Genomic DNA, 55951 nt, shown 5'->3' with positions numbered 1-55951 from the left:
GCCGCAGCCGACTGGCGGAAGAGCAGCTACAGCGGCAACAACGGCGGCAACTGCATCGAGGTAGCCCCCGGATTCCCCGGCCTCGTTCCGGTGCGTGACTCCAAGGACCCGGAGGGCCCGGCCCTCGTTTTCCCGGCCTCCGCCTGGGAAGCCTTCGTTGCGGCCGTCCGTGAGGGCGACTTCCCGGCGTAGAACTCCCCAAGGAGCTGGCTGTGTTGACCTGGCGGAAGAGCAGCTACAGCGGCAACGACGGCGGTGCCTGCGTCGAGGTGGCGCTGCCGGTCTGGCAGAAGAGCAGCTACAGCGGCGACGACGGCGGCGACTGCATCGAGGTGGCCCTCGGCTTCTTGCCCGGCGCCGTCCCGGTGCGTGACTCCAAGGACCCCCAGGGCCCGGCCCTCCTCTTCCCCGACTCCTCCTGGAACGCCTTCGTCGCGGCGGTGCGGGCCGGCGAGTTGCCGATCGAGGGCTGAGTCACCCCTCCACATCCCTCCCTCGGGGCGGGGCGCCAACCGGCGCCCCGCCCCGAGGCGTTCTCCGCCCCTGACTACTTCGCCTTCGCCCGGTAGGCGCGCTTCTTCGCGAGTGCGCCGCAGGTCTTCATCGAGCACCAGCGCCGCGCGCCCGCCCTCGATGTGTCCACGAACGGCGTTCCGCAGTCGGGGTTTCCGCAGATGCGCACGCGCGTCCGCTGCTCCTCGGACGCGCAGAGCGCGATCAGGTCCCGCGCGACCATCGACAGCACGGCCGCGATCCCGTCCCCGTCCCACCGCACGGACGCCGCGTCCGCCGAGAGCACGGGCACCGAAGTCACTTCTGCTGCCGCCCTGTTGACCACCGCGACGTCCTCGGGCGCGGGCGGCGCCCCCTCCGCCAGCGCGACGCCCGTCCGCTGGATCGCCTCGCGCAGCCGCCTCGCTCCCTCCAGCTCTGCCTCGTCGCACCTCGGCGCCACCGTCGTGCAGCCGCTCTCCACGCTCCACCGGCTCAGGTCCTCCGGTTCGGCGAGCCGCTCGACGTGCAGCTCCTTGCCGCGATCGGCGAGCGTGCCGGCGAAGGCGAAGCACAGCCGTGCGTCGTCGAACCGGAAGTCGGTCTTGGCGCGCTGGCGCCCTTCTCGTCGGCCGTCTTCGTCACTCATGTCCACCACTCTAAGCGGTTGACACGCATCGAAGCGGGCGCATAGCTTCAAGGTCCACCACTTGAACCGGTGGACTTTCCCCGAGGAGGTCGCGTCCATGCGCGCCGCAGTCATCGAAGAACTCCACCAGCCCCTCGTCATCCGTGACGTGCCCGACCCCGTCTGCCCGCCCGACGGCGCCATCGTGCGGGTCGGCGCCAACGGGATCTGCCGCACCGACTGGGCCCTGTGGGCCGGGGACTTCTGGACGGGAGGGCCGCAGGTCAAGCCCCCGTTCGTCCTCGGCCACGAGTTCGCCGGCACCGTCGTGGAGGTCGGCCGGGACGTTCGGGACTGGCAGGACGGCGACCGGGTCATCTTCCCGATGAACCCCGGCGAGGGCTCCTGCGAGATGTGCCGCAGCGGCAACCAGCACGTGTGCGAGCACGTGGACTCGCTCGTCCCCGGCGTCTCCTACTGGGGCGCCTTCGCCGAGTACGTCATGGTCCGCTTCGCCGACGTCAACCTCGTCCGGGTGCCGGAGACCGTCGGATTCGTCGATGTCGCCGCCCTCGCCTGCCGCTACATGACCGCCTTCCACGGCGTCGTCGACCAGGCCCGCGTGCGCGGCGGGGAGTGGGTCGCCGTGTACGGGGCCGGCGGCGGCATGGGCCTGTCCACGGTGGAGATCGCGGCCGCCACCGGCGCCAACGTCATCGCCGTCGACATCTCCGAGGAGAAGCTGGAGGCCGCCCGCGCCCTGGGCGCCGTCCACACCGTCAACGCCGCCACCGACGACCCGGCCGAGGCGGTCAGGACCCTCACCCGGGGCGGCGCCCACGTGTCCGTCGACGCCGTCGGCATCGCCGAGGCCTGCCGCAACTCCGTCCTCTCCCTGCGCACGCGCGGCCGCCACCTCCAACTCGGGCACACCACCGGTGCGGAGAAGGGCGACGTCGGGCTACCGATCGACGTGATGATGGTCAAGGAACTGGAGTTCCTGGGCGCCTTCGGCATGCAGGGCCAGCGCTTCGGCACCATGCTCACCATGATCGAGGCCGGCCGCCTCAACCCCGGCCAGATCGTCACCCGCACCGTCGGCCTCCACGAGGCGAGTGGCGTGCTGGAGTCCCTGGAGACGTACGGGCCGACCGGCGTCGTCGTCATCGACGAGTTCCGGGCCTGAGCACCGGTGGAAGGAAGCACGACCATGCCCGTTCCCCGCCTGCTGGTCGACCCGGAACTGCGCCGGGCCCTCGACGCCGTCCCGATGACCCCCAACGGCGCGTTCGACCTGACCGACATCCCCGCGACCCGCGAGACCCTCCGCGCCTTCGCCGCGGCCGTCGCCGACTCCACCTCCGACGACCCGTCGGTCACCGTGACCGAACACCGCGCGACCCGGGCCGACGGCCCGGACGTGCCGATCCGCCTGCTGCGGCCCACCACCGCCGGGCCCGGCCCGCTGCCGGTCCTGCTCTGGTTCCACGGCGGCGGGCAGGTGCTCGGCTTCGCCGCCCAGGACGACCCCTGGCTCAAGCGGCTCAGCACACGGCTCGGCTGCGCCGTCGCCGCCGTCGACTACCGGCTCGCCCCGGAGACCCCCGCCCCCGGCGCCGCCGAGGACGGGCACACCGCCCACCGGTGGCTCCTCCACGAGGCGGGGGTGCTCGGCCTGGACGCCACCCGGATCGGCATCGGCGGCCAGAGCGGCGGCGGGGGAGTCGCGGCGGCCACCGCCCTGCTGGTCCGCGACCACGGCGGCCCCACGCCGCTGTTCCAGGCGCTGATGTACCCCATGCTCGACGACCGGAACCGGACCGCGTCCAGCCACGAGATCACCGACCTCGGCATCTGGGACCGCGCCACCAACCTCCTCGCCTGGCGGGCGATCCTGGGCGACCGCGCCGGAACCGACCAGGTCAGCCCGTACGCCGCCCCCGCCCGCGCGGAGGACCTCGGCGGCCTGCCGCCCACCTTCGTCGCCGTCGGCGAACTCGACTCCTTCCGCGACGAGGACCTCGACTACGCCATGCGCCTGCGCGCCCACGGCGTCCCCGTCGAACTCCACCTCTACCCCGGCGCGTACCACGCCTTCGACCTGTTCGCCCCCGAGTCACAGCTCGCCGAGAGTTTCGAGCAGGCCTGGCTCGGCTACCTCGCCCGCCACTTCCGTACCCCCGCGCCCCAACACCCCCGGCCCCCGGCGTAGACCCGGTCTCCCGCCGTCTGCCCGGAGGTGGTCGGAGGTACCCCTCCGGATGGTCTATACCCGCATCGTCAGCCTCCACGAGGCGGGCGACGTGCTGGAGTCCCTGGAGACGTACGGTCCGACCGGTGCCGTCGTCATCGACGAGTTCCAGGCCTGAGCGGCCGCGGACGGAGACACCGCCATGGCCGCTCCCCGCCTGCGGAGCCCAGGGGCGGCGGACGGGTAGCGAAGGCATCACCCGGTGTGATCGGGCTCTATCATGGCTTTCGTAAGCCCTAGCCGATCACTTGCGGGAGGCCACTCATGAGCGCCTCGGAAGTTGAACGCCCGATCTACCCGCCCGCGCGCCCCCGAGTCACGGTCGAGGAACTGCTGGCAGCCAAGAACACGCAGCCCATACGGTCCCTCGATGAGCTCCAGGCCGACACTTTCGAGTCGGACGAAGAGCTCGACGAGTTCCTGGCGTTCGTCCGCGCCGAACGCCAGCGGAACGTGGCCTGAGGGAGCAAGGTGCAGCCTGTCATTCTTGACACCGACGTCGCGTCCCTGACGCACAAGCGCAGGTTGGCGGATCCGCTGGCCAGTCGCCTGGTGGGCCGTCGACCGGTGATCACGTTCGTCACTTTCGGGGAACTGGCGAAGTGGAGTGAGGTTCGCGACTGGGGAGGGAGGCGTCGGCAGGAGCTCGCGGACTGGATCTCCGGCATCCCGGTTCTCCCCGGCGACGAAGCGGTGGCCGCGACCTGGGGCAGGCTCTCGGCGGCCGGCCTGAAGGCCGGTCTTCCGCGTCCCGTCAACGACATGTGGATCGCGGCCTGCTGTCTCACCTACGACCTTCCGCTGGCGACGCTGAACCTGAAGGACTACGCGTACTTCCAGAAGGAGCACGGCCTCCGAATCCTGGGAGCGGAGTAGCCCCCGGCCGTCTGCCCGGAGGTGGTCGGAGGCACCCCTCCGGATGGTCTATAGTTTTCCTCATCACCCAGATGCGCGGGTGGCGGAATAGGCAGACGCGCTGGATTCAGGTTCCAGTGCCCGAAAGGGCGTGGGGGTTCAACTCCCCCCTCGCGCACAGCGAACGGCCGGTTGATCTTCGGATCAACCGGCTGCTTTGTTTTGTCGTGGCCGTTTTGCTGTGACCGCCGAGGGCCCCGCGCGAATCCGCGCGGGGCCCTCGGCCGTTCGGGTCCGGGCGGACGGGTGTCGGCTGTTCGGCTGTTCGGCGCACGGGGATTGCGGCGCTCAAGGCGGGCGAACAGGGTTGATCCCAAGGGCACTTCGCCAACGAACGAAGGATTCTGGGAGCATGAAGCACACAAGGATGCTCAGACGCGTGGCCGTCTCGGCCGCCGTCATGGCCACCGCCGGCTCGCTCGCGCTGGCCGCGCCCGTACAGGCGCAGACGCGGGCCGCGGGCCAGTGCGGCGGCAACGTCGCCGACTACACCTACCCGGCGCGGGCGTACGTCTTCGACGACGTGATCAGCACGTGGCTCGGCATCTCGTCCGTCCAGTTCAACGACGACATGACCTTGACCGTCGCCCCGAACGCCGCCTCCGCCACCGTCTCCGGCGCCTGGGAACTGCACGACCCGAACGGGCCGAACCCGGCCAAGATCGGGCTGGTGACCTTCTACACCACCGTCTCGCCGGCCGTCGACGGCGACGGCGTGGCCAGCATCTACTGGTACGTCGGCTACCCGAACTGCAACCCCACCGCCGCCGACCCGGCCAAGAAGCTCTTCCAGATCTACGGCGACGTCCAGAAGCAGCCGGTCTACGAGGACGGCACCAAGGGCCCGCTGAGCAAGATCAACGGCTATCAGGCCGACCGCTGACCCCTCCTCCCCGCCGCCGTCCCCGGCTCCCGCACCGTCGCGGGGCCGGGGGCGGCGGTGTGTCGGAGCGTGCCGGCTCCGCACGGTCCCGGGCAGACCGGCGGGCCGGGGGCAAGGGTTTCGACCAGGGGCGAATTCCTGGCTCCGGCGCGCCGATCGGAGCATCGTCGTCACCAGCGAAGCCACGCCGGCGCCGCGGCGGACGACGATCCGCGGGGGGCCGGCGCCAGCCGGAACTCAAGGAGAGGCACTGATCATGCGCATCAACACCTGGACCCGCCGCGCCGCCGCCCTGGCCGTGGGCGCGACCGCCGTCGTCGCCCTGACCGCCGGTTCCGCCAGCGCCGCGAGCACCCTCGCGAAGGGCAGCTCCGGCTCGGCCGTCGGCTGCCTCCAGCAGGGCCTCAACTACGTGGACAGCGCCGGTCTCCAGGTCGACAACGACTTCGGCGGCCTCACCTACAACGCCGTCGTGCACTACCAGAGCGGCCACAGCCTGAGCCCGGACGGCGTCGTCGGCCCGGCCACCGGCGGCTCCATCAAGAACGCGGTCAGCCGGGCCTACAACGCCTCGAACCACGGCGGCGACCACTCCCCGGAGCTCGGCGCCTGGCTGGTCAACTGCAGCGGCCAGCTCCCGGGCTGACGCGGGCCGCGGCGGGCCGGGTGCACCCGGCCCGGTGAGTGACTGACGAGGGGCTCGGCGGCCTGGCCGCCGAGCCCCTTCGCGTGCCCTTCCCCATGGTCGGATGACGGATTCGCCACCAGGCCGCCCGGTGTGTGTACTTACGACTTTCCCCGGCGCCGTTTACCCCTCCCCTCCGGGGTGGGATCCCCCTCCCGAACGGCGATACCGCCGATCACCGGTGCATCGGAAGGGAGTTGGCGTTGGAGTGGTCCGTGCCGAGACGGGCGGCCGTCTCGCTGACCGCCGCCGCCATCGCGAGCGCGGCCGTGATCCCGGCGGCGGGCGCGCCGTCCGTGCCCCGGCAACTCGCCCGGCCCCGGGGCCGTACGGTGTGCGCGTTCACCGAACTCGACTTCCACGGCCTGCTGGTGCACATCCGGCAGCCGCGGCTGCTGATCGAGCCGCCCGTCGAGAGCGTGGTCAACACCAGCCACGTCGCCTGGTGCTTCTACGAGTCGCCCGCGTACGGCGGCCTCGCCGTCACCCTCGAACCGGGCCGCGGGGCCGCCAGCTTCCCGTACCCGGTGCAGTCCGCGCGGCCGGTGGGGGAGGACGGCCTCGGCGGATGACGCGCCCGGCTGAGGACGGCACCGGGCGGTCAGGTGCAGAGCTTGTCCTCCGGGCCGGCCTCGCTGACGATCACGTTCCTGTTCAGGTCCACGTCATAGGTCCAGTACGCGGTCCACAGGCCGGTGCCGCTCTGGAGCTCGGAGTCGAAGGAGTGCCGGACGGCCGTGCCGTCCTCGGACGTGACGTAGCGGAAGGCGACGCGGTTCGCGGTGGAGTCCGGGTCGGGCCTGCCGCGGGTGAGGGTGACGAAGTCGGTCCAGTCGTAGGTGGCGCCGTCCCAGCCGAAGTGGATCCGGCCGTTCTCGCACCTCAGCGGGCGCACCTCGGGGCCGCTGCGGACATGGGCCGTCCGGTCCGAGGGGGCCGCCGACGCGGTGCTCGCGCAGGTTCCCGCAAGCGCGCACACGGCGGCTGCCGCGACCCAGGGGTTCCTCATTGCCTCGCCTTCCTTCCTGTGGTGGTCGAATGCCGTGGCCGGCCGGTCCTCCCGGCCCGCCACGGGTGACGGCCGGTCGACCCGGCGGTCGACCGGCCGGTGCCGAGAGGGCTCAGCTGCAGAACTTGCTGGTCGGGCCTTCCTCGCTGACGATCACGTACGTCTCCGAGTCCGCGTCGCGGGTCCAGTACGCGGCCCACAGGCCGGTGCCGCTCTGGTACTCGGAGTCGAACGAGTGCCGGACGGTGCCGGCGGAGGAGACGAAGGCGTAGGCGAGGCGGTTCCTGCTCGTGTCGGCCGGGTCGGGCTTCGTGGTGTAGAGGCCGACGAAGTCGGAGGACGTGCGGGGGGTGCCGTCCCAGCCGTAGAAGATGTGGCCGTTCTCGCAGGTCAGCGGGCGCAGTTCGGGGTCGCCGGGGACGACGCCCCGGTCGCCCGAGGGGGCGGGCGGGACGTGGGCCGCGACGGGCCTCGGGCCGGTGTCCGCGGGCTGGGCGACCGCTGCCGACGCCGTGCCCGCGAAAGCGCCCGCAAGTGCGCAGACGGCGACTGTTGCGACCCGGAGGTTCTTCATGTCCTCGCTTCTCCCTTGTTCGCGGGACCGCCCTCCGATCCCGGTCTGCCTGCGTACCAATCGGAGGCCCCGGGGCAGACCGTGTGACCGGGATTTGGTTCGAATGGCGGCCGTCCCGTACCGGCCGTTCCGGCTACCGGCCCTTCGCGAGGTGCGCGCGGCGGAGGACCGCGAGGACAGCCGCGCCCGCGACGGCTCCGAGCGCGAGCAGCACGGCCACGGTCGCCGCGTCGGGGGCGGTGACAGGCTGGCCGCGCAGCGCCTGCCAGAGGAGGACGAGCACCAGGCCCAGGTAGGCCGCCCCGGCGATCCCCATCAGCGCGACCCGGTGGTGCTCGGACAACCCGCGCGGCCGGGTGGCGAGGAGGAAGCCGATCAGCGGCAGCACCTGGAGCGCGTGGAGGCCGAGGAAGTGGGGGATCCGCAGGTCGCCGCCGAGGGTGCTCCAGTCGGTGACGGGCATTCCCGGGCCGCCGTCGGCGAGCCCGACGGTGTGCGCGCCGACGACGGGCAGGCCGTGGCCCCGCCTGGCGGCCGCGCGCTGCGGGGAGGTGGGCAGCGTCATCAGGAACGCGACGGCCATGCCGAGGGCGCTCACGGCCATGCCCAGCCGCAGCCCCCACGCGAACACCGGCGGCCGCACCCGCTGGCGCAGCAGCAGCACGACGACCACCAGGGCCATCGCCCAGGTGGCGACGATGAAGGCGGCCATCGTCATCCACACCGCCGTCGCCGCCGGGGTGGCGAAGTTGAAGTGGCTGGTCGTGCCGGCCGCCGCCGCGGCGGCGATCAGGGCCATCTCGACGACCAGCGACACGGCCGTCACCCGGGAGACGACCCGGACGAGGCGGTCGTGGCCGCGGACGAAGGTGAGCAGCCAGAGCAGGGTGAGGGTGTAGAGGGCGATCGAGAGCGCGAAGCGGGCCGGTTTCGCCCAGGCGGGCTGCCCGGTGATCGACCGGGGATCGGTGAGCAGGCCGACCAGGGCGACGGCCAGCATCAGGGCCATCAGGGCGGCCGTCCCGGCCAGCGGCCGGTTCGCCGCCCATGCCCGCCGCGCCAGTTCCGAGGGCCTGGGGGCCCGCGCCATGGGGTTCCTCTCCGGGTGGGGCCACGGGAACGGCCGGTCGACCTCGTGGTCGACCGGCCGTTTCGTCATTCCGGGATCCGGTTCAGCGGGGGCCCTGTCCCGGGGCCCCGTACGTCCGGTGGTGCGGGGTCCGTCAGCCGTTCACCAGGGTGGCGCCCGAGCCGGTGAACCCACCGGTGACGCCCTCGTCGTCGGACCAGATCCCGAAGTCGGCGTGCGAGACGCCCTCGGGGCTGACCGAGGACTCGGCGCCCGCGACACCGGCGCCGTCCGGGCCGGCGGTGAAGAAGCCCTGGCCCCAGGCCGCGTCGACGCCTCCATGGGCCGAGGCCAGGCCGGCGGCGCCGATCACGAGCGGGACGGTGAGGGCGCTGACGGCCAGGACACGCTTGAGAACACGCATGGTGGTTTCCTCCGTGGGATTCGAGGTCATGAGCGGCGGCGCCGATCGGCCCGCCGGAACCAGCCAGACACGCACCGCCAGCCCCCGCAAGCGAGGCCGCCATCCGAACAGGCCTAACGGTTCGTCAGACGCGCCGCGCCGACCTGCGGAAATGGCCGATCGGGCGATCATCCGCCGACGTCGTTCGGGCGGAGCAGCCCTGCGGGCCTGTGGCATGGGGTTCCGCTCCGGGCGGGCCCATGGGAACGGCCGGTCGACCTTCGTGGTCGACCGGCCGTTCCCTCGATCCGGGATCCGGTTCAGCGGTGTCCCCGCTCCGGGGGGCGTCCGTCCGGTGGTGCGGGGATCGTCAGCCCTGCTGCCAGGTGGCGCCCGAGCCGGTGAACGCGCCGGAGACGCCGGTGTCGTCGGACCAGATCCAGAAGTCGGTGTGCTGGAGGCCGTCGGAGTTGACGGTGGAGTTCGTATCCGCGACGCCGGCGCCGTTCTGGTTGACGACGAACTGACCTTTGCCGAAGTTCGCGTCCAGGCCCTCCTGGGCCGAGGCGAGGCCGGCGGCGCCGATCACGAGCGGGACGGTGAGGGCGCTGGCGGCCAGGACGCGCTTGAGAGCACGCATGGTGGTTTCCTCCGTGGGATTCGAGGTCATGAGCGGCGGCGCCGATCGGCCCGCCGGAACCAGCGGGACACGTGCCGCCGCCCCGCGCAAGCGGGGTCGCCATCCGAACGGTGCCCACGGTGCGTCAGGCGCGCCGCGCCGACCTGCGGAAACGGCCGCTCGGGCGGTCGATCGCCGAGGTCGTCCGGGCGGAGCAGGCGGTGCGTCAGGAGACGCGGCGGCGGCCGGCCGACCCGAGGGCCGACCGGCCGCCGGGCGCACGGGGCCGTGGATTGCGGTTGGCCCCGTTGGCGGACGAGCCCGACCCCGTCCTGGTCACCCGGGTCGGCACCGGGGCCCTCTACCTCGACCGCCTCGGCGCGGTGTCCTCCCGGCACGCCATGCTGCTGGAGGCGTCGGCCGCCCTCTGCGCCGAGGACGACCGGGACGCCCTGCGCCGCTTCGCCCTCGCGCTGGACACCCCCGGAGCCGACCGGTGGCGCTTCGACCACGCCCGGGTCCGGCTCGCCCACGGCGAACGGCTCCGCCGGGCCCGGGCGACGGTCCGGGCCAGGGCCCAACTCGCCGCCGCCCTGGAGGTGTTCGAGGAGCTGGACGCCCGGCCGTGGGCCGAGCGGGCGCGGAACGAACTGCGGGCGACGGGTGCGAGCAGGCCGCGGGCGGACGCCTCGAACACCCACGGCCTGAGCGCCCAGAAGCTGGAGATCGCCCGCCTCGCCGCCTCCGGACTCACCAACAAGCAGATCGCCGAACGGCTGCTCCTCTCGCACCGGACCGTCGGCGCGCACCGGTACCAGATTTACGAGCGGCTCGGCATCACCTCCCGCACCATGCTGCGCGACGCCCTCGGGCCCGCGCCGGAGCAGGGCTGAGAACGGCCGGTCCGAGAGGGGACCGGCCGTTCCGCGTCAGGGCTTCCAGACCACGGGGTGGGACGCGACCGGCTGGCCGGCGGCGTTCAGCTCGACGGCGTGACCGGCGACCAGTCCGGCGTCGTTGATGTACCTGGCCTGGGCGTACGGGCCGAGCGGGGACGGCGGGAGCGTGACGGTCGTTCCGTCGGGCTGCCACAGCAGGGCGGTGCTGCGGGTCCAGTCCGGGCCCTGGGCGCTGCCGACGGCGGTACCCGCGTTGTTGACCGCCATGGCCTCGCTCTGCCGGCCCGCCGGGCCGCCGAGCAGGGTCTGGCTGCCGTCCGGGTTCCAGCGGGCGGCGAACGTGGAGTGCGCCGCGTCGAACGTGGCCCCGACGACGGTGCCCGCGCTGTTGACGGCCCGTGTCCGGCCGTAGCCGGCGTCGCGGACGGTGCCGTCGGCCGTCCAGACCAGCACCCGGTCGAACTCCGTGCCGCCGGCCCGCCGCCCGTGCCCGAGCACCACGCCGTCGTCGGTCATCCTGTCCACCCGGGCGCCGTCGACGCCCGGCGGGAGCGGGAGCGCGGTCACCGTGTCCGTCGGGCTCCAGAGCACCGGGGTCTCCTGGTAGTCGCCGTCGGCGAGGCGCCGTACGGAACTGCCGGCGACGAAGCCCGCGTTGGTGACGGAGGCGGTCGAGCCCATGGTGTCGCCGGGCAGCAGCGGCAGGTCGACCCGGGTGCCGTCGGCCCGCCACTTCAAGGGCTTGGGCTGGTAGACCTCGTCGTACGAGCCGCCCACCACGACACCGGCGTCGTTGACCGCTCCCGCGCCGCCGCCGCGGACTCCGGCCGGCAGCTCCAGCGCGGTCGGGGTGCCGTCCGGGGCCCAGCGGACCGGGTGGTTGTCGCTCATCGACACGAAGGAGGCCCCGACCACGGTGCCCGTGTCGTTGTACCCGCTCGGGTGGCTGGACAGGTCGCCGGGCAGCGGCGCCAGGACGGTGTAGCCGAGGTGGTCGGGGCTCCAGCGGATGGCGCGCGGACCGGACTGGCCGGGGGTCTTCGCGAAGTACTCGCCGACGACGGCGCCGTCGCGGCTCAGGCCCCACACCGTGCTGTAGGCGGTGTCCGGCGGGGTCGGCAGGAACTGCGGGGAGGCCAGGTACCGGGCGGGGGTGGCAGCCGCCGCCGGTATCGGGCCGAGGAGCAGGGCGGCGGCCGTCGCGGCGGCGGCGAGGGCGGCCGTACGAGGGGTGCGTGAACCGGTCATGCGGAGAACTCCTGTCTCGTCGAGGGGACTTCGGGTCGGGGCCATCAGGGCTTCCAGACCATCGCGCGCGGCAGCGACTGCGCGTCCGGCAGGGTGGCGTGCCCGACGATCACCCCGGACTCGTTGACGAGGGAGGCCGAGGCGTACGGGCTGAGCGAGGACGGCGGGAGCGTGACGGCCGTCCCGTCGCGCTTCCACAGCAGTGCCGTGCCGTGGTCCCAGTCCGAACCCGTCGCGGTGCCGACGGCGGTGCCCGCGCTGTTGATCGTGCGCGCCGTGCTCTGTTGGCCTGCCGGGCCGTCGAGCAGCGTCCGGGTGCCGTCCGGGTTCCAGTAGGCGGCGTGCAGGGAGCGGGCGGCGTCGAACGCCGCCCCGACGACGGTGTCGGTGTTGGTGATGGAGTTCGGCCGGCCCTCGCCGATGTCCCGGACGGTGCCGTCCGCCGCCCAGAGCACCACCCGGTCGAGCTCGGTGCTCCCCTCTCGCCGTCCGGGGCCGACGATCACACCGGCGTCGGTGATCCGGTAGACCCCGGCCACGTCGATCCCCGGCGGGAGCGGCAGCGCGGTCACGGTGCCCGACGGGCTCCAGACCACCGCGCGCTTCCGGGGCTCGCCGCTGAGACGTCGTTCGGACCAGCCGATGACGAAGCCCGCGTCGTTGACGGCCGTGGTCGCACCGGTGTCGTCGCCGTCCAGCAGCGGCAGGGCGACCCTGGTGCCGTCGGCCCGCCACTTCACGGGCAGGGGGCGGAACACCGCGTCGTACGAATCGCCTATCACGACACCGGTGTTGTTGATCCCGTTCGCGCCGCCGCCGCGGGCTCCGGCCGGAAGTTCCAGTGCGGTCGAGGTGCCGTCGAGGGCCCAGCGGACCGGGTGGTTGTCGGTCAGCGTCGCGAAGGAGACCCCGACCGCGGTGCCCGCCTCGTTCATGGCGCCCGGGCGGGTGCCGATCTCGCCGGGCAGCGGTTCCAGGGCGGTGAGGCCGAGGTTGCCGGTGTTCCAGCGGAGGGCGCGCGGGGCGAACCGGCCGGGGATGTCCAGGTAGCACTCGCCGAGGACGTCGCCCGCGTTGTTCAGGCTGTACGCGGTGCTGAGCGGGCCGGCGTTGGCGGGCAGCGGTAGGAGGTGGGGGGTCGGGAGCAGGTGTGGGGTCGGGAGCGGTGCGCCCGGGTCGGCCGTTGCGGCGGGTACCGGGCCGAGGAGCAGGGCGACGGCCGTCGCGGCGGCGGCGAGGGCGGCCGTGCGCGGGGTGGATGAACCAGCCATCCGGAAACTCCTGTCTCTTCAATGACCTTGTGGATCAAGCGAATTGACGTTCCGTCGGAGTCAGGCTGGTCGGGTGCCCGGTCCGGTGGCCAAGTCTCGGCCACCGTCCGTTCGTTGGCAGCCCGATCACCGAAACGGCCGGAATCCGCACCCCCGGATCCGCATCGGGCAGGTCGGAAGGGGTGCGGATCCGGGGCGGCGGCCGATTTCCCGTGGTTCGGCCGAGCGGGGCGGTGGGGGTGCCGGGGCGGGCGTCGTTCTGCCTCCGCCCGGCTGCGTCAGCCGGGTGCGATCGCCGGGCCGCCGCTGCCGGTGGTGCCCTCGGTGGTGCCCTCGGCGGCGTCCCGGCCGCCGCTCCAGCCGCTTCCGGAGCCGCCGCCGCCGGAGCCGCCACCGGAACCCCGGACGTACACCGTGAAAGAGGTCAGGCCGGGGGGCAGTTCCCAGGCCCCACCGGCCCGGACGGACACCCGGTAGGCCTGCGGGCCGCCGTCCCGCTGGGCGGGTGCGGCCGGGGCGGTCGTCGTGGTGCCGGTCGTGACGGCCAGCGCCGTGGCAGTGGAGGCGGTCGCCAACAGGCCTTGCCGGAAGAGCTTTTGATTGATCGTCATCCTTGCGATGGTCTGATCTCCGGCGGCCCCGGCGGTGGCTTCGACCCCGAATCACGCGAACGAGTGGTCGCGTTCCGGCCGAGTTCGACGCGGGCCCTCGTCGGTGAAGGTCGGCGGCCCTCGGACGGGCGGCCCTCGGACGGGCGGCGTGGGACCGCGCCCGGGGCCCCGCCGCGGGGAGCCGCGTCGCGCTCGGCGGAGCCAGCGGGTGGCGGACGGCGCGGGGCACGGCGCGGACCTGCGGAGATCCTCCCTCGATCGGGGGAGGGCGAGGGTGCGAAGGCCGGTGATACTGGCGGACATGATCAAGGGACTGAAGCCGCTGCTGCGCGGGTCGACGTATACGGGTGTGCTGTTCGCGGTGGTCGGGGCAGTGGCCGCGCTGCCGGTGGCGATGGTGGCGCTCGGGGTGACGCTGGGGCTGTCCGGCCGCCCGGACTCGGTCTGGGTGGCGCTGCCCCTGTGGGCGGTGCTGCTCGGGCTGTGCGGACTGCCCCGGGTGGTGCGCCGGGTACTGGCGGCGGGGGCGCGCAGGACGCTGGGCGTCGCGGTGCCCGCCCCGGTGAAGGGGGCCGCCGCGGCGGAGTGGTGGCGGACGCCGGCGTTCGTGGTGGCGCACGTGGCGCTGGGCTGGACGGTGCTGATCGGCGGCAGCACGCTGCTGGTGACGGCCGTGGCGCTGCCCGGGCGCTGGGCGGAGGGCACGGCGCGGGTCAGCCTCCTCGGCTGGGCCACGGACGTGACGGGCGTCTGGGCCTGGATCGTGGGAGTGCTCGCCCTGGTGCTCGCGGCGGCGCTGTTCGTGGCCGTGTCGGGCGCGCTGCGGTGGCTGGCGCCCCGGCTGCTCGGGCCCTCGCCGGCCGAGCGGCTCGCGATGGCCGCCGAGCGGGAGCGGCTGCTGGCCGAACGCAACCGGCTGGCCCACGAACTGCACGACTCCATCGGGCACACCCTGACCGCCGCCACCATCCAGGCCGCCGTCGCGGGCGAGGTGTTGGCCGACGACCCGGTCGCGGCGCGGGCCGCCATGCGCAGCATCGAGGAGTCGACCCGGGCCGCGCTGGAGGACCTCGACTACGTGCTCGGCGCGCTGCGCGAGGAGCAGTCCGGCACCGCGCCGACCCGCACCCTCACCGACCTGCCCGAACTGATCGACCGGCTCCGGCACGCGGGCGCCGTCGTGGCGCCGCGCACCACCGGGGACCTGGCGCAGGTGCAGGGCACGCTCTCCCGGGCCGCGTACCGGATCGTCCAGGAGGGGCTGACCAACGCGCTGCGGCACGGCTCGGGCGGGACGATCGAGCTGCGGGTCGCGGCGGGGGCGGACGAGCTGGAGCTGAGCGTGGTCAACGGGGTGGCGGACGGGGCCGGGGCGGGCGGCTTCCCGACCTCCGGGCACGGCCTGCCCGGGCTGGCCGAGCGGGTGCGGCTGCTGCACGGCGAGTTCGAGGCCGGTCCGTACGGCGAGGGGCAGTGGCGGCTGGCGGTCCGGCTGCCGATGCGGTGGTCGGCGTGAGCGGGAGCGGTGAGGACAGGGTGGCCGACCCCGCCGCTGGGGCGGCGCCCGACGTCACCCTCCTGATCGCCGACGACGACCCCGTCACCCGCAGCGGCCTGAGCACCCTGCTGGGCGCCCAGCAGGGCATCACGGTGGTCGGGCGGGCCGCCGACGGCGTCGAAGTGGTCCAGCAGGTACGGATGTTGCGGCCGGACGTGGTGCTGATGGACGTGCGGATGCCGCGTCGCAACGGGATCGAGGCGACCCGCGAACTGCTGAAGGACGCCGACCCGCCCAAGGTCGTGGTGATCACCACCTTCGAGAACGACGGCTACGTCACCGCCGCGCTGAGCGCCGGCGCCAGCGGCTTCGTGCTGAAGCGGCGGCCCGTCCCGCAGATCGCCGAGGCGGTACGGGTGGTGGCCGCCGGGGAGGCGGTGCTGTTCCCCGCCGCGCTGCGCCGGATGGTCGCGGCCCGGCCGCTGGAGTCGGCCGAGGCGCTGCCCAGGGCGGCGCTGACCGGCCGGGAGGAGGGGGTGCTGCGGCTGATGGCGACCGGGCTCTCCAACCCGGAGATCGCGCAGGCCCTCGCGGTGAGCCAGGAGACGGTGAAGACGCACGTCGGGAACGTGCTGGGCAAGCTCGGCGCACAGAACCGGACCCACGCGGTGGTGATCGCCTACGAGAGCGGGCTGGTGGTGCCGGGGCTGCCCGGCGCCTGAGCGGCGGTGCGGCCACGGTGATGTGGCCACGGCGGGAGCAGCCCCGGCGGTCGGTGCGGCCTGCGGTGTGCGGTGTGTGGGCGTGCGGCCTGTGGCTTACGGCCTGCGGCTTACGGCCTCGGGTCGATCGGGGCGAGGGTGCCGAGGCGGTCCTCGACGGCCTGGGCGGCGGCCAGGCAGAGGTCCTCCCGGAAGGCCCGGCCGACGAGCTGCACACCGGTGGGGAGGCCGTCCGCGGCGAGACCGGTCGGGACGGCGACGGACGGGACGCCGACGAAGCTGGTCACCGAGCAGAGCCGCATGGCCGAGGCGACCCGGTCCCGGCCCGCCTGGTCCCGCGACTCCAGGCCCGGTTCGACCGGCGGCTCGGTGAACACCGGGCCCAGCAGCAGCGGGTACGCGTGCAGGAACTCCGCCCAGGAGCGGCGGATGTTCATCCAGGTGCCCAGCAGCCGGATCAGGCCGGGGCCGTCCACGGGCGGGGAGCTGCGCATCGTCAGCTCGATGAAGCGGTCGCCGCCCTCGCCCAGCAGCTGCCGGACGGCGGGCCAGTTCGGCGCGAACTCGGTGCCGGTCAGGCGGTGGTAGGTGTCGAGCGCCTCGTCCAGCCGCGGGACGTCGGGGACCTCCTGGACGTCGTACCCGGCGTCGCGCAGCGCGTCGGCGGCGGTCTCGACGGCGCGGCGGACGGTGGGGTGGACGCCGTGGCCGCCCGGGTCGGCGACGACGGCGACCCGGACGGGGGCGGCGAGCGGCTCGCCGTACAGCGGGACGGGCACGGCGCGCGGGTCGCGCGGGTCGGTGCCCGCCAGCGTCTCGTAGGCGAGCCGCAGGTCGGCGACCGTACGGGCCAACGGGCCGTCGGTGACCAGGACCTGGGAGGCCGGGCCGGGGTCGTCCGGGCCGACCAGGCGCTGGTCGGCGGGGAAACGGCCGGTGGTCGGATCGAGGGCGGCGACCCCGCAGAAGGAGGCGGGGATGCGGACCGAGCCGCCGGAGTCGTTGCCGAGCCCGAGCGGGGCCATCCCGGCGGCGACGGCCACGCCGTCCCCGCCGCTGGTGCCGCCCGGGGTGCGGCGCCGGTCCCAGGGGTTGTAGGTGTCGCCGTACAGCTCGCTGCGGGTGTGCATCCCGGCGAGGATCAGGGTCGGCAGGTTGCTGTGGCCGATCGGGATCGCCCCGGCCGCGCGCAGCCGGGCCACCGGGACGGCGTCGTCGGTGGCGACGTGGTCGCGGAAGCGCGGGGTGCCGAAGGTGGTGGCCACGCCGGCGATCGGGGTGCACTCCTTCACGGTGAACGGCACGCCCGCGAGCGGCCCGAGGGGCTCGCCGGTGGCCCGGCGGCGGTCGGTGTCCCGCGCGGCCGCGCGGGCCCGGTCGGCGAGGAGCTGGGTGACGGCGTTCAGACGGGGGTTGACCTCGTCGATCCGGGCCAGGTGGCTGTCCATCACCTCCAGGGCCGACACCTCGCCGCCGCGCACGGCGGCGGCGAGTTCGGTGGCGGGCTTGCTCCACAGGGACATGGGGGCGCTCCTCGGCGGGTCGTCGGGCTCGTTCCGATGCGGTCGCATCGGAACGGAACGAACCCTAGCCCGGAACCGATACGCTTGCATCGGAATATCGAATATCGGAGAACACGGCGGCGAGGAGGACGGGCATGCCGAAACAGGTGGACCACGAGGGCCGGCGACGGCGGATCGCCGAGGCCGTCTGCCTGCTGGTGGACGAGCACGGGCTGGAGGGCGTCACCCTGCGGGACGTCGCCACCCGGGCGGAGGTCTCGATGGGGGCCGTCCAGCGCTGCTTCCGCACCAAGGAGGAGATGCTGCTGGCCGCGCTCGCGCACGTCGGCGAGCGGGTCACCGCGCGGGTGCGGAACCGGCTCACGGCCGGCCCTGCGCAGTCGGCGGCCACCGAACTCGGGCTGGTGGCGGGCGAGGTGGCGCTGCTGCGCGAGGAACACCGGGCCGAGGCCAGGATCTGGCTCGCCTTCGTCGCCGGGGCCGCCGTCAACCCGGCGCTGGCGGCCACCCTGCGGAGCAGCTACGCGGCGCTGGAGGAGCTGGTGGTGCGGCTGGTCGCGGAGGCGGCGGGCGGGGGATCGGCGCTGGGCGGGGCGGCGGCGGGTGGGCCTGCGGCCGGGGGATCGGCGCTGGGCGGGGCGGACGCCGGCGGGGCGGTGGACGCGCGGACCGAGGCCCGTACGCTGCTCGCCCTCGCCGACGGGCTCACCGCGCACGTACTGGTCGGGCACCGGACGGTGGCGGAGGCGGAGGAGGTCCTGCACGCGCACCTGGCCGGGCTCTGGGCGCGCTGCTGAAACGGCCCCTCGGCACGCGGCTGAAGTCGTCGCCCACTGTTGTCGCCCCCGTCACCGTCCAGTCCGTGGATGGTCGGCCACGGCGGTGGCCGGGTCGGGCAGGATCGGGCCCGACGTCACCGGAGACACCTGTCGGACACTCGTGTTGGGAGAGCCTGCCGTGACTGCTGTGGAGATCCCCGGGTCCAAGTCCATCACCGCCCGGGCGCTGTTCCTGGCCGCCGCCGCCGAGGGCGTGACCACCCTGCGCCGGCCGCTGTCCTCGGACGACACCGAGGGCTTCGCGCAGGGGCTGGACACCCTCGGGTACCGGATCGAGCGGACGGCCGCGGCGTGGCGGGTGGAGGGCCGCCCGGCCGGTCCCGCCGTCCCGGAGGCCGAGGTGTACTGCCGCGACGGCGCCACCACCGCGCGCTTCCTGCCCACCCTCGCCGCCGCCGGCCACGGCACGTACCGCTTCGACGCCTCCGCCCAGATGCGCCGCCGCCCGGTCGCCCCGCTCACCCGGGCGCTGCGCGACCTGGGCGTGGACCTGCGGCACGAGGAGGCCGAGGGGCACCACCCGCTGACGGTCCTCGCCGACGGCGTCCGCGGTGGTGAACTCACCCTGGACGCAGGGCAGTCCTCGCAGTACCTGACCGCGCTGCTGCTGCTCGGCCCGCTCACCTGGGACGGCCTGCGGATCACCGTCACCCGGCTGGTCTCCGCGCCGTACATCGGCATCACCCTGGCGATGATGCGCGACTTCGGGGTCGAGGTGAAGCGCGAGCGGACGCCCGCGGGCGAGCTGTTCGAGGTGCCCCCCGGCGGCTACCGGGCCGCCGACTACCCGATCGAGCCGGACGCCTCCACGGCCAGCTACTTCTTCGCCGCCGCGGCCCTGGCCGGCCGGGAGGTCACCGTCCCCGGCCTCGGCCGGGACGCGCTCCAGGGCGACCTGCGCTTCGTCGACGTGCTGCGGCGGATGGGCGCCCGGGTGGACGTCGGCGCCGACCGCACCACGGTGGCCGGCGAGGGCCCGCTCGGCGGGATCACCGTCAACATGCGGGACATCTCCGACACCATGCCCACCCTCGCGGCCATCGCCCCGTTCGCCACCGGGCCGGTGCGGATCGAGGACGTCCACAACACCCGGGTCAAGGAGTGCGACCGCCTGGAGGCCTGCGCCGACAACCTGCGCGCGATGGGCGTCACCGTGGCCACCGGGGACGACTGGATCGAGATCCGGCCCGGCACGCCCCGCCCGGCCGAGGTCACCACCCACTCCGACCACCGGATCGTCATGTCCTTCGCCGTCACCTCGCTGCGCACCCCCGGCATCACCTTCGACGACCCGGGCTGCGTGCGGAAGACCTTCCCGGGGTTCCACGAGGCCTTCGCGGCGCTGCGCGCGGAGTGGGGGGTCTGACCCGCGCCGCTCCGACCCGGGTCGTCGTCCGGGCCGGGAAATCCCGGTTGCCAGGCGGCGGCCCCGGCGGCGAGGATTCCGTTCGTGTCCGAGACGGTGTTCGAGACGGTGTCCGACGGGCCCGGGCTGCGGCCCTACCCCAAGATCCCCGCCCGGGGCCGCTCCGGCGGGCCCGGCAGCCGCGAGTGGACCGCGGCCGAGAAGGTGCACGGGGCGCACTTCGCCGTGGTCTGCGAAGGCGGCTCCGTCCGGGCCGCGAAACGGCGTGAACTGCTGGACGACGAGGGGCTGGACGGCTTCTTCGGGGTGAGCCGGATCTGGCCCGAACTCTCCGTCGCGGCCGCCCGGTTCGCCGCCGCGGTGCGCGAACCGTGGGGCACCGCCGCCGTGGTGACGGTCTACGGCGAACTGGCCGGCGGCCGCTACCCGCACCCCGGGGTGCCCGCCGTCCCCGGCGTCGACCCGGTCCAGACCGGCGTCTGGTACGCCCCCGGCCTGCGCTGGCTGCCCTTCGACGCCACCGTCGAGACACCCGAGGGCCGCTGGTGGATCGCCGACCGCACCCTGCGCACGGCCGCGCGGGCCGCCGGACTCACCTGCGTCCCCCTGCTCGGCCACGGCCCGCTGAACACCCTGCACGACCTGCCGGTCCGCTACCCCAGCCGGGTGCCCGCCCTGCTCGGCCTGCCCGAGCTGCCGGACAACCTCGCCGAGGGGTACGTCCTCAAACCGGCCGGCGAATGGCACGAGTCCGCCACCGCCCGTCCGCTCGTGAAGGTGAAGCAGCGGGCCTTCGCCGAGGACGACCGCTACGACGGCGCCCGCCCCTACCTCCCCCCGCCGGAGGGCGCGGCCGGCGTCCCCGCCTGGCTCCTCGTCCAGGCCTCGGCCCTGCTCACCCCCACCCGCGCCGCCGCCGCCGTCAGCAAGCTCGGCCCCCGCACGCCCGCGCAGGCCGTGGCGGCGGAGATCGCGGCGGACGTGGCCGAGGAACTCGCCGACGCCGTAGGAGGGTTGGACCCAACCGTCCTGGCCGCCCTGCGCCAGGCCCTCGAACCGGGAGCCCTGGCCCTCACGTCCTTCGACGCGGAGGACCGGCGCAACTCCTGAGCGCCGGGTGGCCGGCGGCTGCCGTACCTTGATCGTCTGTGGGGTCAGGGGCGCGAGAAAGATTCCTCGGAAAAGTCGTCGGCCGATGTAGAGGCCGAGTTCCGCCGCTCCGACTGAGAGGTGACGGCGCGCCGACGGGGCGCGTGAGACGGAGGGGACACCCGGAATGAAGTACGTCGCGATGATCTACGGCAACCAGGCCAAGTGGGACTCCTTCCCGGCCGAGGCGTGGCCGGAGGCGATCGCCAGGCAGGAGGCGTTCAACGCGCGGTACCGGGAGAGCGGGGAGCTGGTCGGCGCGTACGGGCTGGCGGACGCGGCGGCGGCGCAGCTGGTGCGGCGGGCGGAGGGGGTGCCGGTGGTCACCGACGGGCCGTACCTGGAGACCAAGGAGTACGTGGCCAGCTTCTACCTGCTGGACTGCGAGAGCCTGGAGCGGGCCCAGCAGATCGCGGCGGACATGCCGTTCGCGGACGTGGAGCCGGTGGAGCTGTGGCCGGTCCTGCACGAGTCCGTGGCGGGCGACCTCCCCGTGTGCGAGTGAGCGGAACGACCGGTGCCGTCGAGGGCCTGCTGCGCGAACTGGCGCCGCAGGTCCTCGGCGTGCTGGTGCGGCGGCACGGCGGGGCGTTCGACGCGTGCGAGGACGCGGTGCAGGAGGCGCTGCTGGCCGCCGCGACGCAGTGGCCGGAGGGCGGGGTGCCGGCCAACCCGAGGGGCTGGCTGGTGACGGTCGCGGACCGGCGGCTGGTGGACCGGGTGCGCAGCGATTCGGCGCGCCGCCGCCGGGAGGAGGCGCTGGCGCTGGCCACGCCGCAGTCGGCGCTGCTGGCCCCCGCGGCCGACGCGCCCGACCCGGCGGCGGACGACTCCCTTGCGCTGCTGTTCCTCTGCTGCCACCCGGCGCTGTCCGTGCCGAGCCGGATCGCGCTGACCCTGCGCGCGGTCGGCGGCCTGACCACCGCGCAGATCGCGGCCGCGTTCCTGGTGCCCGAGGCGACGATGGCGCAGCGGATCAGCCGGGCGAAGCAGACGCTGAGGAGCGCGGGCGGGGGACTGTCCCTCGGCGGGGGAGAGTCCCTCCCGGAGGGCGGGGCGGGGCGGCTGGGCGAGGTCCGGCACGTGCTGTACCTGGTCTTCAACGAGGGCTACACGGCGAGCGGCGGCGAGGAGCTGACCGCGCCGCGGCTGTCCGAGGAGGCGATCCGGCTGACCCGGCTGCTGCGGCGGCTCACCCCCGGGGACGCCGAGACGGCGGGGCTGCTCGCGCTGATGCTGCTGACCGACGCCCGGCGGCCGGCCCGTACCGGGTCGCACGGCGCGGTGGTGCCGCTGGACGAGCAGGACCGCGGCCGGTGGGACCGTGAACTATTGGACGAGGGGCTGGAGTTGATCGCCTCGGTGCTGCCGCGCGGGCAGGCCGGGCCGTACCAGGTGCAGGCCGCGATCGCCGCGGTGCACGGGGAGGCGGCGACGGCGCGGGAGACCGACTGGCCGCAGGTCCTGGCGCTGTACGACCTGCTGCTGCGCCTCGACCCGAACCCGGTGGTCGCGCTCAACCGGGCGGTCGCGGTCGCGATGGTGCACGGGCCGGAGGCGGGGCTGGCGCTGGTGGCGGAGCTGGCCGGGGACCGGCGCCTGGCCCGGCACCACCGGCTGCTCGCCGTCCGGGCGCACCTGCTCGACCGGCTCGGCACCGACCCGGCGGCCGCCGCCCGCGCCTACCGGGAGGCGGCGGCCCGGACGGCGAGCGCCCCGGAGCGGCGCCATCTGGCCTCCCGGGCACGGCGGTTGGAGGTGGCCTCGAGTACGGGGTGAGCGGGCGGGCGGCGGGGTCGAGGGCAGGGTCGAGGGCGGGTTCAGACGGCGTCCAGGGGGCTTCCGCGTCCGCTGGAAGGGGCCCATCATGGGCTCCCGGCCCCGGCAGAACCGCCCCGACACCGTTCCAGGGCCGCCGTCAGGAGGCAGAAGAGATGACGATCCCACCGCCCGTTCGGATCCAGGCCGCCGTCGTCCGCGCCGCGTACGCGCTGCCCGAGGGCCTGCGGCGGGCCGTCGCGGGCAAGCCGGTGGTCCTCGACGGGCAGACGCTCGCGCTGGACGCGCAGTTGATACTCAAGCTCCAACGGCTGTCCGGGGCGTCCCTGGTGATGTCGGGCGGGGTCGGGCCGTCGCGCGCCGCGATGGAGCACGCGCGGCACCTGGTGGGCGGGCCGCGCAACCGTACGGTGGCCGCGCGGAGCGTCGGCATCCCGCAGGAGCACGGCGAACTGGCCGCGACGCTGTACACCCCGGAGGGGCTGGCGGCCGGCTCCGGCCTGCTGGTCCTCCTGCACGGCGGGGGCTGGGTGGTCGGCAGCCGGGCCAGCCACGACCACGTCGCCCGCTTCCTCGCCCAGCGGGCGCGGGTGCGGGTGCTGTCGGTGGAGTACCGGCTGGCGCCCGAGCACGCGTTCCCGGCGGCGGCCGAGGACGCGCTGGCCGCGTTCGACTACGCCTACGCCAAGGCCGCCGACCTGGGCGCGGACCCGGAGCGGATCGCGGTCGGCGGGGACAGCGCGGGCGGCAACCTGGCCGCCGTCGCCGCCCAGCAGGCGGTCCGGCGGGGCGGCCCCGCGCCGGTGTTCCAGCTGCTGCTGTACCCGGCGACCGACGCCTCGACCCGGCGCCCCTCGCGCGCACTGTTCGCCGACGGGTTCTTCCTGACCAGCGCCGACATGGACTGGTTCGCCGACCGGTACGCGCCCGCGCCCGCCGACCGCACCGACCCGCGGCTGTCGCCGCTGCTCGCCGAGGACCTGACCGGCCTGCCGCCCGCGTACATCGGCACCGCGGGCTTCGACCCGCTGCGCGACGAGGGCGAGGCGTACGCGCGGGCGCTGGAGGAGGCCGGGGTCGCGGTGCGGCTGAGCCGGCAGTCGGACCTCATCCACGGGTACGCCAGCTACATCGGCATCGGCCACCGCTTCCGGGAGGCGACGGCCGAGGCGGCGGAGGCGCTGCGGCAGGCGATCGGCGGGTAGCGGCAGCGCGCCGGAGGGCTTGCGGCGAAGGGCGGGACCCCGGCAGCGGGCGGGTCCCGCCCTTCGCCGTGCCGTGAGACGGAAGGCGGGGCGGGGCCGGAGGCGGAAGGGGGACGGGGCCGGAGGCGGAAGAGGGGCGTGACCGTGAGACGGAAGGGGGCGTGCCCGGAGGCGGAAGGGGGGCGTGAGCCGTACGGTCACGCGCCGGATCGCTGTCGCGCAGGGGGTTCTCGGCGACCGGCTCTTATTGTACTGTCCGTCTAATAAGCGGGTGAGCGGGAACCCGCGGAACAGGCACCTGGAGGCAGCCATGGCTCTCACCTGGCAGACGGGGCACGGCCACACCACGGCCGACGACGACGTCTCGAAGCGGCTGCTGGACTCGGCCGCCACCCTCTCCTACGACCCCTCGACCGAGATCGACTGGGACGCCCCCCTCCCGGACGACCACTACGGCCTCAACCCGGAGTGGAGCACCCTCTACGGCACCCGGCTGTGGGACGAGATGACCGAGCGCCAGCGGGTCACGCTCACCCGGCACGAGGTCTGCTCGATCATGAACACCGGCATCTGGTTCGAGATGATCCTCCAGCAGATGGTGCTGCGCGACCAGTACCTCAAGAACCCCGCCACCGCCGAGTTCCAGTTCGCGCTCACCGAGATCGCCGACGAGTGCCGCCACTCGATCATGTTCGCCCGCGCCTGCGCCAAGATGGGCGTTCCCGCCTACCGGCCGAACAAGGTGATCGCCCAGGCCGGGCGCGCCTTCAAGGCGCTCGCCAAGGGCGAACTCGCCTACGGCGGCATCCTGGTGGCCGAAGAGGTGCTCGACGTCATGCAGCGCGACTGGATGCGCGGCGAGAAGGTGCTGGAGATCGTCCGCGGCACGTCCCGGATCCACGTGGTCGAGGAGTCCCGGCACATGAAGTTCGCCAGGCAGGAGATCCGCGAGCGGATGCGCCACGCGAGCCCGGCCCGCCGGCGCGCCTCGGCCACCGGCATCGCCGTGGGCGCGTACGTCATCGTCACCAGCATGGTGCACCCGGGCGTGTACAAGGCCGCCGGGCTCGACGTGCAGCGGGCGCTCGCCGAGGTGCGGGCCAGCGAGCACCGCAAGGCGATGATGCGCACCAGCTCCCGGCACCTGATGGCCTTCCTCGCCGAGACCGGCCTGCTCACCAGCCGCTCGGCGGCCGTCTACCGCCGGGTGCACATGCTCTGACGGACCGTCACCACCGAGCCGCCCCATCCCCCACGCGCAGCGAGGACCCACCCCGGCCATGGCCTACGCGATCACCCAGACCTGCTGCAACGACGCCTCGTGCGTGTCCGTCTGCCCGGTCAACTGCATCCACCCGACCCCGGACGAACCGGAGTTCGGCACCACCGACACGCTCTACATCGACCCGCGGGCGTGCATCGACTGCGGCGCCTGCGCGGACGCCTGCCCGGTGGACGCGGTGTTCCCGGTCGACCGGCTGCGCGGACCCGACACCGTGTTCGGCGACCTCAACCGCGACTGGTTCCGCGACCACCCCAACGACCACGCCTGGGGCGCGCCCAGCTTCCCGCGCAGCCTGCCGGCCGAGGTCGGCGCGCTGCGGATAGCCGTCGTCGGCACCGGCCCGTCCGCCGGGTACACCGCGCAGGAACTGCTGCGCGGCACCAGCGCCGAGATCACCATGATCGACCGGCTGCCGGTCACCGGCGGCCTGCTGCGCCACGGCGTCGCGCCCGACCACCAGTCCACCAAGCGGATCGCGGAGAGCTTCGCGAGCGTCTTCCACGACCCGCGGCTGCGGATGCACCTGAACGTGGAGATCGGCACGGACCTCACCCACCAGGAGCTCGCCGCCCACCACCACGCGGTGGTGTACGCGGTCGGCGCGGCCGCCGACCGCCGGCTCGGCATACCCGGCGAGGACCTGCCGGGCAGCCTGCCCGCGACCGCCTTCGTCGGCTGGTACAACGCCGAACCCACCGTGCCCGCCGACGCGGTGGAGCTGTCGGCGGAGCGCGTGGTGGTGGTCGGCAACGGCAACGTCGCGGTGGACGTCGCCCGCATCCTGCTCACCGACCCCGACCGGCTCGCCGCCACCGACATCGCCGACCACGCCCTGGCCGCGCTGCGCCGCAGCCGGGTCCGGGAGGTCGTGCTGCTCGCCCGGCGCGGCCCCGGGCAGGCGGCGTGGAGCAGGGCGGAGTTCCTGGCGCTGCGGCGGCTGCCGGGCGTCGAGGTGGTGGTGGCGGACCACCCGGAGGTCCGGGCGGCGATCGAGGCGGCGGCGGAAGGGGGGTCGGAAGCGGGGTCGGGTACGGCGTCGGGGGCGGCGCTGCTCGCCGGGCTGCCGCTGGTGCCGCACGACGGTGACGCGGCGCCCGGGCCGGGGCGGCGGATCGTGCTGCGGTTCCTGTCGGCGCCGGTCGAGCTGTCCGGGGAGGGGCGGGTCGAGGCGCTGACCGTCGAGCGGACCGCCCCGGCGGCGGACGGCCGGATCGAGGGCACCGGCGTGCGGGACGTGCTGCGGGCCGGGCTGGTGGTGCGCTCCATCGGGCACCGGAGCGTCCCGCTGCCCGGGCTGCCGTTCGACGAGCGGACCGGGACGGTCGCGCACCGGGCGGGGCGGGTCGTCGACCCGGCGACCGGACGGCCGCTGCCGGGGACGTACGTGGTGGGCTGGGCCAAGCGCGGGCCGTCCGGCGGGATCGGCGCCAACCGGGCCTGCGCCCGGGAGACGGTGGGCGCGCTGCTGGACGACGCGACCGCCCGCGCGCTGCCCGTCCCGGAGGCGGGGCGCGGCGACTTCGAACGGCTGGTGCGCAAGCGGCGGCCGGACGCGGTCGGGCTGCGGGAGCTGCGGGCGGTGGACCGCGCGGAACGCGAGCGGGGCGAGGCCGAGGGGCGGCCCCGGGTGAAGCTCGCCACCGTCGCCGAGCTGCTGGCGGCGGGGCTGCGGCGGTAGGGCCCGTCTTCGAACTCGCGTCTGCGGGGCGGCGCACAGGACGTGCGCAGGAAGTCGGGTGGGCCGACTTCCTGCGCACTGGCGGCTCCCCGCAGGGGGTTGACCTGCGGGGAGCCGGGTTGACGTGGCCGTGTCCCGGTACGGGCGGGGCGCGTTGGCCGGGTGTGAGTGGTTTTGGGAGGCTGCCGGAACCGGAGCGGCCGCTGGCTGAGGAAACGATCCTGCACGGCGTTCCGGACAGAACGCCGGAGCGGCCGCCGGAGCAGTCGTGGGCGGCGCCCGTGCCGGAACCCGTAGCGGAACCCGGTCCGGAGACGCCCATCTACGCCGAACTGGCCCGGCGCTGGCGGGCCGAGGGGCGGGCCGTCCCCGGGCTGCCCGACCCGGACTGGGAGCCGCCGGCCGCGCCGGCCGGGGCTCAGGAGGCGTCCGGCTCCGGCTGGAGCCCGGCGCGGGCGTCGGGGTGGAACCCGGGGGCGGGCTCGGGGTGGAACCCGGGGTAGAACTGCCGCGCCCACCGGCGGAACAGCCCGATCGAGCGCTCCCCGGGGACGAGCCGGGGCTGCGCCAGGTACCGCTTGTGGTCCAGGACCGGGCGGTCCTGCTTGATGATCCGCACCGAGGCCTGGAGCGCCGCCCAGGAGGCCGCCCGGTCGACGGCCCGCGCCGCGCCGACCCCCGGCACCGGCATCGTGGCAGTCACCGCGAAGCGCACCCTGGTCCGCCACGGCGCGACCGGCGTCGGCAGCACCCACACCCGCAAGGCGCCGCCCACCTGCGGCAGTTCGACCTCCATGCGCATCAGCCCGAGGCCGAACAGCGTCACCGGCTGCTCCAGGCTCACCGTGCCCAGCCCGGGGAACCGGGTCGTGGTGCGCTGGTGGACGGTGAACAGCGGCCCGGCCACCTCGGGCGGGGCGGTCTCCCGGGTGTCCAGGCCGTGCAGCACCCGGGTGTGCCGGAAGTCGACGCTGTTCTCCATCACCTCCTGCGGGTGGGAGAGCACGTCCCCGCTCCACCACGCCAGCGGCCGTACCCCGACGGCCGGCGGCAGCTCCCAGGCCGGTGCGCCGCCGTCCGGACCGCCGCCCGAACCGTTGCCCGGGCCGCCGCCGGGGCCGCACCAGACGAACAGCGTGCCGTCCCGCTCGCACAGTCGGCGCCCGGCCAGGGCGCCCCGGAACCGGATGCCGTCCGGCGAACCGGTGCACGAGCCGTCCGGGCCGAAGGCGAAGCCGTGGAACGGGCAGACCAGCTCCTCGCCCCGGACCTTCCCGCCCGCCCCGAAGTGCGCGCCCAGGTGCGGGCAGTGCGGGCCGACCGCGCGCACCGCGCCCCGGCGGGTCCGGTACAGCACCACGTCCTCGCCCATCAGCCGGACCGTGCGCACCCGCCCGGGCGGCAGGTCCCGGGACCGGCCGACGCAGAACCAGCCACTGGGGTACGGCAGGGGGGCGGAGCGCTCGTCCACGCGGAGTTCACCTCGATGGCTTGACAGCCGTGTGAACGTACCAGGCGACGTGCTCCCGAACGCCGTACATCTCCACCGTGGACCGGAGATTGAGCCACTTGGCCGGATCGCCGAAGCGCCGCAGTATCTCCCACGGCAGCCGGAAGTACGCGTACACGGCCTCCGAGGTCGGCAGGTAGTACGGCGTCGCGTCCAGCGCCTCCTCGACCTCGAACCCGGCCTCGGCGAGCAGCCGCGACAGGTTGCCGGCGTGGTAGACCTTGGAGCCGGTCATCGTCATCGCGTCCAGGTACGGTTCGATCAACGCCCGTGCGCCCGGCTCCATTTCGTCCAGCGGGCCGGTGCTCATCGGGCCGAGCAGCACCAGCCGGCCGCCCGGGCGCAGCACCCGGTGGAGCTCGGCCAGCGCCCGGGGCGGGTCGTAGGAGTGGACCAGCGTCTCCATCGAGTACGCGCCGTCGAACTCCCCGTCGTCGAAGGGGAGCCGGTGGAAGTCCCCGAAGCGGAACACCGTCCGGTCGCCCATCCGGGCCCGGGCGCTGAGCCGGGCCGCCTCGGCGAGGTGGAAGTCCAGGACGTCGACCCCCGTCACCGCCAGCCCGAAGCGCAGGGCCATCGCCCGGGCCACCACCCCGGCCCCGCACCCGGCGTCCAGCACCCGCGCCCCCGCCGGCAGCGCCAGCTTGCGCCCCAGCACGTCCTCCAACTGCCGCTGCGCCCGCCACAACCGCCACTTCGACTGCCCCGGCTCCGTCCACCCCCAGTGCCGCGCGTTGCGCGCCACCCGGGTGTAGAACCACCGGCTCCCCGCCCGCCCGTACACCCTGCGCAGCCCGGCCAGATCGAGTCCCTGAGCGCTCATGCCAGCGGGTTACCCGGCTCGCACCGCCGCCTACCCCCGCCGCCCGCGGATACCCCGATGGGAGGAATAGGCGGTTGATAGGTCAAACGGATCGGCGGTGATGGGTTTCGGCCGACCGGGACGGCCGTACGCCGCAACCTGACCGTCCGCGCGACGTTGAACCGGCCATGAACAACAACCGCGTACCGCTCGGTCCTTGGCTGGGAATCTCGTGGGGGGCGGACACTCCGCCGGCCCTCGACCGCCACATCCTCAGGGCGCGCCATGTCGTGGCCATCGGCAACCGATGGATGTGCTTGATCGAGGCCGCCGAGTTGGCGGCGCTGGCCGCCATGCCCGACGCGGCCTTCGTGCTCGGGAGTCGGCGAGGCTACCTGTCGGACAGCCAGGTCAACCAGGCATTCGCGAATGCCCTCCGCGAACGGCCCGAGGACGTCGGCTTCTTCGGGGCGCCGATCGTCCTCTCCTCGCGCAGCCCGCACTGGGAGCCCGGCTGGGGCGGCGGTTCCGGGCTGCTCGGTTTCGCTGGCGTGCAGTGCTTCGACGGGTTCCAGCGGCTGGTCACGATGGCCCATCTCGCCCGTGAGCTGCCTCCGGGGCACCTCAGCAGGGCCCTCCTGTGGGTCGTCGTCGTCACCGGAGAGGATGTCGACCGGGGCCGTGAGCTGTGTGATGAGGTGGCCCATCACATCAACCCGTTGGAGCCGCAGGACAACCTTGTGCGCTGCCCCGACCTCCTGCGCGTCCAGGCGGAGTTCCGGCAGGAGGGAGGATTCTTCGATCCTCGGCGGGGCATCGTGTCCGGTCCGCACCCGGTGGGGTTCACGCCCGCGGATGTCTTCCGTTCGCTCGCCGCACTCTCGCTCGCGCCGCGCCCGTACCTGAGCAACCAGCTCCAGACCGTCGAGGGCCTGAACGGGCTGTGGCCGGACATCACCGGTCCGGCCTACCGAAGCCTGGTGCATGAGGGCCTGCACGCCATCAGCATCCAGCGTGCCGTTGAAGCCAGGCGGGAGACCCAGAAGGTGATCGCCCGGATGCTCAAGCGGAACAGCAAGGGGTGCTGGAAGCTGCTGGAGTACGCACCCGAACTGGTGACCTGGACGGCTTGCCGGATGCTGCCGTTGGAGACGCTCCACGACGGGAGCAGGACGTCGCCGAATTGGACGAAGCTCATCAACGGCGGGCTCGCGGCGGAGACCGAGCGGATCGCGCACCTGCTGGTCGCCTCGTACGAGCGACTTCGCGGATCGGAGCACAAGTTCAAGCTGGTGGCACACAAGCTCGACCTGTGGCTGGAACTCGCGGACATGGTCCTCGGCAAGGCCTGATTCCTTACCCCCGCCACGAGCGCTTCAGCTCCGCCCAGCGGGCTGCCTGATCCTCCGTCAGGGTGCCACGGAGTTCGGCGAGTTTGAGGAGCTGGGCCTCGGCGTCGGCGCCCAGGGGCTGGGCCTCGGCGCGGTAGTGGTCGGTGAGCAGGGCGTCGAGTTCGGGGCGGGTGAGGGCGGGGTCGAGGCGCTGGGCGAGCTTGGCCATGTTGCGGTAGGAGCCCTGGAGCAGGAAGGGGGGCTCGGTGCGGGCGCGGTCGTCCTGGGCGGCGGAGGCCAGGTAGGCGCGGTTGACGGCCAGGACGGTGGAGCGCAGGTGGAGCAGGCCGGCGAGGACGGCGGTCATCCGCTCGGCCTCGGCGGCGGGCCAGGCGCCGGCCAGGGTGCCGCCGGGCAGGCCGCCGGCGCGGGCGAGCAGGGTGTCGAGGTCGGCGCGCTCGGCGGTGGCGAGCGGGGCCAGGTGGGGGCTGGCGGGCAGGGCGTTCTCGACGAAGCTGAGCGCGAACAGGTCCTCGCGCCCGGCGACGGCGTCGCCGAGGTTCCACACGTCGGCGCGGTTGGCGAGCATGTCGGGCAGCCGGAAGAGGCGGCCGGACTCGGTGTACGGGTTGGCGGCCATGACGACGGCGAAGCGCTTGCCGCGCAGGTCCCACTCGCGGGCCTCGCCGTCCCAGACGCCGTCGACCCGGCGCTGGGCGTCGCACAGCGGGATGAAGCGCTGGAGGAACTCGGGCGAGGTGTGCTGGACGTCGTCCAGGTAGAGCAGCACGTTGTCGCCCGCGTGCAGGGCGAAGTTGAGCTTCTCGACCTCGCGCCGGGAGGTCGCGTCGGGGGCCTCGGCCGGGTCCAGCGAGGTGACCCGGTGGCCGAGCGCGGGGCCGCTGACGGAGACCAGCAGCAGGCCGAGCCGCTCGGCGAGGTACTCGACCAGGGTGGTCTTGCCGTAGCCGGGCGGGGAGACCAGCAGCAGCAGGCCGCTGCGGTCGACCGGTCCGCCGGGCCCGGCGGGGCCGAGCTGCTTGGCCAGGTTGTCGCCGACCAGCGGCAGGTACACCTGGTCGATCAGCCGGTTGCGGACGAAGCCGTTGAGCGGGGCGGGCCGGTACTGGTCGAGCCGCAGCCGGGCGTGCTCGGCGGCCAGCAGTTCGCCGCGCAGCCGCTGGTAGGCCCGGTAGCCGGGCACCTCGACCTGCTCGAACTCCGCCACCCGGGCGAGCAGTTCGTCCAGCCGGAGGTCGAGCGCTCCGCCCGCGAGCCGCGGGTGGTCGCCGAGCAGCCCGGTGATCCGGGCGCCCACGGCCCCCTCGGCGGGGCGGCGCGGCAGGGACGGGCAGAGCAGCGCGGCGGCGGCCTCGGCGAGGTCGGCCGGATCGGCGTCGACGGCGCCCGACTCCAGCCAGGCGGCGGCGAGTTGGCGCCGTACGGGCAGCAGCTCGGGCTCCTCGGGCAGTGCGGCCAGCGCCTCGGTGAGACCGGCCGACTCGGGGGCGGCGCGGAACTTGTCGAGCAGTGCGGCGGCGCCCGTCGAGTGGGCGAAGCTGGGTGCGGCGGCGGCCAGTTCGGCCACCAGGTAGGGCCCGGCGGGCGCCGCTCCCGGGACGAAGTCGGCGACGGCGGAGGAGAGTTCGCGGGCGAGGGCGTCCAGCGCGGCCTGCGCCGGGGCGCCCCCGAAGGCGTCCCGGGCGAGGCCCAGCGAGCGGGCCCGGGTGTGCCAGAGCAGCCGCTGCCGCTCGTCGGCGCCGTGCGCCCAGTACAGCTGGGCGGCCGCCCGGGCGCCCGCCGGGTGGCGCAACAGCCCGGCCTCGGCGTCGAGTCGGAGCAGGGCGCGGAGCAGCAGCGCGGCGTCGTGGTCGTGCACGCCGCGCTGGTAGCCCTCGTCCGGGCGCTGCTCGGCGGCCCGCCGGACGTGCTCCAGCAGCTCGGCGTCGGTGAGCGGCGCCGCCGCCTCGACGGTCGGCAGCAGGCTCGCCGCGAGGTACTCGGCGCGGTACAGCCGCGGGGTCTCCGAGGGCAGCGGGCGGTCCCAGTACCGCTCGGTGGCGGTGAAGGCCGGGTCGGTGACGGGGGAGCGGTAGTCGGTGCCGGTGAGGGTGAAGGCGGGGCGTCCGCGCCAGGGCACCAGGGCGAGTTCGGGGCGCTGGGTGGTGACGGCGAACAGGTGCCGGCCCAGCCGCAGGGTGCCGGGGCCGTCCCCGGCGAGCTCGGCGCGGTCGCGCAGGGCCCGGTGGGCGCGGCCGCGGGCGGCGCGCAGCCGTCCGGTCAGCTCCTCGGCCCGGACCCGGTCGCCGAGCGCGGTCAACTGCCCGGCCAGGTCGCGGAGTTTGACGGCGGTCGGGTCGGCGGCGAGCGCGGCGTCGATCTCGGCGGCGGTGTCAAGACCGGCCAGCCGGCGGTGCAGGGTGTCGAGGACGCGCCCGGCGGAGGCGGCCAGCCGGTCGGCGCGCCGGGCCCGCTCCTCCAGCAGGTGCTGGCGGCGGGCGGTGAGCGCGTCGTGGACCTCGGTGCGGCGGGCGGTGAGCTGCTCGCCGAGCGCCGGGTCGGCGTCGGCGAAGCGGGTCTCCAGCTGCTCGATCCGCAGCAGCAGCCGGCCGAGCTGCTCGTCGCAGGCCTCGGGGGTGTCGGCGGCGGCGAGCGCGGCGGTGGTGGCCTGGCCGAGCAGGGCGGTCTCGGCGGCGAACTCGGCGGCGGCCTCGCGGGTGCGCAGCTCCCGGCGGCGCACGGTCAGCGCGGACCGGGCCCGGTTGAGCAGCCCGAGCACGTCGGCGAGCCGGTCGAGGATCGCGGTGCGGGTGGTGGCGTCGGCCAGGTCGAGGGTGCCGACCAGCTCCGAGACGGTCTGCAGGGCCTCGCTCTGGCCGCCCAGTTCGAGGCCCAGCGGCTCGGCCTCGGCGGCGGTGGCGATGGCGGCGCAGCGCTCGGCCAGCTCGCCGGCCCGCTGCCGGTGGGGCTCGAAGGCGGTCGGCTCGGCGAGCTGGCCGACGGCGCGGTCGGCGGCCTCGGCCAGGCCCTCGGCGAGGTGCGCGGCGAGCCCGTCGATCCGCTCCGGGTCGGCGCGCGGCAGGTCGCGCAGCGCCTCGACGCGGCCCTGGGCGCGGCGCAGTCCGGCCAGCCGGTCGACCCACTCGGCGGCGTCGGCCAGGGTCTCGCCGCGGGCGGTGCGCAGCAGGCCCTCGACGTGCTCGGCGGCCTCGTCGGTCCGCCGGGCGGCGTGGGCGGTGAGCTGGGCGACGGCCTCGTACTCGGCGACGACCTGCCGGGCGGTGTCGCGGATCTCGGCGAGCGGCGCGGCGAGGTCGCCGAGGCCGTCCTGGCCGAGCCAGTGGTGCCGGTCGGCGGTGCGGGTGCAGGCGGCGAGGACGGCCTGGTGGCCGGCCGGGGTGTCGGCGCCGGCCGCGGCCAGCCGGGCCAGGGCCAGGCAGTCGGCCAGGCCGCGGACCAGGTCGGCGTTGCCGATCCGGGCCAACGGCCCGCTGCCGGAAGGCTGTTCGGCGGCGAAGCGCTCGCTGGTGAACGGGGTCTGCCAGAGCTGGACGGGGTGCAGCCGGGTCGGCCCGTCCTCGGCCGGGCGCAGCGCGATCAGGGTGCCGTCGGCGAGCAACGCGTAGCCCTGGCAGGGCAGCGGGGCGGCGGCCTCCTGGCGGACGCTGTTGTACGGCTGGAGCAGGGCGCGGCCGTCGGCGGGGGAGCGGAACTCGTACAGCACGTCCTCGCCGTTGGGCGAGAGGAGGGTGCGCTCGTAGCGCAGGCCGTCGACCGGCTGGTCGAAGGTGCGCACGGTGCCGTCCACCAGGTGGCAGCCGCCGGGGAAGGCCACGCCCTGGTCGGCGGGCAGCCGCAGGCAGGCCTGGCCGAGCGCGTCGATCCGGGTGACGGTGCCGGTGGGCAGGTGCACCACCAGGTGCCGCTCGGTCTCCTCCTGGTACGGGCGCACGCGCACCAGCAGCAGGGTGCCGAGCCGGGCGTGGGCGATCCGGGCGTCGGCGAGCGTCTGCAGGGCCTCGGCCAGCGGCTCGCGGTGCAGCTCCCGGCCGTCCGGGGCGGTGATGGTCAGCCGGCCGCCGTCGACGCCGACGAGCAGTTCGCCGGCCAGGTCGGCACGGGGCGGGCGGCCGGGGCCGGCGGGCAGCTGGTCGTCCCGGGTGAGGGCGGTCCAGGGCAGCTGCTGCCCGTCGGCGGGGGTGTGGTCGCGTTCGCCGCGCCCGTCCAGGTAGGACGGCTGGGCGTCGTCGGCGAGGCCGTCGTCCAGGCGCCAGCGCAGCACCCGGACGTCGGCGGCGGTCGGGCCGGTGCGGAAGACGGCGAGCAGCCGGCCGTCCACCGCGCGCAGCCGCTCCAGCCGGGCGTCGCGGAAGTAGCGCCGCAGGTCGGCGAGGTCCTGGCGCAGCCGCGGGTCGTCCAGCAGGGTGCCCTCGGCGGGCGCGGGGGAGAGGTCGGGGTGGTGCAGGCCGAGGACGTCGGTGAAGTCCCCGGCGCCGTCGCCGGATTCGGTCGGACGGGTGGCGAGCAGCAGCAGCCCGCCGGCGGCGGTGAGGTCCTGCGGCAGGCAGGCCCGGTCGGTGGTGAGCCGTCCGGTGCCGGCCAGCCGCAGCTCCCCGCCGCCGAACTCGGCGACCCGGCGGGCGTTCAACGCCTGGGCCCGGTCGGCGAGTTCGGCGGCGGCTCGGGCGAGCCGGTCGCGCAGGACCTCGTAGGTGCCGGCGTCGAGCCGGGCGTCGAGGGCGTCCACGGTCACGGTCACGTTCCTCAGTTGACTCGGTCGAATCGGTTGCCGCGATCGATGCGGCTGGATCGGTAGCCGCGGCCAGCGCGGTCGGCGTGCCCGCTCAGCGGATCACTTGGAGCCGTTGGCCGAGGCGAGCCCGCCGGCCAGCGCCCCGATCGGGGTCTCCGCGACGCCCAGCTTCCGTGCCGACTCCAGCAGTTGGCGCAGCTGACCGGCCTGGTCGCCGGCCCCCGAGCCGATCAGCTTCATCAGCAGGGCCGACACCGTCAGGTTCTGCACGTCGGCCGTGGAGACCGAGGAGAGCACCCGGGTGAGGTCGTCCGTGAAGCTCGCCCGCCCGTCCAGCCAGGGCCCGGCCAGGGTCTGCGCGGTCTGCGAGTGGGCGACGAAGGCGTCCACGCTCTTGCCGGCCGACACCGACTGCACCAGCCGGTCGAAGAACACCGAGTCCCCGCCGACGATGTCGATCTTCGCCTTCTCCAGCCCGGCCGCGACCAGCGCCGCCTGGGCCTCGGCGATCTGCCGCTGGGTGTCCAGCCCGGCCAGCCGGACGTCCTTCTCGGCGGCCAGCCGCAGCCGGTACTCCTCGTGCCCGCGCGAGGCCTCGTCCAGCTTGGCCATCGCCGCGGCCTTCTCGGTCAGGCCCTCGGCCTCGGCCTTCAGCCGGCCGCCGATCTCCAGCGCGGCGGCCTTGGCCTTCTCCGCCTGGACGACGGCCTCGGCGCGGCCGACCTTCTCCACCGCCGCGGCCTCCTGCTCGCGGACCTGGACCCGGGCCAGGCCCTCGGCCGCGGCCTCCGCCCGGACGCCCTCGGCCATCCGGATCTTGGCGGCCGCGTCCAGCTCGGCGGCCTGCTGCCGGGCCTCGGCCAGCACCAGCGCCTCGCGGGCCTTGTGGGTGGCGGCCTGCTCGGCGGCCTCCGCGGCCTTGATGTCCTTGACGAGCTTCTCCTGCGCCTCGGCCTCGGCCTGGATCACGACGGCCTTGCGGACGCGCTCGGCCTCCTCGGTGGCGCGCAGGGTCTTGACGGCCTCCTCCTGCTCGGCGACGGTGCGGTCCACCGCGACCCGCTCGCGGACCACGTCGGCGACCTCGCGCTTGGCGGACTCGAGCTCCTTCTCCTTGGCGATCGTGGCGAGCTGGGTCTCCCGCTCGCGGCCGACGACCTCCAGCAGACGGTCCTTCTCGATCCGCTCGTTCTCCACCGCGATCACCCGCTCGCGGTTCTTCTGCGCCACCGCGACCTCGCGGGCCTGGTTCTCCCGCTGCACCCCGAGCAGCTCCTCGGTGCGCAGGAAGGCGGTCTGGGCGTTGAGCCGCTCCTCCTCCTGCACCCGGGCGATCACCGCGTCCTCCTTGGCCCGCAGGGTCTCGATCTCGCGGCGCTGGCGGATCTCGGCGTCGGCCTGCCGGCGCTCCAGCTCCAGGACGGCCTCCCGGGCGTCCACGTTCTGCCGGGTGATCTCCTTCTCCTCGGTGCGCTGGTACTCGTTGGTGCGCACGTGCTCGATCGCGGTCAGCTCGGTGATCTTGCGGATGCCCTGGGCGTCCAGGATGTTGTCGGCGTCCAGCTGGTTCATCGGGGTCTGTTCCAGGTGGTCGATCGCCGCGTCCTCAAGGGTGTAGCCGTTGAGGTCGGTGCCGATGACCGCGATGATCTGGTCCCGGAACTCGTGCCGGTGGGTGTACAGGTCGGTGAAGTCCAGCTGCTTGCCGACGGTCTTGAGCGCCTCGGCGAACTTGACGGCGAAGAACTCCTGGATCGCCTGCGGGTCGCTGGCCCGGGCGGTGCCGATCGACTGCGCGACCTTGATGACGTCCTCGACGGTCTTGTTGACCCGGACGAAGAACGAGATCCGGATGTCCGCGCGGATGTTGTCCCGGCAGATCAGACCGTCCCGGCCGGCCCGGTGGATCTCCACCGTCTTGGCGGTGATGTCCATCAACTCCGCCTTGTGGAGCACCGGGAGGACGATCGCGCCGGTGAAGGTCACGTCCACCTTCTTCGTCCGGGAGACGATCAGTGCCTTGCCCTGCTCGACCTTCTGGAACAGGCGGCCCACGAACAGCAGCATGGCGAGCAGGATGAGCAGCACGACGGCGACGAGCACGCCGAAACCCACGGCGATGGTGTCCATCACGGAGTCCTTTGACGAGATGGCGAGTTGGAGCGAAGAGGTGGTGCGAGGAGTCGATGGGAAGAGGTGGTGCGAAAGGGAAGTGCGGTGGCGGAGGGCCGGCCGGGGAACGGGAGGCCGGGGATCAGACGCCGGTGGACGGCGGCTCGAAGGGCGCCACCAGGAAGTGCTCGCCCACGGCGTCGTAGTCGAAGATCAGGGCGGTCCGCCCGGCCGTCAGGCCCGGTTCGGGCTCCGCCGTGCGGACCTGGACGGTCGCGGTGGAGCCGTCCTCCGCGGTGACCTCGGCCTGCCCGAAGTCGGCCGTCACCCGGCCGGTCCGGATCACGCAGACCCGGCCGACGAAGTCCCCCCGGGTGGCCGGCCGGTCCTGCGGGAACAGCCGCGACAGCGGCCGGACGAGCACCCGGGTGCCCGCCCAGGAGGCGGCCAGCGCGACGACGAACACGCCGCCGCGCGCCGGCGCCCCCGAGGTGAGGACGGTGCCGGCCAGGCTGACGAACCAGGCGAGCGCGACCAGCAGCGACACCGCCACCGTCACGGGAACCCCGCCCAGTCCCAGCGCGTCCAGCACGCCCGTGTGGTGGCCCTCGCCGGGCCGGTCGGGTCCCCCGTCGGCACCGTGCCCCCCGGCACCGTGCCCCCCGTGTCCGACGTGCCCCCCGTGCTCGGCACCGAGGTGGTGCCCCGCGTGCCCGACGTCCATGTGGTGCCCGGCGTCGTGCCCCCCGTGCACGGCGCCGGGAACGAGGCCGCCGAACAGCATCAGCAACCAGTACCCGACCACCACCACCAGCGCGAAGCTGAACAGCGCCGTCGGAAAGGCCAGCGCGGCCGCGAAGAATCCCCCCATCCCGGCCACCCTCCCCCGCCTCTCCACCGGCGCCGCGCTTCGGCACCGGGGAGATCATGACAGCGCCGGGGCCCGTCGCACATTGCCAGGATCCGGCAATCTTTACGCCCTCTTGACACCCTGGTACACGCGGCCCGCGTGACACTGCAACAACCAGGCAACAGGACGGGCGCCGGACGGTCGCAGCGGCGCCGCGCGGGTTTCGCGCGGCGGGACCGCGGCGGCCCTTCCCTGGGCGGCGGGGACTACGGCCGTCGTGCCGCGCACTACGGCGGTAGTCCAGCGCACCACGGCGGTAACGCCGCGTACCGCAGCGGTAGTTCCGCGCACTACAACGGTTGTTCCGCGCACTATAGCGGTAGTCCCACGCACTACAGCGGTTGTTCCGGCCAGTTCAGCAGCCGCGCCCCCATGGCCGCCGTCTCCAGGGTGAAACGCTGGAGCGCGTCCGCCGGGTCGTACCCGGTGAGCGCCTTGATCCGCTCCAGCCGGTAGCCCAGGGTGCGCACGCTCAGGCCCAGTCGGCGCGCCGCCTCCGCGTTCACGTACGCGGCCTCCGCCTGCACCGCGATGGTGTCCAGCAGCGGACGGGCGCCGCCGCGCGCCTCGGTCAGCGGGCCGAGCACGGTGCGCACCAGGTCGGCCATGGCCGACCGGTCGCGCATCAGCACCGGGAAGACCAGTAGCTCCTCGGCCCGCAGCTGCCGGGCCGGCAGGCCCAGCCGCTGCGCGTAGTCCAGGGCGTCCAGCGCCTCCTCGTAGCTGCGCAGCACTCCGCTCGGCCCCGAGTGCCGGCGGCCGGTGGCCACCCGCCGGACCGGCTGGTAGCCGCGGCCGCTCCCGGGGCGCAGCGTCAGCTCGGCGAAGGCCTCCAGCACGGCCCGCTCGGAGTCCGGGGCGATGCACACCAGCCGGCCGTCCTTGCTGGCCAGCAGCACGTCCCGCTCGCCGAACCGCCCGGCCAGCTCCCGCTCCACCCGGTGCACCAGCGGATGGACGTCCGCGAACGGCTCGTCGCCGACCGCGACCGCCACCGTGTACGCGCCCGCCAGCCGCAGCCCGAACCGCTCCGCGCGCTCGGCGAGCAGCCCGAGGTCGCTGCGGCCGAACAGCAGGTCGTCGATGAACTCCCGCCGGGCGGCCTCCTCCTGGCGGACGGCCAGGCGCTGGGCCCGCTCGTGGCCCTCGCCCAGCGCGGCCAGCGCGGCGTCGGTGGCGGCCAGCACCGCGTCGCCGGTCCGGCGCAGTTCGGTGACGCTGCTCGCGGAGGTCGTCCCGGGCAGGGTCTGCCAGGCCCGCCGGGCCGCGGCCAGGCAGTGCGCGACCACCTCGCGCAGCCCGTGCCCGGCCTCGGCGCAGTGCTCGCCGAGCCTTCGCAGGCGCTCCAGCTCCTCGCGGCGCAGCAGCCGGCCGGTGCGGGAGACGTCGGCGAGCAGCACGAGGTAGACCTCGGCCAGCTCGGTCGGTATGTCGTAGTCGATCTCCTCGGTCACCCTGTCCTGCCAACCCCCGTGCGGCCCGGTATTTCGGCGCTGAATTTATCAGGGGCGCTCCGGCCGGGAACGGCCGGCGGCCCCTGCCACCAGCCGAGGAGGCCCCGGCCACCGGCCCCTGCCACCGGCCGAGGAGGCCCCGGCCACCGGCCGCTCCCGCCAGCCGCGGCGGCCCCCGCTACCGGTCCCGGAAGTGCAGGACGAAGCGGGCGCTGCTGCCGTCGATCCGCCGCCGTACGTACAGCGCCGGAGCGCCGTCCGGGGTGCAGCTGACCCCCTCGCGCACCAGCAGCGCGGTGCCCGGCGGGACGCCCAGCAGCTCGGCGTCCGCGAGGTCCGCGCCGACGGCGCCGAAGGCCCGCCAGTCGTACTCCAGCTCCACCCCGGCGGCCCGCGCCAGGTCCGGCACCAGGTTCCCGGGGCGGCCCGGCCGGACCAGCTCGGCGGGCAGCGGGCCGAACGGCACCCAGTAGCTGCACGCCGCCCGGGCCCGCCCGCCCAGCCGGATCACCGAGTCCACCCGGGACAGCTCCGCCGGAGTGCGGCCCAGCTGGCGGGCCGCCTCCGCGTCCTGCGCCGAGCCGGTGACGGGCGGGGCGGCCACCACGAACTCGCCGTCGGTGGACTCGTCGTTCGGCAGCGCGGTGGGCACGCTGCCGAGGTCGAAGCGCTGGCTGCGCGGGTCCACGGCGATCGACACCCGGACGGCGGGCGGGCGGACGAAGGTGCCCACGCCCCGGCGGATCTCCACCACGGCGGCCCGCTCCAGCTCCGCCACCGCCTGCCGTACGGTCAGCCGGTTCACGCCGAACTCGGCGCTCAGCTCGGGCTCGCTGGGCAGCCGGGTGCCGGGCGGGTAGGCGCCGGCGTCGACGCGTTCCTGGAGCCGGCGGGCCAGGCGGCGGTACACCGGGGTGTTCGGGGAGCTCGGGGTGTCCGGGGGGTTCGTCGCCACGGGCCCGATCCTACGGAGCCCGCCCGGGCCGCCTGCGCGGCTCGGGCCGCCCGTGCCGCCTGTGCCCCTCGTCACCGCCCGTGCCGCCCGGGCGACGTGCCGTACGGGACACCGCGGCCCCCGGGTCGCCGTGGGCGGGCGATGGGCGTGGGATAGAAGGATGTACCGATCGAGGCCCGCGTCGGCGAGACCCGCGCCACCGAGGCTTGCCCGGCGGCCCCCCGAGGGGTTACACATCTAGACGTCTAGATGTCTCCGCCTCCGGATCTCCCCGTCTCCTCCCGGGTGCGGCCCCACCGAAAGGCCTCCCGCATGTCCCTGGTCAACTTCCGCGACGCCGCCGCCCTCGGCGACCCCGAGGGCCGGCGGGTCCGCCCCGGTGTGCTGTACCGCTCCGCCCAGCCGTTCCCGGCCGCCGACGAGGCCACCGTCGCCCAGCTGCGCGGCTGCGACATCCGCACCATCGTGGACCTGCGCGACCCGCGCGAGACCGACCCCGCCGACTGGGCCGCCGCCGAGTCCGCCGGGATATCCGTCGTCGCCGCCCCGGTGAACCCCGCCACCGACGCCCTCACCGCGCGGATGGGCACCATGGCCACCGCCGCCGACCTGGGCGACTTCTACGTCCTGCTGGCCGAGTCCGCGCCCGACGCGGTGGCCGCCGCCGTCGACGCCACCGTCCGCCCCGGCGCCGTCCTGCTGCACTGCGCCGCCGGCAAGGACCGCACCGGCCTGCTGACCGCCCTCCTGCTGGACCTCCTCGGCGTCCCCGCCGAGCACATCGTCGCCGACTACACCCGCACCGCCGACGCCCTCCCGCAGATCTTCGCGGGCCTCGCCGAGCGCCACCGCACCGCCCTCAACGACCGCACCACCTCCCGCGTCACCGACTCCCGGGGCCGCAACCTGACCATCCCCGCGCCCCTCCTGGAGGCCCCGGCCGAGGCCATGTCCGTCTTCCTCGACCGCGTCCGCACCCACCACGGCGGCGCCGCCTCCTTCCTCCCCTCCTGCGGCGTCCCGTCGGCCACCCTCGGCGCCTTCCGCACCAAGGCGGGCACCGCCGCGGCCTGAGTCCGGGGGCCGTAGCGCCGCGCCCGTAGGCGTGCCCTAATCCCGTTGCACCGTGCCGTCGGTGCTGGCAGCGTGGCCGGATGGGCAGCGTGCCGGGGCGGAAGGGGGTGGCGCGGGATGACCGCTCTGCGCGAGATCCGGGCCGACCACGACGGGCGGACGATCGTGCTCTACCAGGCCTACCCGCCGGCGATCGCCGACGCGGCGCTGGCGGCGGGCCGGTTCACGGCGCCGTTCGGCTTCCACCGGATGACGTGGATCAAGCCCTCGTTCCGCTGGCTGATGCACCGCAGCAACTGGGCGCAGAAGCCCGGCCAGACCAGGGTGCTGGCGGTCCGGATCACCCGGGAGGGCTGGGAGGAGGCGCTCGCCCGCGCCGTCCTGACCACCGCGCACCCGGACGAGGTGGCCCGCGCCGAGGTCCACGTGCAGTGGGACCCGGAGCGGTCGCTGCGCGGGGCGGCGCTGAACCACTACAGCATCCAGGTGGGCGTCGGCCGGTCGCTGGTCCGCCGCTACGCCGAGGAGTGGGTCGTCGGGCTCACCGACCTCACCCCGCAGGTGCAGCGGATCGCCGCGCTGGTCCGCGGCGGGCAGGCGGCGAAGGCGCAGCGGCTGCTGCCGCCCGAGCGCCCGTACCCGCTGCCCGCCGCGACGGCACGGCGCCTCGGCCTGGGGTGATCCGAGGCCCGGGGTGACCCGCCGCCTGGGATGCCCCGAGACCTGGGGCGACCAGAGGCCCGGGGCACCCCGATACCTCACACGTCCCGTCGCCGCACCACGACCACCGTCACCGCCACCGCCACCGCGCCCCACACCCCCATGGTGATCCACGAGTCCAGCACGCTCGGCGCGTACTTCCCCATCGTGGTCCTGGAGTTCGGTGTGATGGTGAGCCGCTGCACGGTGGCCAGCGGCAGGTGGGTGCCGATCTCCTTCAGCCACCGGTAGCGGTCCCCGCCGAACATCATCGGCAGGATGAACATCAGCATCACCAGCGACACGATCGAGGCGGTGGCGTGCCGCAGCAGCGCGCCCAGCGCCATCCCGATCAGCGCGCAGACCGGCACGATCGCCGCGTAGGCGAGCACGGCCCGCAGGCAGCCCTCGTCGGTGATGGAGAGCCCGACGTGCCGGGAGGCCAGCATCGCGTTGATGGTGAGGAAGGAGACCGCCGAGACGACGAGCCCGGCGAGCGCGGTGATCCCGCCGATCAGCAGCACCTTGGCCGCGATCACGCCGCGCCGGTCCGGGACGGCGGCGAAGGTGGTGCGGATCAGGCCGGTGGTGTACTCGCCGAAGACGGTGATCGCCCCGAGGCTGCCGGCCGCGACCGCCATCAGGTCGCTCGCGATGCTGCCGAGGCCGTGGAACAGCGGGTCGTAGGTGTACGGGGAGCGCCCGGGCATCGGCGCGGGCGGGTGGTCGATGTACGTCAGGTCGGTGTGGACGGCGTTCACGTTGACCGCGATCGCCACCAGCGAGGCCAGCGCCAGCACCCAGTAGGTGGAGCGCAGCGAGCGCAGTTTGATCCACTCGGCGGCGAGCAGGTCGAGGAACCGGGGGGCCGGCTCGGCGACGGAACCGGTGGAACCGGCAGAACCGCCGGAACCGGTGGAACCAAGGGCCATGCTGCTCATCGGGTTTCTCCTGCCAGGTACTCGACGCTGTCGGCGGTCAGGGACATGAACGCCGACTCCAGCGACGACGTCCGGGCGGCCAGTTCGTGCAGCACCACGCCGTGCCGCAGCGCGAGTTCGCCGATCCGTTCGGCCGGCATCCCGGTGACGGTCCCGAACCCCGGCTCCGTCAGCCGTACTTCGGCCCCCTCGGCGCGCAGGACCCCGGCCAGCGAGGCGAGTTCGGGTCCTCGGACGGCCACCGAGGAGACCGCGTTGCGGGCCGAGAACTCGGCGAGGCTCTCGTCCGCGATCAGCCGGCCGCGCCCGATCACCACCAGCCGGTCGGCAGTGTGCTCCATCTCGGCCATCATGTGGCTGGAGACGAAGACGGTGCGCCCCTCGGCGGCGAGCCGGCGGAACAGCCCGCGTACCCAGAGCACGCCCTCCGGGTCCAGCCCGTTGAGCGGCTCGTCGAACAGCAGCACCGGCGGGTCGCCGAGCAGCGCGCCGGCGATGCCGAGCCGCTGCTTCATGCCCAGCGAGTAGCCGCCGATCCGGCGCCCGGCGGCCTTGCCGAGCCCGACCTCCGCCAGCACCTCGTCCACCCGCCGGAGCGGGATGCGGTTGCTCCGGGCCAGGGCCGACAGGTGGGCCCGGGCGCTGCGCCCGCCGTGCACGTCGCCCGCGTCCAGCAGGGCGCCGACGTGCCGCAGGCCGCGCGGCCGGTTCGCGAAGGGCACCCCGGCCACGGTGGCACTCCCCCCGGTGGGGGTGTCGAGGCCCAGGATCATCCGCAGCGTGGTGGACTTGCCCGCCCCGTTGGGGCCGAGGAAGCCGGTCACGGTGCCGGGCCGGACGGTGAAGGTCAACTGGTCGACGGCCGTGGTGGCGCCGTACCGCTTGGTCAGTCGCTCGATCTCGATCACGGGGACAACGCTGCCGGTCGGGCCCCCGCCCGGGCATCGGGCCGCGGGCCACAACCGCGGGCGGCCGCACTGGCCCCGGGGATTACGCCCCCGGGCCAATGTGCCGCCGTCCGGGCCGCCGCTACCATCGCGTCATGATCACCGAACCCCGTCCGCCGCTGCTCAGGCGCCTGCCCGCGGGCGTGTGGGTGGGGGCGCTGTGGACGGCCCTGGTCGCGTTCCGCTTCTTCACGCGCGAGAACGAGCTGCACCACCTGCTGAACTACCACGGCAATCCCGAGGACATGCCGATGGTGGTCACCGCGGTGGTCACCACCCTGGTCGCGACGCTGCTGGTCCGGCTGCCGCTGCTCGCCGTCGTGGTGGCGCTCGGGGGCGGGATGTTCGCGCTCGGGATGTGGGGCGTCCCGGAGGCGGCGCCGCTCCAGTTCCTGATCGCCGACGCGGTGGTCGGCTACTGCGCGGCCACCCGCTCCCGCCGGGTCTCGCTCACCGCCCTGGCGCTGCCGCTCGCCACCCTCGCCGGGCTGCTGCTCTGGGGCGCCGTCAACGACTACCCCGTCAACCCGCTCGCCTACGGGGGCTTCGCGGCCACCGTGCTGATCGCCTGGCTGATCGGCAACACCGTGCACCAGGGCCGGGCCCACACCGAGGCGCTGCGCGGCCGGGCCTCCGAGCAGGCCATCACCGCCGAACGGCTGCGCATCGCCCGCGAGTTGCACGACATGGTGGCCCACAACATCGGCATCATCGCGATCCAGGCCGGCATGGGCAGCCGGGTCATGGACACCCAGCCCGCCGAGACCCGGGCCGCCCTGGAGGCGATCGAGGCCACCAGCCGGGAGACCCTGGCCGGGCTGCGCCGGATGCTCGGCGCGCTGCGGCAGGGCGAGGGGGAGCCGGCGCCGCTCGAAGTGATGCCCGGACTGGGCGAGTTGGACCGGCTGGTGGAGAAGGCGGCGGGCGCCGGGGTGCGGGTGGCGCTCACCCGCCGCGGCGAAGCCCGTCCGCTGCCGTCCGAGGTGGACCTCGCCGCCTACCGGATCGTCCAGGAGGCGGTCACCAACGTGGTCAAGCACTCCGGCACCCGGGACTGCCACGTCACCGTCGGGTACGGGCCGCGGGAGCTCGACGTCACCGTCATCGACCTGGGCGCGGGCGCGGCGACCGGCACCCCCGGCACCGGCTACGGGCTGGCCGGCATGCGCGAGCGGGTCGCCCTGCTGGACGGCGAGTTCGCGGCCGGCCCGCGCCCCGAGGGCGGCTTCCGGGTCGCCGCGCGGCTGCCGCTCCCCGAGACCCCGGCCGTGCAGACCCCCGTCGAGCCCGGTGTCGGGACCGCCGTCGAGACCCCCGTGGAGGTGGGACCGTGATCCGTGTCGTCCTGGTCGACGACCAGCCGCTCATCCGCACCGGCCTGCGCGTGCTGATCGCCGACGCCCCCGACCTGGAGGTGGTCGGCGAGGCCGGCAACGGCGCCGAGGCCGTCGAACTGGTCGCCCGGCTGCACCCCGACGTCGCCGTGATGGACATCCGGATGCCCGGCATGGACGGCATCGAGGCCACCCGCCGGATCACCGCCGACCCGGACCTGCCCACCCACGTCCTCGTCCTCACCACCTTCGACGACGACGACTACGTCTACGGCGCGCTGCGGGCCGGGGCGAGCGGGTTCCTGGTCAAGGACCTCGCCCTGGAGACCATCCTGGACGGCGTCCGGGTGGTCGCCGCCGGGGACGCCCTGCTGGCCCCCGGTATCACCCGCCGGCTGATCGGCGAGTTCGCCGCCCGCCCGGACGCCGACGCCGCGGCCAGGCCCCGCAGGCCGGTCGCCGAGGCCGTCACCGAGCGCGAGCGCGAGGTGCTCACCCTGGTCGGCCGGGGCCTGTCCAACGCCGAGATCGCCGCGGAGCTCACCATCAGCGTGGCCACCGCCAAGGCCCACGTCGCCCGGCTGTTCACCAAGCTCGACGCCCGCGACCGGGTCCACCTGGTCATCCAGGCCTACGAGTTCGGGCTGGTCAGCGCGTAGAAGCGTGTAAAGCGCGCAAGGAGCGTAAAGCGCGTGGAGCGCGTCACGCGAGAGCGCCGGAGCGGGCCCGCACGGCCCACTCCGGCGCTCGCCTCACCCGGTCGTCAGTGGACGACCGCGTGCGAGATCTGGCAGCCGCTCACGCCGTTCGACCAGGTGCCCTGCATGGCGAACGAGCCCGTCGCGAACGCCACGTTCTGCGCGCCGCCCGTCCCGCCGACCCCGTTCCAGGAGCACTTGTCGGCGTTCTCGTACCCGGTCGAGTCGGTCCAGCCGCCCGCCGGGTTCTGGTCGGTGATGGTCTCCGAGTACTCGTGGCCGTACACGATGGTCACGCCGTCCAGGGTGCCCGCGCTGCCGCTGTTGACGTAGTTCTGGCCGCAGGAGCTGCCCATGTCGGTCACGTACGGGTCGTTGGTGAACGCCACGTCGCCGTACGGGGAGGAGGCCGCGCCGCCGCTCAGGGTGGTGTCGCCGTTCCAGTCGTGCCAGGCGCAGAAGCCCCCGTTCGGGGTGTTGAAGCCGTCCGGGTGGGTGCCGGTCGGCGACAGCACCACGTACTGCACGTTGCGGTTGGAGGCGGCGGTGGTGTTGCCGAAGTGCCCGGCCGCCTTGACGGCCTCGGCGGCCAGCTGGTTGCCGCTGGCCTGGCCCGGCGCGGCGGCGGACCCGTCGACCCAGACGCCGGCCAGCGCGCCGCCGGTCGGGTAGCCGACGTGCGTCGAACCGGTCGGGCAGCTGGTCGCGCCCGCGGCGACGCCCTCGCAGTACTGGGTCATGACGCCGGACCAGGTCTCGCTGTTGGTGCCGAGGCCCTTGAACAGCTGCTGCGCCCGGACGGCCTCGCCCTTCGGGTCGCCGGTCAGGGTGGTGTAGCCGCTGGAGTTGGTGCCCTGGGTGCCCCACTGGGAGCCCCAGAAGACCAGGTAGACCTTCGGCGCGCCGGTGGTGACGCCGATGCCGTCGACGCCGCCGCCGTAGCTGAGGTTGTTGCCCGCGGCCTTCGCGGAGTTGCCGGCCTCCTTGGTCGGGTGCGCGCCGTGCCGGTAGGGGTGCGGCTGTCCGGCGAACTCGCCGGCCGGCCGGTTGTCCTGGGCCGCCTGGGCGGCCGGGGCGGCCGCGAAGCCGGCGGCGGCCAGCGCCAGGGCGCTGAGCCCGGTCAGGGCCCGCAGCCGCATCCGGCGGGAGGTGGGGGAGATGCCCATCGTGAGGGTTCCTCTCTGGTGCCGGCCGCGACCGGGTACGGCGCGGCGGCACGGTGGGGGACGAAGGGGGAGGAGCACGACGACGGCGAGCCGGACCTGCCGGCGGCCCGTCAGGGACGACCAGCGGGGTGGGATGGGGGACCGGTTCACCGCCGACCGCCGGAAGCAAAGCACCGCCGCCGAAACCGCTTCAAGCACGCAAAGGGTAAGACCCGCCCCAAGGAACGCCCGGGCGGACGTAGCGAACGTCAAAAGCCCGCAGCTGGACGTGGGTTGATGCGCGTAGCGCAGCCGAATGCCAACAGTTGAGAGGCGCTTCTACACCGTATGCGCCGTCAGGTCGCCGCCGAAGGCCGACTCAGGGGCCCTCGACCTCGCCGATCCGCATGATCCGGCCGTGCGAGTCCAGCACCACGTCGTAGGCGTTGCCGTGGCAGCCGTACGGGTCGGCCGGTTCGCGCTCGGCCAGGCAGTCGTCGATGTGGGCGATCAGCTCGTCGAGGCGGACGGTCCTGGCCGGTTCGTCGTGGGTGACGTCGACCAGGGTCGCCGCCACGCCCGCCCCCGCGAAGCCGTAGTGGACGGGGCTGCCGACGGGCTCGTAGCGGGCGGAGCCGCAGCTGAAGCGGGCGGACCGGGCGGTGAGTTCGGCCGGTCCGGCGGAGACGACGACGAGGAACTCGTGGCCGGGGCGGCCGGTGGGAACGGCGCACCCGGGCCCGGCGGAAGACTCCGTGGAGGGCTCGGCGGAGGGCTCGTCGGGAGACGCGGGCGCGTCCGGCGAGTCCGGCGGGGCGGGCACGTCGGGCGAAGCGGACGAGTCGGGCGAGGCGGAGGAGAAGGCGGCGGACGGCTCGGCCGAGCCGGAGTAGTACTCCTCCTCCTCGTAGAAGAGGCCGTCGTCCTCGTCCAGCAGGTCGTCCGCGCCCTCGTCGGCCAGCGCGGCGGCGGAGGCGGCGGCCACGGTGGGGCCGGAGTCGGCGGGCGTGCAGCCGGTGAGGACGGCGGCGGCGCCGCAGGCCAGCAGGGCGGCGGCGAGGAGCATGCGGGGGGTGGCCATGACACAAGTCTCCCCGGGCGGCGGCGGTTGGCGGTACCCGCTTAACACGACCGGGGCCCGGCCCGTGGTTCCCGCCAGGGCCCCTCCCCCGCCGGATGTGCGGATCCGGCGGGGGAGGGGAGCCGATGAGCGGCCGTCAGGCGGCGGCAGGGGAGCAGGTGGCGGCCGTCAGGCGGCCACCTGCCGGCCCGCCTCGTACGCCTCGCGCACCCGGGCCTGCGCCCGCGCGCCCGCCGCCAGGTGGTCGAGGCCGAGCAGCGCCGCGCCCAGCACCGGCGGGGCGACGACGACGCGCGGCTCGGCCAGCGGCGCGGCCTCGGCGAGCCGGGCGGTCACGTTGTCCAGCAGCAGCGGATGCCGGGAGGCGAGCACGCCGCCGCCCAGCACCACCGGGGTGGGGGCGTCCAGCAGGTCCAGGCGGCGGAGCGCCACCACCGCGAGCCGGACGATCTCGTCGGCCTGGCGGTCGATCAGCCCCCGCGCCACCTCGTCGCCCTCGTCCGCGACGGCGAACAGCACCCGGACGATCTCGTGCAGCCGCGCGTTCGGCAGGTGCCCGAGGTGGACGGCCTCGGCGACGGCGCCGGCGCCGGGCAGGCCGAAGTGCTCGGCGATGGCGCGGGCGAGCCCGGTCGGCCCGCCGCGCCCGTCCTCCGCGCGGACGGCGTGCCACATGCTGGCGACGGCGAGTCCGGAGCCGCCGCCCCAGTCGCCGGTGAGCTCGCCGAGGGCGGGGAAGCGGGCGGTGCGGCCGTCCGGCAGCAGGCCGACGCAGTTGATCCCGGCGCCGCAGACCACCGCGACCCCGCGCGGGCCGTCGGTGCCGGCCCGCAGCAGGCCGAAGGTGTCGTTGACGACGGTGTTGCCGGCGCCCCAGGGGTGGGACTCCAGCGCCACCCGCAGCGCCTCCTCCTCGACCGGCAGGTCGGCGTTGGCCAGGCAGGCGCTGACGTGGCCGGTGAGCACGCCGCTCCAGGACGGGTGGCCGGCCTCGGCGGCGGCCTGCTCGACCAGCGGGGCGAGGCCGGCGACGGCCGCCGCGCCGCCGATCTTCTGCGGTTCGAAGCCGCCGCCGCGGGCGGTGCCGAGGATGCTGCCGTCGGTGCCGATCAGGGCGACGTCGGTCTTGGAGTTCCCCGCGTCGATGGCGAGGACGCCGGGCAGGAGTGGTTCGGGCTGGTGGGTCATCAGGTCCCCGCGGCTCGTACGTGGCCCGGGCCGTTGGTCGTCGGCCGGGTGCCCGGCGGTGGTCCCGGCCGGGTGGCCCGGCCGAAAGGTCCCCGGCCGGGGGTGGACGGTCTCCTCGCGGTGCCCGTCCGGCGACCGGGGGCGGTCGCCGGACGGCGCGGAGCGGGCCGGGTCAGGCCCAGGCGAGGTGCTCGCGGTTGTGGGCGAGCAGGCGGTCCGTGAGCTGGTCGGCCAGCTCGATCTGGCCGACCAGCGGGTGGGCGAGCAGGGCGTCGAAGACCCGGTCGCGGCCGCCGCGCAGGGCGGCGTCGAGGGCGAGGTGCTCGTACGAGGTGACGGCGGCGACCAGTCCGGCGTACAGCGGCTCGACGGGCCGCTGCGGCAGCGGGCGCACGCCCCGCGCGTCCACCTCGGCCGGCACCTCGATGACGGCGTCGTCCGGCAGGAAGGGCAGCACGCCGTCGTTGCGGGTGTTCACCACCTGGACGGACGTGCCGCCGCCGGTGCCGAGCAGCGCGGCGATCAGCTGGACGGCCGCCTCCGAGTAGAAGGCGCCGCCGCGCTTGCCGAGCAGCTCGGGCTTGGTGTCCAGGGCCGGGTCGGCGTACAGCTCCAGCAGCTGCCGTTCGATCTCGGCGACCTGCGCGGCCCGCGAGCCCTGCTCCCTCAGCTCCGCCACCACGGCGTCGTGCTGGTAGAAGTACCGCAGGTAGTAGGACGGCACGACGCCGAGCCGCTCGATGACGGCCTGCGGCAGGTGCAGGTCCTCGGCGATCTCCTTGCCGTGTGAGGAGAGCAGCTCGGGGAGCACCTCGCGCCCGGTCGTGGCGCCCGGGGCGTCCAGCAGGGTCACCCCGCGCTCCCAGGTCAGGTGGTTGAGCCCGACGTGGTCGAGCCGGACCAGCTCCGGGTCCACGCCCAGGTGCCCGGCGAACTTGCGCTGGAAGCCGATCGCGACGTTGCACAGCCCGACGGCCTTGTGGCCGGCGGTCTGCAGCGCCCGGGTGACGATGCCGACCGGGTTGGTGAAGTCCACGATCCAGGCGTCCGGGTTGGTCCGGCGCACCTGCTCGGCGATGTCCAGCACCACCGGGACGGTGCGCAGCGCCTTGGCGAGCCCGCCGGCGCCGGTGGTCTCCTGCCCGACGCAGCCGCACTCCAGCGGCCAGGTCTCGTCCTGGTTGCGGGCCGCCTGCCCGCCGACGCGCAGCTGGAGCAGCACGGCGTCGGCGTCCGCGACGCCCGCCGCCAGGTCCGTGGTCACCGTGACGACCGCGGGGTGGCCCTGCCGGGCGAAGATCCGCCGGGCCAGGCCGCCGATCAGCTCCAGCCGCTCGGCGGCCGGGTCGATCAGCACCAGCTCGCCGACCGGCAGGGTGTCGCGCAGCCGGGCGAAGCCGTCGATCAGCTCCGGAGTGTACGTCGAACCCCCGCCGACGATTGCCAACTTCAGTGCGGACATCAGCCCTTGACCCCTGTCAGTGTCACGCCTTCGATGAAGGCCTTCTGAGCGAAGAAGAAGAGGACGATCACCGGGGCCATCACCATCATGGTGGCGGCCATGGTGAGGTTCCAGTTGGTGTGGTGGGCGGCCTTGAAGGACTCCAGCCCGTAACTGAGCGTCCAGGAGTCGTGGTTGTTGCTGGCGTAGATCTGCGGGCCGAAGTAGTCGTTCCAGCAGTAGAAGAACTGGAACAGCGCGACCGCGGCGATGGCCGGCTTGGCCATCGGCAGGACCACCCGCAGCAGGGTGCGCAGGTCGCCGCAGCCGTCGATCCGGGCGGCCTCGATGTACTCCCTGGGGATGGTCATCAGGAACTGGCGCAGCAGGAAGATGGTGAACGCGTCGCCGAAGGCCATCGGGATGATCAGCGGCCAGAGCGAGCTGCTCAGGCCCATCTGCTTGGACCAGAACAGGTACATCGGGATGACGGTGACCTGCGGCGGCAGCATCATCATCGCGATGACCGCCATCAGCGCCAGGTTGCGGCCGCGGAAGCGGAACTTGGCGAGCGCGTAGGCCACCGGCAGGCTGGAGACCACGGTCAGCACGGTGCCGGCCACGGCGTACAGCAGGGTGTTGCGCCACCAGGTGAGGAAGCCGGGGGTGTCCCAGACCTTGCCGTAGTTGCCCCAGTTCCAGCTGGTCGGCCAGTAGTCGGTGGTGAGCGCCTGCCGGTCCGACATCACCGAGGTGAGGAAGACGAACACGAAGGGCAGCAGGAAGAACAGCGCGGCGGCGATGGCCAGCGCGTGCACGGCCACCCAGTTGAGGGCCGCGCGGCGGCGGGCGGCCCGGGCGGCGGGTCCGCCGGGGCGGGAGGGGCCGGCCGCGGCCGGGGCCCTCGTGAGCGTGGAGCCAAGAGTCATGATCAGGTCCTCACGGGCCGCTAGTCGTCGCTCGCCATGAAGCCGGACCGGCGGCGGAGCAGGATCGAGGTGACGGCCATCGAGATGGCGAACAGCACCAGGGCGACGACGCAGGCCGCGCCGTAGTTGAAGCTCTGGAAGCCGAGCTTGTAGACCATCTGCGGCAGGGTCCAGGTGGAGCCGTTCGGGAAGCCGGGCTCGAAGGGCTGGCCGGAGCCGCCCGCGATGCCGCTGGCGACCTTCCCGGCGACGATCGCCTGGGTGTAGTACTGCATGGTCTGGATCACCCCGGTGACCACCGCGAACATGATGATCGGCGAGATGTTCGGCAGGGTGACGTACCGGAACCGCTGGAACGGGCCGGCGCCGTCCAGCGAGGCCGCCTCGTACTGCTCCCGGGGGACGTCCAGCAGCGAGGCCATGAAGATGACCATCAGGTCGCCGACGCCCCACATGGCGAGCAGGGTGAGCGCGGGCTTGGACCAGTCCGCGGAGGCGAACCAGCCGGGCTGCGGCAGGCCGAGCTCGCCCAGCAGGTGGTTGACCGGGCCGGTGCCGGGGTTGAACAGGAAGGCGAAGGCGACGGTGGCGGCCACCGGCGGGGCCAGGTACGGCAGGTAGAAGGCGGTGCGGAAGAAGCCGGCGCCGGTCTTCACCTTGGTGATGAGCATCCCGATGCCCAGGCCGAAGACGACCCGCAGGGTCACCATCACGACGACCAGCCACAGGGTGTTGCGCAGGCCCTGCCAGAAGGTCGGCAGGTGGTTGAAGACGTAGTCCCAGTTCTTCAGGCCGCTGAAGGTCGGGGCGCCGAAGCCGTTGTACGAGGTGAAGGAGAAGTAGGCGGTGGAGACGAGCGGGTAGGCGAAGAAGACGCTGAACCCGATCAGCCAGGGGGAGAGGAAGGCGAGGGTGCGGGCCGCCTCCCGGCGGCGCTTCCGGCGCAGCAGGTGCTGCGTGGAGGGCGCCGCCGGGCCGGTCGGTCCCGCGTCGGCCTCGTCGCTTCCCTTGCGGGTGCCGAACGCGAGTGACATGGGAGCTCCGTGGACCGTTCCCCGGCCTACTTGGCCTGGGCGATGTCGGTGTCGATCTGCTTGGCCGTGGCGGCCAGACCCGCCTGGAGGTCGCCCTGCTTGCCGGACTCGTAGTCGTAGCCGAGGTTCTGCAGGGTGATGAGGTAGCTGCCGCCGTTGACGGCCGGCGGGGTGGTGCCGGAGTGGGCGTTCTTGGCGACGTCCAGGAAGGTCTTGAAGTTCCGGTCGCTCACCAGCTTCGGCGAGTCCAGCGCCTCGAAGGTGCTCGGCACGTTGTGGATCGCGTTGGAGAAGTTCACCACCGCGTCGGTGTCCGTGGTCAGGTACTTGACGAACTCCCAGGCGGCGGCCTGCTTCTTGCTGGTGCTGGCGATGCCGATGATGGTGCCGGTCTGGTAGCCGCGGCCGTAGGTGTCGGCCTGGTCGTCCGGGACGGGGAAGGCGGCGGTGGCCCACTCGAAGTCGGGCTTGTCCTTGGCGAGCGAGGCGGTGCGCCACTCGCCGTCGAGGGCCATCGCGACCTGGCCGGTGTGGAAGGGGTTCTTGGCGCTGAACTCCTCGCCGAAGGTCGCGCGGTACTTCTCCAGCTTGTCGTAGCCGCCGAGCTGGTCGACCAGGCCCTTCTGCCACTTGAACATCGCGGCGACCTTCGGGTCGGTGGCGATGTTCGACTTGCCGTCGGCGCCGAAGTAGGTCGCGCCGTACTGGCCGAGGAAGTGCTCGGTGGTGGACTCGTAGCCGTGGTACAGCGGCATGTAGCCGAGCTGCTTGTACGAGTCGCCGTCGGCGACGGTCAGCTTGGCGGCGTCCTCGGCGAACTCGCTGAAGGTCTTCGGCGGGTTCGCGATGCCGGCGTCGGCGAAGGCCTTCTTGTTGTAGTACAGGCCGTACGCGTCGCCGAGCAGCGGCAGCGAGCACTGGTTGCCCTGGAACTGCGTGTAGTTGAGCATCGCGGCCGGGAAGGTCTTGACCGGGTCGATGCCGCTCTTCTGGAGCATCGGCTTGAGGTCGACGAAGGCCTTGGTCGAGCAGAACATGCCGACGTTGTTGGTGGTGAAGGAGGAGACCACGTCCGGCGCGTCCGAGCCGCCCGCCCGCAGGGCCTGGTTGACCTTGTCGTCCTCGAGGCCGTCCACGGACTTGACGTGGATGTTGGGGTGGGCCTTCTCGAAGGCGGCGATGTTGTCGTTGATCGCCTTCTTCTCGTTCTCCTGGCTCCAGCCGTGCCAGAAGGTGATGGTGACGTCCTTGCCGCTGGCCGAGTCGTCGGAGCCGCCCGAGTCGCTGGAACCGGTGCAGGCGGAGGCGAGCAGGGCCAGGACGGCGCTGCCGGCGACGGCGGCGATCGTGCGGCGGCCTCTGCGGGAGGTGGTGGCGTGCACTTCGGGATCCTCCTGGGGGTGCGCGGGCAGGCCTCGTTGCCTCGGGTCCCGCGTTCGGGGGTTGGGGAGAGGTGGGTGCAGGTGGCGAGGTGACAGGGGGAGCGTCAGTGGGTGCGTCGAGTTGATCGGGGGCGGGCGTCAGTGGGTGGAGAAGACCGCCTCGCGGGCGTCGGACAGGGCACGTTGCAGGGCGCCGAGCAGGACCGGCGAGCCGGACAGGGCGGTGCTGCGGACCTCCGGCCGGGCGATGGAGATCCGCGCCAGTTCGTCCTCGACCAGCGCGCGCAGCCGTTCGCCGCCCGCGCTCGGCACCACACCGGAGAGGACCACCAGCTGGGGGTCGACGACGGCGACGATCACCGCCAGCCCGACGGCGAGCCGCCCGGCCAGCTCGGCGAGGAAGGCGTCGCCGGCGCCGGGGGTGGCCAGCGCCCTGGCGATGGACTCCTGCGCGGTGGCCGCGCCGAGCCCGTGCTCACGGGCCAGCGACCGGACGGCGGGCGCGCCGACCAGCGCCTGGAACCCGCCGAACTTGCGGCGGCGGGCGTCCCACTCGACCGGGGAGTCGGGCAGCGGCATGTAGCCGACCTCCCCGGCGCCGCCGGTGAAGCCGCGGTGCAGCCGCCCGGCGATCACGATCGCCGCGCCGACCCCGGCCCCGGCCCAGAGCAGGACGAAGTCCTCGAAGCCGGCCGCGGCGCCTGAGGAGCGCTCGGCGACGGCGGCCAGGTTCACGTCGTTCTCGATCGACACCGGCGCGCCGATCGCCTCGGTCAGCTCCTCGACCAGTCGCGGCGAGTGCCAGCCCGGCAGGTGGGAGGCGTAGCGCAGCTTGCCGGTGACCGGGTCGGGGGCGCCGCCGACCCCGATCGCGACGGTGCGCAGGGCGCCCTCCGGCAGACCGGCGGCCCGGACCGCCTCGGCCACCGCGGCGGCGACGGTGGGCACGGTCGCGGCCGCCGGCACGCCCTTGGTCGGCACGGTGTGCCCGGCCAGCGTGGTGCCGGTGATGTCGGCGACGGCGACCTCGATGCCGCTGTTGGTGACGTCCAGTCCGGCGACGTACCCGGCGGCCGGATTCACCTGGTACAGCCGGGCGTTGGGGCCGGGCCCGCCCGCCGTGGTACCGACCGGCAGGACCAGCCCGGCCGCCTCCAGCCGGGCCAGCAGCTGGGAGGCGGTGGGCTTGGACAGCCCGGTGAGGGTGCCGATCTGGGTACGGGAGAGCGGCCCGTTCTCCAGCAGCAGTTCGAGGGCGGCGCGGTCGTTGATGGCGCGCAGCAGACTGGGGGTGCCGGCGAGGGGGGCCTTGGCGGTGCTCTTGGTCATGCCCGGCATCCTCCTCTTCCGGCTGGTCGTCGACGTCCCGCGGGTGTCCCCGGCGTGGGGAGCGGGCGGGTTTCGGACGAACTGTTAGGAAACTTTCCAGTCGCTAGGGAAGGACCGTAAGCGCCCTGTCGTAGGGGTGTCAATGGTGGGCGGAGCGGAGGATGCCGAAGCGTTACCCGACACCACGAAGCCCCGCCCCCACCGTGCTTGGGTTCTAACGGTCGTCGCAACACCTCAGCTCAAGGGGTGCGATGGACTTCGAGATCCGCGGGGAGCGGAAGCCGCAGGGGCGTAGGAAGCT

Annotated in this window: 51 protein-coding genes, 1 tRNA gene and 2 pseudogenes (1 of these 54 cut by a window edge); 26 read left to right on the top strand and 28 right to left on the bottom strand. The window is 74.3% G+C overall.

Going from position 1 to position 55951, the window contains the following annotated elements; all coding sequences use genetic code 11:
• A protein-coding gene (locus ACWDD9_RS30810) for a DUF397 domain-containing protein (protein ID WP_449813365.1) crosses the window boundary here: on the top strand, positions 1-192 show its 3' portion. 18 nt of this gene lie to the left of the window's left edge; only the last 192 of its 210 coding nucleotides appear in the window; its start codon lies off the left edge, out of view; it ends in the stop codon at positions 190-192.
• Positions 193-212: 20 nt separating this feature from the next.
• Entirely contained in the window at positions 213-473 is a 261-nt protein-coding gene (locus ACWDD9_RS30805) for a DUF397 domain-containing protein (RefSeq protein ID WP_449813364.1), read from the top strand.
• 74 nt (positions 474-547) lie between these two features.
• Here the strand turns inward: ACWDD9_RS30805 and ACWDD9_RS30800 are convergent, their stop codons facing one another.
• Positions 548-1141: a CGNR zinc finger domain-containing protein gene (locus ACWDD9_RS30800; protein ID WP_449813363.1), complete on the bottom strand. Its 594-nt coding sequence runs from the start codon at positions 1139-1141 to the stop codon at positions 548-550.
• A gap of 97 nt (positions 1142-1238) precedes the next feature.
• Here ACWDD9_RS30800 and ACWDD9_RS30795 point away from each other — a divergent pair, with 97 nt between their 5' ends.
• The 8 genes from ACWDD9_RS30795 (at position 1239) to ACWDD9_RS30760 (ending at position 6426) form a co-directional block, all read left to right on the top strand.
• Positions 1239-2306: an alcohol dehydrogenase catalytic domain-containing protein gene (locus ACWDD9_RS30795; protein WP_449813362.1), complete on the top strand. Its 1068-nt coding sequence runs from the start codon at positions 1239-1241 to the stop codon at positions 2304-2306.
• Between the two features lie 24 nt (positions 2307-2330).
• Positions 2331-3332, top strand: coding sequence for an alpha/beta hydrolase (locus ACWDD9_RS30790; protein ID WP_449813361.1), 1002 nt, complete (start codon positions 2331-2333; stop codon positions 3330-3332).
• Between the two features lie 303 nt (positions 3333-3635).
• On the top strand, positions 3636-3833 hold the full coding sequence (locus tag ACWDD9_RS30785) for a hypothetical protein (protein ID WP_049649391.1): 198 nt from the start codon (positions 3636-3638) through the stop codon (positions 3831-3833).
• Between the two features lie 9 nt (positions 3834-3842).
• Positions 3843-4247 carry a type II toxin-antitoxin system VapC family toxin gene (locus ACWDD9_RS30780; protein WP_049649392.1) on the top strand — a complete coding sequence of 135 codons (405 nt, stop codon included), beginning with the start codon at positions 3843-3845 and terminating at the stop codon, positions 4245-4247.
• Positions 4248-4320: 73 nt separating this feature from the next.
• Positions 4321-4404: transfer RNA gene (locus tag ACWDD9_RS30775), tRNA-Leu, on the top strand.
• A gap of 234 nt (positions 4405-4638) precedes the next feature.
• A complete protein-coding gene (locus ACWDD9_RS30770; protein WP_159028326.1) occupies positions 4639-5169 on the top strand; it encodes a hypothetical protein in 531 nt (176 codons plus the stop codon).
• Positions 5170-5425: 256 nt separating this feature from the next.
• The gene (locus ACWDD9_RS30765) at positions 5426-5815 is read left to right on the top strand and encodes a peptidoglycan-binding domain-containing protein (protein WP_117489846.1); all 390 of its coding nucleotides are present in this window, start codon (positions 5426-5428) and stop codon (positions 5813-5815) included.
• Between the two features lie 254 nt (positions 5816-6069).
• Positions 6070-6426: a peptidase inhibitor family I36 protein gene (locus tag ACWDD9_RS30760; protein WP_449813360.1), complete on the top strand. Its 357-nt coding sequence runs from the start codon at positions 6070-6072 to the stop codon at positions 6424-6426.
• Between the two features lie 29 nt (positions 6427-6455).
• Here ACWDD9_RS30760 and ACWDD9_RS30755 read toward each other — a convergent pair whose 3' ends face one another.
• The 5 genes from ACWDD9_RS30755 to ACWDD9_RS30735 form a co-directional block, all read right to left on the bottom strand.
• Positions 6456-6863: a hypothetical protein gene (locus ACWDD9_RS30755; RefSeq protein WP_449813359.1), complete on the bottom strand. Its 408-nt coding sequence runs from the start codon at positions 6861-6863 to the stop codon at positions 6456-6458.
• Between the two features lie 112 nt (positions 6864-6975).
• Positions 6976-7437: a hypothetical protein gene (locus ACWDD9_RS30750; RefSeq protein ID WP_449813358.1), complete on the bottom strand. Its 462-nt coding sequence runs from the start codon at positions 7435-7437 to the stop codon at positions 6976-6978.
• 133 nt (positions 7438-7570) lie between these two features.
• Complete coding sequence (locus ACWDD9_RS30745; RefSeq protein ID WP_449813357.1) at positions 7571-8596, bottom strand: hypothetical protein; 1026 nt, start codon at positions 8594-8596, stop codon at positions 7571-7573.
• A 64-nt stretch (positions 8597-8660) separates the two neighbouring features.
• A complete protein-coding gene (locus ACWDD9_RS30740; RefSeq protein WP_049649399.1) occupies positions 8661-8930 on the bottom strand; it encodes a hypothetical protein in 270 nt (89 codons plus the stop codon).
• Positions 8931-9279: 349 nt separating this feature from the next.
• Positions 9280-9549 carry a hypothetical protein gene (locus tag ACWDD9_RS30735; protein ID WP_449813356.1) on the bottom strand — a complete coding sequence of 90 codons (270 nt, stop codon included), beginning with the start codon at positions 9547-9549 and terminating at the stop codon, positions 9280-9282.
• Between the two features lie 278 nt (positions 9550-9827).
• Between ACWDD9_RS30735 and ACWDD9_RS30730 the strand changes: the two genes are divergently transcribed.
• Positions 9828-10421: a helix-turn-helix transcriptional regulator gene (locus ACWDD9_RS30730; protein WP_449813355.1), complete on the top strand. Its 594-nt coding sequence runs from the start codon at positions 9828-9830 to the stop codon at positions 10419-10421.
• A gap of 36 nt (positions 10422-10457) precedes the next feature.
• Here ACWDD9_RS30730 and ACWDD9_RS30725 read toward each other — a convergent pair whose 3' ends face one another.
• From ACWDD9_RS30725 to ACWDD9_RS30715, 3 genes are all read right to left on the bottom strand, one after another.
• Entirely contained in the window at positions 10458-11675 is a 1218-nt protein-coding gene (locus ACWDD9_RS30725; protein WP_449813354.1) for a hypothetical protein, read from the bottom strand.
• 44 nt (positions 11676-11719) lie between these two features.
• Positions 11720-12946: a hypothetical protein gene (locus ACWDD9_RS30720; protein WP_449813353.1), complete on the bottom strand. Its 1227-nt coding sequence runs from the start codon at positions 12944-12946 to the stop codon at positions 11720-11722.
• Positions 12947-13224: 278 nt separating this feature from the next.
• Positions 13225-13557, bottom strand: coding sequence for a hypothetical protein (locus ACWDD9_RS30715; RefSeq protein ID WP_449813352.1), 333 nt, complete (start codon positions 13555-13557; stop codon positions 13225-13227).
• 301 nt (positions 13558-13858) lie between these two features.
• Here ACWDD9_RS30715 and ACWDD9_RS30710 point away from each other — a divergent pair, with 301 nt between their 5' ends.
• Both ACWDD9_RS30710 and ACWDD9_RS30705 read left to right on the top strand, forming a co-directional pair.
• Positions 13859-15073 carry a histidine kinase gene (locus ACWDD9_RS30710; RefSeq protein WP_449813351.1) on the top strand — a complete coding sequence of 405 codons (1215 nt, stop codon included), beginning with the start codon at positions 13859-13861 and terminating at the stop codon, positions 15071-15073.
• On the top strand, positions 15070-15777 hold the full coding sequence (locus ACWDD9_RS30705) for a response regulator (protein ID WP_380778241.1): 708 nt from the start codon (positions 15070-15072) through the stop codon (positions 15775-15777). Before ACWDD9_RS30710 ends, ACWDD9_RS30705 begins: the two co-directional genes overlap by 4 nt.
• 110 nt (positions 15778-15887) lie before the next feature.
• Here ACWDD9_RS30705 and ACWDD9_RS30700 read toward each other — a convergent pair whose 3' ends face one another.
• On the bottom strand, positions 15888-17300 hold the full coding sequence (locus ACWDD9_RS30700) for an amidase (protein WP_449813350.1): 1413 nt from the start codon (positions 17298-17300) through the stop codon (positions 15888-15890).
• Between the two features lie 134 nt (positions 17301-17434).
• Here ACWDD9_RS30700 and ACWDD9_RS30695 point away from each other — a divergent pair, with 134 nt between their 5' ends.
• From ACWDD9_RS30695 to ACWDD9_RS30660, 8 genes are all read left to right on the top strand, one after another.
• Complete coding sequence (locus ACWDD9_RS30695; RefSeq protein ID WP_449813349.1) at positions 17435-18097, top strand: TetR/AcrR family transcriptional regulator; 663 nt, start codon at positions 17435-17437, stop codon at positions 18095-18097.
• A 160-nt stretch (positions 18098-18257) separates the two neighbouring features.
• On the top strand, positions 18258-19505 hold the full coding sequence (gene aroA / locus ACWDD9_RS30690) for a 3-phosphoshikimate 1-carboxyvinyltransferase (protein ID WP_449813348.1): 1248 nt from the start codon (positions 18258-18260) through the stop codon (positions 19503-19505).
• A gap of 84 nt (positions 19506-19589) precedes the next feature.
• Positions 19590-20615, top strand: a complete 1026-nt coding sequence (locus tag ACWDD9_RS30685; protein WP_449813347.1) for an RNA ligase family protein — start codon at positions 19590-19592, stop codon at positions 20613-20615.
• Between the two features lie 166 nt (positions 20616-20781).
• Positions 20782-21159: a YciI family protein gene (locus tag ACWDD9_RS30680; protein ID WP_049656579.1), complete on the top strand. Its 378-nt coding sequence runs from the start codon at positions 20782-20784 to the stop codon at positions 21157-21159.
• A complete protein-coding gene (locus ACWDD9_RS30675) occupies positions 21156-22433 on the top strand; it encodes an RNA polymerase sigma factor (protein WP_449813346.1) in 1278 nt (425 codons plus the stop codon). Before ACWDD9_RS30680 ends, ACWDD9_RS30675 begins: the two co-directional genes overlap by 4 nt.
• Before the next feature lie 155 nt (positions 22434-22588).
• A complete protein-coding gene (locus ACWDD9_RS30670) occupies positions 22589-23638 on the top strand; it encodes an alpha/beta hydrolase (protein ID WP_380778252.1) in 1050 nt (349 codons plus the stop codon).
• Positions 23639-23948: 310 nt separating this feature from the next.
• Positions 23949-24860 carry an AurF N-oxygenase family protein gene (locus tag ACWDD9_RS30665; protein ID WP_449813345.1) on the top strand — a complete coding sequence of 304 codons (912 nt, stop codon included), beginning with the start codon at positions 23949-23951 and terminating at the stop codon, positions 24858-24860.
• 58 nt (positions 24861-24918) lie between these two features.
• Complete coding sequence (locus ACWDD9_RS30660; protein WP_449813344.1) at positions 24919-26601, top strand: 4Fe-4S binding protein; 1683 nt, start codon at positions 24919-24921, stop codon at positions 26599-26601.
• A gap of 418 nt (positions 26602-27019) precedes the next feature.
• Here the strand turns inward: ACWDD9_RS30660 and ACWDD9_RS30655 are convergent, their stop codons facing one another.
• The gene (locus tag ACWDD9_RS30655) at positions 27020-28072 is read right to left on the bottom strand and encodes a Rieske 2Fe-2S domain-containing protein (RefSeq protein ID WP_449813343.1); all 1053 of its coding nucleotides are present in this window, start codon (positions 28070-28072) and stop codon (positions 27020-27022) included.
• Positions 28073-28079: 7 nt separating this feature from the next.
• Positions 28080-28934 (bottom strand): class I SAM-dependent methyltransferase, encoded by an 855-nt coding sequence (locus tag ACWDD9_RS30650; protein WP_074005600.1) that lies wholly within the window; start codon positions 28932-28934, stop codon positions 28080-28082.
• Positions 28935-29101: 167 nt separating this feature from the next.
• Between ACWDD9_RS30650 and ACWDD9_RS30645 the strand changes: the two genes are divergently transcribed.
• Entirely contained in the window at positions 29102-30265 is a 1164-nt protein-coding gene (locus ACWDD9_RS30645) for a hypothetical protein (RefSeq protein ID WP_449813342.1), read from the top strand.
• Positions 30266-30269: 4 nt separating this feature from the next.
• Here the strand turns inward: ACWDD9_RS30645 and ACWDD9_RS30640 are convergent.
• The 6 genes and pseudogenes from ACWDD9_RS30640 to ACWDD9_RS30615 form a co-directional block, all read right to left on the bottom strand.
• Positions 30270-31223 (bottom strand): annotated as a pseudogene (locus tag ACWDD9_RS30640) (AAA family ATPase); the annotation flags it as partial.
• Positions 31224-32981: 1758 nt separating this feature from the next.
• A pseudogene (locus ACWDD9_RS30635) lies at positions 32982-34991 on the bottom strand (DNA repair ATPase); the annotation flags it as partial.
• Positions 34992-35096: 105 nt separating this feature from the next.
• A complete protein-coding gene (locus ACWDD9_RS30630; RefSeq protein WP_049655427.1) occupies positions 35097-37127 on the bottom strand; it encodes a flotillin family protein in 2031 nt (676 codons plus the stop codon).
• Between the two features lie 124 nt (positions 37128-37251).
• Entirely contained in the window at positions 37252-37980 is a 729-nt protein-coding gene (locus ACWDD9_RS30625) for an OB-fold-containig protein (protein ID WP_049655429.1), read from the bottom strand.
• Between the two features lie 371 nt (positions 37981-38351).
• Positions 38352-39473, bottom strand: a complete 1122-nt coding sequence (locus tag ACWDD9_RS30620) for a PucR family transcriptional regulator (RefSeq protein WP_234348527.1) — start codon at positions 39471-39473, stop codon at positions 38352-38354.
• Between the two features lie 178 nt (positions 39474-39651).
• Positions 39652-40428, bottom strand: coding sequence for a GntR family transcriptional regulator (locus ACWDD9_RS30615; RefSeq protein ID WP_380742112.1), 777 nt, complete (start codon positions 40426-40428; stop codon positions 39652-39654).
• Between the two features lie 312 nt (positions 40429-40740).
• Between ACWDD9_RS30615 and ACWDD9_RS30610 the strand changes: the two genes are divergently transcribed.
• Together ACWDD9_RS30610 and ACWDD9_RS30605 are read left to right on the top strand one after the other, a co-directional pair.
• Positions 40741-41502, top strand: a complete 762-nt coding sequence (locus ACWDD9_RS30610; RefSeq protein ID WP_449813341.1) for a tyrosine-protein phosphatase — start codon at positions 40741-40743, stop codon at positions 41500-41502.
• Positions 41503-41619: 117 nt separating this feature from the next.
• A complete protein-coding gene (locus ACWDD9_RS30605) occupies positions 41620-42183 on the top strand; it encodes a DUF4291 domain-containing protein (RefSeq protein WP_117489895.1) in 564 nt (187 codons plus the stop codon).
• A 77-nt stretch (positions 42184-42260) separates the two neighbouring features.
• Here the strand turns inward: ACWDD9_RS30605 and ACWDD9_RS30600 are convergent, their stop codons facing one another.
• A complete protein-coding gene (locus tag ACWDD9_RS30600) occupies positions 42261-43142 on the bottom strand; it encodes an ABC transporter permease (RefSeq protein ID WP_449813340.1) in 882 nt (293 codons plus the stop codon).
• Complete coding sequence (locus ACWDD9_RS30595) at positions 43139-44050, bottom strand: ABC transporter ATP-binding protein (RefSeq protein ID WP_449813339.1); 912 nt, start codon at positions 44048-44050, stop codon at positions 43139-43141. The genes ACWDD9_RS30600 and ACWDD9_RS30595 overlap by 4 nt, the downstream gene beginning before the upstream one ends.
• A gap of 134 nt (positions 44051-44184) precedes the next feature.
• On the opposite strand from ACWDD9_RS30595, the gene ACWDD9_RS30590 reads away from it, so the two are divergent.
• Positions 44185-45423 (top strand): sensor histidine kinase, encoded by a 1239-nt coding sequence (locus tag ACWDD9_RS30590; RefSeq protein WP_449813338.1) that lies wholly within the window; start codon positions 44185-44187, stop codon positions 45421-45423.
• Entirely contained in the window at positions 45420-46082 is a 663-nt protein-coding gene (locus ACWDD9_RS30585; protein ID WP_449813337.1) for a response regulator, read from the top strand. The genes ACWDD9_RS30590 and ACWDD9_RS30585 overlap by 4 nt, the downstream gene beginning before the upstream one ends.
• Before the next feature lie 104 nt (positions 46083-46186).
• Here the strand turns inward: ACWDD9_RS30585 and ACWDD9_RS30580 are convergent, their stop codons facing one another.
• From ACWDD9_RS30580 to ACWDD9_RS30545, 8 genes are all read right to left on the bottom strand, one after another.
• Positions 46187-47287: a hypothetical protein gene (locus ACWDD9_RS30580; RefSeq protein ID WP_053112158.1), complete on the bottom strand. Its 1101-nt coding sequence runs from the start codon at positions 47285-47287 to the stop codon at positions 46187-46189.
• A 358-nt stretch (positions 47288-47645) separates the two neighbouring features.
• On the bottom strand, positions 47646-48347 hold the full coding sequence (locus ACWDD9_RS30575) for a hypothetical protein (protein ID WP_449813336.1): 702 nt from the start codon (positions 48345-48347) through the stop codon (positions 47646-47648).
• Positions 48348-48515: 168 nt separating this feature from the next.
• Entirely contained in the window at positions 48516-49535 is a 1020-nt protein-coding gene (locus ACWDD9_RS30570; RefSeq protein WP_449813335.1) for an N-acetylglucosamine kinase, read from the bottom strand.
• A 172-nt stretch (positions 49536-49707) separates the two neighbouring features.
• Positions 49708-50988 (bottom strand): 6-phospho-beta-glucosidase, encoded by a 1281-nt coding sequence (locus tag ACWDD9_RS30565; protein ID WP_449813398.1) that lies wholly within the window; start codon positions 50986-50988, stop codon positions 49708-49710.
• Between the two features lie 8 nt (positions 50989-50996).
• A complete protein-coding gene (locus tag ACWDD9_RS30560; protein ID WP_049651466.1) occupies positions 50997-51905 on the bottom strand; it encodes a carbohydrate ABC transporter permease in 909 nt (302 codons plus the stop codon).
• Positions 51906-51925: 20 nt separating this feature from the next.
• Complete coding sequence (locus tag ACWDD9_RS30555; RefSeq protein ID WP_117489905.1) at positions 51926-52939, bottom strand: carbohydrate ABC transporter permease; 1014 nt, start codon at positions 52937-52939, stop codon at positions 51926-51928.
• 26 nt (positions 52940-52965) lie between these two features.
• Complete coding sequence (locus tag ACWDD9_RS30550; RefSeq protein WP_049651467.1) at positions 52966-54321, bottom strand: ABC transporter substrate-binding protein; 1356 nt, start codon at positions 54319-54321, stop codon at positions 52966-52968.
• A gap of 138 nt (positions 54322-54459) precedes the next feature.
• Positions 54460-55650 carry an ROK family transcriptional regulator gene (locus ACWDD9_RS30545; RefSeq protein ID WP_049651468.1) on the bottom strand — a complete coding sequence of 397 codons (1191 nt, stop codon included), beginning with the start codon at positions 55648-55650 and terminating at the stop codon, positions 54460-54462.
• Between the last annotated feature and the right edge of the window lie 301 nt (positions 55651-55951).

The organism is Kitasatospora sp. NPDC001119, assembly GCF_053598475.1.
This window is presented reverse-complemented; position numbering and strand designations above follow the sequence as displayed.

What these genes read in the sequence shown, in the direction of transcription:
- ACWDD9_RS30800 (WP_449813363.1), bottom strand. Translation starts at nt 1,141, where the DNA reads ATGAGTGACGAAGACGGCCGACGAGAAGGGCGCCAGCGCGCCAAGACC.
- ACWDD9_RS30795 (WP_449813362.1), top strand. Translation starts at nt 1,239, where the DNA reads ATGCGCGCCGCAGTCATCGAAGAACTCCACCAGCCCCTCGTCATCCGT.
- ACWDD9_RS30790 (WP_449813361.1), top strand. Translation starts at nt 2,331, where the DNA reads ATGCCCGTTCCCCGCCTGCTGGTCGACCCGGAACTGCGCCGGGCCCTC.
- ACWDD9_RS30785 (WP_049649391.1), top strand. Translation starts at nt 3,636, where the DNA reads ATGAGCGCCTCGGAAGTTGAACGCCCGATCTACCCGCCCGCGCGCCCC.
- ACWDD9_RS30770 (WP_159028326.1), top strand. Translation starts at nt 4,639, where the DNA reads ATGAAGCACACAAGGATGCTCAGACGCGTGGCCGTCTCGGCCGCCGTC.
- ACWDD9_RS30765 (WP_117489846.1), top strand. Translation starts at nt 5,426, where the DNA reads ATGCGCATCAACACCTGGACCCGCCGCGCCGCCGCCCTGGCCGTGGGC.
- ACWDD9_RS30755 (WP_449813359.1), bottom strand. Translation starts at nt 6,863, where the DNA reads ATGAGGAACCCCTGGGTCGCGGCAGCCGCCGTGTGCGCGCTTGCGGGA.
- ACWDD9_RS30750 (WP_449813358.1), bottom strand. Translation starts at nt 7,437, where the DNA reads ATGAAGAACCTCCGGGTCGCAACAGTCGCCGTCTGCGCACTTGCGGGC.
- ACWDD9_RS30745 (WP_449813357.1), bottom strand. Translation starts at nt 8,596, where the DNA reads ATGACGAAACGGCCGGTCGACCACGAGGTCGACCGGCCGTTCCCGTGG.
- ACWDD9_RS30740 (WP_049649399.1), bottom strand. Translation starts at nt 8,930, where the DNA reads ATGCGTGTTCTCAAGCGTGTCCTGGCCGTCAGCGCCCTCACCGTCCCG.
- ACWDD9_RS30735 (WP_449813356.1), bottom strand. Translation starts at nt 9,549, where the DNA reads ATGCGTGCTCTCAAGCGCGTCCTGGCCGCCAGCGCCCTCACCGTCCCG.
- ACWDD9_RS30725 (WP_449813354.1), bottom strand. Translation starts at nt 11,675, where the DNA reads ATGACCGGTTCACGCACCCCTCGTACGGCCGCCCTCGCCGCCGCCGCG.
- ACWDD9_RS30720 (WP_449813353.1), bottom strand. Translation starts at nt 12,946, where the DNA reads ATGGCTGGTTCATCCACCCCGCGCACGGCCGCCCTCGCCGCCGCCGCG.
- ACWDD9_RS30715 (WP_449813352.1), bottom strand. Translation starts at nt 13,557, where the DNA reads ATGACGATCAATCAAAAGCTCTTCCGGCAAGGCCTGTTGGCGACCGCC.
- ACWDD9_RS30710 (WP_449813351.1), top strand. Translation starts at nt 13,859, where the DNA reads ATGATCAAGGGACTGAAGCCGCTGCTGCGCGGGTCGACGTATACGGGT.
- ACWDD9_RS30700 (WP_449813350.1), bottom strand. Translation starts at nt 17,300, where the DNA reads ATGTCCCTGTGGAGCAAGCCCGCCACCGAACTCGCCGCCGCCGTGCGC.
- ACWDD9_RS30695 (WP_449813349.1), top strand. Translation starts at nt 17,435, where the DNA reads ATGCCGAAACAGGTGGACCACGAGGGCCGGCGACGGCGGATCGCCGAG.
- ACWDD9_RS30680 (WP_049656579.1), top strand. Translation starts at nt 20,782, where the DNA reads ATGAAGTACGTCGCGATGATCTACGGCAACCAGGCCAAGTGGGACTCC.
- ACWDD9_RS30670 (WP_380778252.1), top strand. Translation starts at nt 22,589, where the DNA reads ATGACGATCCCACCGCCCGTTCGGATCCAGGCCGCCGTCGTCCGCGCC.
- ACWDD9_RS30665 (WP_449813345.1), top strand. Translation starts at nt 23,949, where the DNA reads ATGGCTCTCACCTGGCAGACGGGGCACGGCCACACCACGGCCGACGAC.
- ACWDD9_RS30660 (WP_449813344.1), top strand. Translation starts at nt 24,919, where the DNA reads ATGGCCTACGCGATCACCCAGACCTGCTGCAACGACGCCTCGTGCGTG.
- ACWDD9_RS30650 (WP_074005600.1), bottom strand. Translation starts at nt 28,934, where the DNA reads ATGAGCGCTCAGGGACTCGATCTGGCCGGGCTGCGCAGGGTGTACGGG.
- ACWDD9_RS30645 (WP_449813342.1), top strand. Translation starts at nt 29,102, where the DNA reads ATGAACAACAACCGCGTACCGCTCGGTCCTTGGCTGGGAATCTCGTGG.
- ACWDD9_RS30630 (WP_049655427.1), bottom strand. Translation starts at nt 37,127, where the DNA reads ATGGACACCATCGCCGTGGGTTTCGGCGTGCTCGTCGCCGTCGTGCTG.
- ACWDD9_RS30625 (WP_049655429.1), bottom strand. Translation starts at nt 37,980, where the DNA reads ATGGGGGGATTCTTCGCGGCCGCGCTGGCCTTTCCGACGGCGCTGTTC.
- ACWDD9_RS30610 (WP_449813341.1), top strand. Translation starts at nt 40,741, where the DNA reads ATGTCCCTGGTCAACTTCCGCGACGCCGCCGCCCTCGGCGACCCCGAG.
- ACWDD9_RS30605 (WP_117489895.1), top strand. Translation starts at nt 41,620, where the DNA reads ATGACCGCTCTGCGCGAGATCCGGGCCGACCACGACGGGCGGACGATC.
- ACWDD9_RS30600 (WP_449813340.1), bottom strand. Translation starts at nt 43,142, where the DNA reads ATGAGCAGCATGGCCCTTGGTTCCACCGGTTCCGGCGGTTCTGCCGGT.
- ACWDD9_RS30590 (WP_449813338.1), top strand. Translation starts at nt 44,185, where the DNA reads ATGATCACCGAACCCCGTCCGCCGCTGCTCAGGCGCCTGCCCGCGGGC.
- ACWDD9_RS30580 (WP_053112158.1), bottom strand. Translation starts at nt 47,287, where the DNA reads ATGGGCATCTCCCCCACCTCCCGCCGGATGCGGCTGCGGGCCCTGACC.
- ACWDD9_RS30575 (WP_449813336.1), bottom strand. Translation starts at nt 48,347, where the DNA reads ATGGCCACCCCCCGCATGCTCCTCGCCGCCGCCCTGCTGGCCTGCGGC.
- ACWDD9_RS30570 (WP_449813335.1), bottom strand. Translation starts at nt 49,535, where the DNA reads ATGACCCACCAGCCCGAACCACTCCTGCCCGGCGTCCTCGCCATCGAC.
- ACWDD9_RS30560 (WP_049651466.1), bottom strand. Translation starts at nt 51,905, where the DNA reads ATGACTCTTGGCTCCACGCTCACGAGGGCCCCGGCCGCGGCCGGCCCC.
- ACWDD9_RS30555 (WP_117489905.1), bottom strand. Translation starts at nt 52,939, where the DNA reads ATGTCACTCGCGTTCGGCACCCGCAAGGGAAGCGACGAGGCCGACGCG.
- ACWDD9_RS30545 (WP_049651468.1), bottom strand. Translation starts at nt 55,650, where the DNA reads ATGACCAAGAGCACCGCCAAGGCCCCCCTCGCCGGCACCCCCAGTCTG.